Consider the following 57612-nt stretch of genomic DNA (forward strand, 5'->3'; position numbering starts at 1 on the left):
CGGCTGGCTCGTCTACTTCAAGCTGATCGGCTCGGGCGAGGCAACGAAGGTCGGCTCGTTCACGTTCCTGATCCCGGTCGTCTCCATTATTTGCAGCGTCCTGTTCCTGAACGAACGGCTGACGCTGAACCTGCTCGCGGGAATGGCGTTGATCGTCGCCAGCATCCTGCTCGTAAATATGCGGCAGAGGCGGCTGCCCGGTTAAGCTTAAGGCTAACTAACAGTCCACGCCCACGATATTGCCGCACCGAAAAAAGAAAGAAGGTACTATCTCTTCCAATTCGGAAGGAACAGTACCTTTTTTTAAAAACCACGGTCATCGCTCTATTCTCTCAGGAAAGCCCGCTCCGACACATACACAAACCGCTCTCCCCGCGCCATGACATGGACCTTTTGCTCGGGATAGCGCTCGTACAGGTAGTCCACAAAATATCCGGGTTTCTCCGAATTGGCCGCAAACACATCATAATGAAGCGGGATGACGGTCTCCGCGCCGATCCGTACCGCCAGCTCCGCCGCCTCCCTGTAGTTCATGTTCCCCACCAATCCGCTTTCCCTGCGGAAATAATCCCCGCCGTTAATCGGCAGCAAGGCTACGTCCGGACGGGCTTCGCTCAGCAGGTCGATCAATTCCGGAAAAATCACGGTATCTCCGGCATGATACAGCTTGACGCCATTCAGCTCTATGAGATAGCCCGTGTAGCGGTGTTTGCCCTCGGCATCGGTGTCCAACTGCTCATGAGCGGCCGGTACGGCCGTAACGGCCAACTTCCCGAAAAACTCCCTTCTCCGGTTCTCGGCTTCCCCGATCTTGTTCTCCGCAATCCCCATGCCGAGAAGAGGTTCTTTGCAGCAGGCCGGGGCCAGGATGAGCGCCTCCCTATTTTGGGCATGAAAAAGGGGTAACGTCCCTTCATCCATGTGATCCGCATGCTCATGGGTGATCAGGCACAGATCCGCCCCCGCGATATCCTCCGGCGTGATCGGTGCCGGATATGTGCGCACCGCCCCATGCTGCTTCTCCAAAAAGTCCGAGACATACGGGTCGACATAGACGGTAATCCCGTCCCCTTTAATAATGACGCTTTCCTGGCCGATAAACCAAATGGCCAGCGTTCCGTACGGGACCTCCGTTTGCGCGACTTCGCGGATCAAAGCGGCACCCTTTTTGCTTTGTCGTATCATATCGGTCACCTTCCTGAATTTATACTCTACTCGTATGTATTACCCGAAAAAACGAAATCTTTTGAAACTAATCGGTCTGTTCTCGCGTTAAAAAAGCAAGGCGTAAGTTCGGAATCCTGATCTGAAGTTGCGAGACCTATCAAAAAGGAGGTAAACAGATGGATACCGGATTTGGATCTTCCCCTTTCGGAGGCGGCGGCTTCGGGCCCTCGGGCGGCTTTGACTTCATGTTTACGCTCGTTCCCATCCTGATCGTCATCGGATTTGTCGTCGTGATCGCCCTCTTTGTCGCCAACGGCGCCCGCTACGTGAAAAACGCCCGCTCCCCGCGGGATTCCAGATACGTAAAAATCGTATCCAAACGGATGAAAGTCGGGCATACCCATCACTCCAACGATGACGATATGCATTCTTCCTCACACACTTACTACTATATCACGCTGGAGTTTGAAAACGGAGAGCGCAAGGAATTTCTCGATGTAAAAAACCTGTACGGCCTGGTCGCCGAAGGCGATGTCGGTTACGCGGCCATCCAGGGGGATTGGATCGTCGCGTTTGAGCGGCAAATCCCGCAGGGGCAAAATCGTCCGCAGTTCTAAAGTTCTAAATACGCAAATAAAGCCGGCTCTCCGCATGGAGAACGCCGGCTCTGTGATTTCAGTTGACAGGCAGCCCCTGGCTTCGCGCATAATTGCCCCAATGCGGCCGCCGGCCGTCGACGTCGGCAAAGCCGTATTCATCGGACAGGTCCCAACTGGTGAGAGCGCGCCCCGCCTTCTCGCCGACCTTGGGGTCGGCGGCCAGATGCGCCACCGCCTGCCCGACGAAATAAGGCGTTTCCGATTCGCTGTAATGCGGCTCTTTGGCCACGGCATCCCGCCAGTTCCGCTCCTCGACCCCGAAGTACTCCAACATCTGCTCGGAGCGAAGGAAGCCCGGCGTCACCGCCAGCGCGGTAATGCCGTGCGGGCGCAGCTCCTCCGCCATGCCTGCGGCCAGGTGGATCGGCGAGATTTTAGCCAGACTGTAGTAGAGGTTGCCCCGGTAATTATAGGTGGATCCGTCCGTAATTTCGATGACGAGACCCTCCCCCCGTTTTACCATCAGCGGAACGCCGTAATAGCTTGTGATCAAGTGGGCTTTGACCGCCCGCTCCTGCATAAGCAGCGCATCCCCCAAGGGCTGCTCCCAAAATGGCGTGCCCCAATGCGTCAGCTTCTCGCCGCCCCAGATATCGTTCACGAGGAGATCCAGCCTCCCCTGCTGCTCGTCCGCAATCCGCTCGAACAGAGCTTTTACCTCTGCTTCCCGGGTATGGTCCGTTTGGACGGGAATGCCTACCCCGCCGCGTTCGGTAACCATCTCCGCCGTCTCATCAATGGTTTCCGTCCGCTGGATATCCGAGGCGCTCCCCCGCACGCTTCGCCCGGTACAATAAACCGTGGCGCCCGCGGCTCCTAGCATCGTGGCAATTCCCCGCCCCGCTCCTCTTGTCGCTCCAGCGACTACGGCGACCTTTCCTTTCAGCGGTTTGTCCGTGAACAGACGATTGTTCATCATCCTTCTCCATCCTCTCATCACTTTGTAACTTACAACCCCAGTTTATCAGTCATATATGTCATCTCTTGTCTTATATAAATGGTACAATCAAATCACAAGAATGAATTTCAAAGGAGGGGTTCCCCATGAGGGCGGACCGATTATTATCGATTCTGCTGCTCCTGCAAAACGGCGGGAAGCTAAGCTCCCGCCAGCTTGCGGAGAAGCTGGAGGTCTCGGAACGGACGATCGCCAGGGATATGGACGCCTTGAGTGCGGCGGGGGTTCCCGTTTACGCCGAACGCGGGTCTTTGGGGGGATGGATCCTGGCGGAAAATTACCGGACCGGCCTGATCGGTATGGGACGGGAGGAAATGTTGGCTTTGCTGGTTACAAGCCATGGCGCCCTGCTCGGGGATCTGGGAATCGGCCGGCAGTCTCTGGAAACCGCCCACCTGAAGCTGATGGCGTCTTCCTCGGCGGCATTTCGCCGGGACGCCGAAATGATCCGGGAGCGGATCCATATCGACGGGGCCGGCTGGCATGCCTCGGATGAAAGCTTCGAATGGCTGGCCGTCATTCAAGAGGCCGTATGGGCGGAAAGAAAACTGAGCATCCGCTACCGGAAAACGGAGGAGGCTGGCAACGAGGCGGATGCGGAGGCGGCCGCCTCACGGATCGTCCATCCGCTGGGGCTTGTCGCCAAGCGGAACGTCTGGTACCTGGTGGCGGAGGATCGCGGGGAGCTGCGGACGTTCCGGATCTCGCGGATCACGGAAGCCGCGGTGCTGGAGGAACGCTTTGAGCGGCCGCCCGGCTTCTTCCTGGCGGCCTACTGGGAGCGGTCCACCGCGGAGTTCAAAAGCCGCCTGCCGAGATACCCGGCCGAGCTGCGGGTGGCGGAGCCGCGGCTTGCCCGCCTGAAGCGGGAACGCTACGCGAAAGTGCTCCGCACCGAGCCGGACGGACCGGGATGGGTCCGGGCGGAGGTGGAGTTTCACACGCTGGATTCAGCGTGTGAACTGGTCCTGGCCTGCGGCCGGGAAGCCGCGGTCCTCGGGCCGCCGGAGCTGCGCGAGCGGCTCCGGGCCGAGGCCGAGGCGGTCGCGGCCCTGTACCGGCGGTGCTGAGCCCCTGGTGTAGGGGCCGGGGGCTCAGCACCGCCGGGTTTATTCGGCAGGCTCGGGCTCGGCCGCGGCCGCCGTGAAGTAGCTCTGCAGCTTCCGGTTCAACCACAGGGAAGCTGCGATAAACGCCGCGACGCCGAGGAGCTTGGCGGGCTGCGCGGCAAAGTCGGACAGATGCGTGCCGATATAGGACACGCAGAAGACCATGACCGCTTTGCCCAGCGCCACCGCCGCCCCGAAGGAGACGGGCGGCATTCGCGTCAGCCCCGCGGCCATGTTGATGACGACGAACGGGCCTACGGGCAGCATGCTGAGCAGAAAAACAAAGCTGAACCCGTTTCTGCGGGCCCACACCATCGCTTTCTTCACCTTGGGCTTGGCGGCCCAGCGCCGCATGACTGGGGCTTCGGCCGCTTTGCGGATCAGCAGAAAGGTCAGCAAACTTCCGGTCACGAGCCCGATCCAGGAATATAAGAAGCCCAGCCACATCCCGTAAATTGCAGCGTTGGCTCCCACGATCACGATCGTCGGCAGCGGCGGGACAAAGGATTTCATAAACGTCAGCAGGATGCCGGGCAGCGGACCCAGAGAGCGGAAGCGCTCCAGGAAAAGCTCTATATTTTGTTCCGTAAAATAATCCACAATGCTAAGTTCTGCACCAAACAATCATGTTCACCTCTTCCAATCGGGTGACCTCATTATACTATAGCCGCGCCCAAATTCCCGGACTAAATAATCGACAATCTGATGGAAATCAAAGAAAAGCCGCCGGAGTTCAGGGCTCCGGCGGCCTTAAGCGGGAAGGATCCCCGCTACTCTAATAGGATGGCTTTACTGCACCGTATCCAGCGGTTTCAAATGGGCCTCGATTTGCGCCCGTTTCGACTCCAGAAACGGAGGCAGCGCCAGGGATTCGCCGAGATGCTCGATATCCTCGTCCGTGGCGAATCCCGGTCCGTCTGTCGCCAGCTCGAACAGAATGCCGTTCGGCTCGCGGAAGTACAGGGACCGGAAATAGAAACGGTCCACAAAGCCGGAATTCGGCAAACGAACGCTCCGAATGCGCTCGATCCAGGCGCGCAGCTCCTCCTCGTCCGCAACCCGGAAGGCGACGTGATGAACGCCGCCCCTTCCCAGCCGTTCGCGCGGCAGGTCGGTTCTCGGCTCGATGTGCACCTCGGCGCCGGTTCCCCCTTCCCCTGTCTCGAACACCAGGATATCAGGCTGCCCTGGGATGGACGATGGGTACTGCCCTTTCGGGCGGAACCCCATGAGGTCCGTCAGCACGGTGATCGTCAGCTCCGGCTCGCTCACGGTCAATTGAACGGGACCCAGGCCGACAATACCGTATTCGGCGGGAACCGGACTGCGGTCCCACGGTTTGCCGCCGGGAACGCCCGCGTTATTTTCATCCGAAACCAGGATAAGCCGCTGCCCCTCAAAATCCTTGAAAGCCAGGGTGGCCCGCCCCGCCCGCTGTTTCACTTCCTCATGCTCGACTCCAAACTCGGTCAAACGCCCGGACCAATAGTCCAGCGCCCGGTCGCTCGGGACGCGAAGCGAAAGCGCGGAAATGCTGTTGTTGCCGTCGACGTTGCGGCCGGCATTCGGAAGCTCGAAGAAGGTGAGCTCGGTCCCCGGGTTGCCGACTTCGTCCCCGTAAAACAAATGGTAAACCGAAACATCATCCTGGTTCACCGTTTTTTTGATCAGCCGAAGTCCGAGGATTTTCGTGTAAAACTTAAAATTTTCCGCAGCCGTTTTGGTGATGGCCGAAACGTGGTGGATGCCTTTAAATTCCAGATTCATGTGTGAAGCCCTCCGTTCATTATTGTGTTTTTTCGATCTTCCGCAAAAGGCCCAAAAGCTGCCGCTTCTCCTCGCGGCTAAGCCCTTTAAACTGTGAAGCCTGAAACCGCTCCTGCTCCGGTACGGCTTGATGGTAAAGCTCCCACCCCGCATCGGTTAGCGACAGCCACTTCTTCTTCCATTCCTGTTCTCTGCGAATCCAGCCCAGTTCCTCCATCTTGACCAGAAGCTGGGTGATGTTGCCCTTCGATACGAGCAGTTTATCGGCCAATTCCTGCTGTGTCAGCCGCTTGTGAGCTCCGATCTGAACCAGGGCGTCGAATTGGGCGACCGTCAGGTTCCAGGCCTTTAAATGCTGGTTGGATGCCCGCAGGCTCCGGTTATATATGCGCGAAAGGCGGTACCATACCAGTACCCCGAGCTTTTCCTCATGCTTTTCCTCCATGCGGCCGGGGCGGTTTGCTTCGATTTCGTTCATTTGTTTTCCCCCATTTCAAGGATTGCATTCAGTTTAGTTCTAAACTGATGGAATGTCAAGCGTTGCCTCATATCCTTTCCACTCTGCCCACAAAAAAAGCCGGTGAAACGAGTCACGACCGCCGCCAAGCATACGCCGAGCGCAATACGCAGCTCGTAGCTCGCAGCGCCAACGCAAATTAACGGGATTTCCTCCCGTTAATTCTGGTCTTTTCGCGCCATCCGTAAGCATTAGCTGGAATTATTCCAGTTAATTCATCCCCTACGGCGCAGATCGGCCCTTTGGCCGCAATATAGCTGGAGGTTTTCCAGCTAATCCTTCATGCGGCCCTTCCCCCGCCAGATTAACGGGAAGTTTTCCCGTTAAATCGGCGCTAGCAAAGCCCCTCCATCGGGCCCCACCTTCACTTTTTTCGCGCATGAAAAAAGGACCCTCCCCTTATTCTCTTGAAACTAGGCGAGAGTCCTTATCTTAAACTATGAGTTCACTACACTTTTATTAGACGCGATTAGCGACGTATTAGCGGCGCACTTTAAGCAATTGGTCCAGCTTGTCTTCAAGCAGTTCCTGGCGTTCCAGCAGGTCCGACAGCATTTCGTACAACACTTCGTTCGTTGCCTCAGCCGCTTTAAGTCCTTTCAGATTCTGCTCCTTCCGTTCGCTGTGGCGGGCCCGCAGTTCCTCCGATTTGACCCGAAGCGGGTCCGCCGGGATATGAAAATGCGCGGTTTTCGGGAGCGGTTTTTTACTTGCCATCCGTTACCACCACCTTTAACTCGGCGTTCCGGTCAAGTCCGAACGTGCGCAGCCGGAACTCCCCCGGTTCTTCACCGCTGATCGTCAGGGAGGCCTGACCCTTGGAGACGCTGATATTTTGCTGAAGTCCGTTCATTTCCAGCTGGACCTCTTCATTGAAATCCTCCTGAATGTTCCCCTGCCAATCGGTAATCGATAAATCGACCGTCAGCACATCGGAACCATTCGCTTCAATGCTGTCCTTATCCGCCTTCAAATGAGCCACCGTTCCCGTAAACGCTCCGTCAACATAACGCATCCGGAGGAGCATAGGATTATGGTATTGTTCTTCTTCAATGGGGATCAGTTTTTTGGACTCTACAGGTTTGAAAAGATCACTTAATCCGACAACTCTGCCTTCATCATTAATTTGCGCATAAAAATTAGACATACTCGATGACCTCCCAGACGATCATACTGCTTTTTGAAGCATCCGCGGCCGAAATTTCTATTTCGTTGTCGCTTACGAATCGGGCTCTCAGAGAACCGTCGTAAATGTATCCGTTATAGCCCGGGTCTTTGGGTGCGAGGTTGATGACCGCTTTGTTCGTTTGTACGGGTGAAAGTTGGATACGGGTCTTATTCGAATTGAGTTTATTCAAATCATCAAAGGAAACCTCCACTAAACCACGCTGTATCCTTACGCTGGTTTCCTTCCTGTCTTGCTCTACTATTTCTTTACTAAAAGCTTCTTCCTCTTTTGATCGCGTCAATGCTTGGGTTCCAAATTTTCTTTCAACGTTGGCGGTTACCAGTGGGTGGAAGTATAACTTAGACCCTGATCGGTACATTAAGACTAACCTGTCCGGGTACTCATAAGGGGTAAGGGGGCCCAAAAAATCTCCGCCTTTTCCTGCGGATGGATAGATTCCTCCATCTTCATTAGAAGTAAAATACTTAAAATCAATATACAGGTAGTCACCATTTCCTAACGGATATTTTCTATTGCCACCCCCGTATATACAAATAGAAGCATTTGTAACGGGGTTGACAATAAACCAATGCCCAGCTAACGCGACTGAGTCCCCGAAATCATAAAGGGGATAATCCGTAATTCCAATCAATCCTTGCAGTCGAGCCGCCAAGCCCCAGGTTCTACGGTCTTTTAAAGGATCATTTTCATTTCCTTCCGCATCCTGACTATAGACCGCCAATTTGCTTATTCTTATGACAAAATCATCCGAAGCGGGTTTATCAATGGTTATCCGGACAAGGCTACACTGGGTTTCTTCCGTTACTGGAATAAATGCGTCTTTAAGGGAAGTAAACTCTCCTTCGGCGACTTTTCTCCAGTCAGCCGCATGTGGTCCAATTTCAACTTTAAAATTGATGGGGCCGGGATCTTCAATAATATCAAATGAGATTGCATCGATTTTATAAAATCCACTCAAATTAATGGTCATAGAAGCGGGATAGTTATGCGCTTCTGAAAGGAACCAACAGTTCATATCATTCTTATTTATATAATAGGGTAATGTCGGTATTCCTATAACGACTCCACTTGTCACAGTTACCGGCTTGAACTTGGCCACATTTTCACTTATTCTTCCATTTTTAAAATGATGCCGTTCAAGGGCCCCACTCTCTATTCCATCGCTGCCGATCTGTGGAGCATCTCCCGGCAATCCCGTATGCCGATGGACTTTTCCATTATTAATAAATTTATCGAGCACTTCAATATTTGCATTCTGCGCCTCTCTCCTGACCGTATCAGAAGGCTCAAAAGCGTTCAGCCCACTGGGCAATTTCTTCATGTTGCATCTCTCCCTTCTTCACGCTTGGTTAACTTCGGCTTCCAAACCTCCAACCGCTCCCAAGTCATGTTCATCGCCTCAAGCTCATCCCATGTTAAATCCGCCGCATCCAGTTCATCCCAAGTCAGGTAAGTGTACCGGAACTCCAATTCGAGATGGGCCGGGATGATTTCGCGCAGAACCTGACGCATATCCGGTTCGTTCGGCGGTTTTCCCCGCGTGCCGATAAAGGTGATGACCACTTTGTACTCGGAAAAAATCTCCTCTACCCGGATCTCCCCATTCTCGAACGAGTCCGCTACGTCTTTGATGACCGCCAGGGTCACCGTTCCGGCGCCTCTCAGCTTCGACTTGATGACCGATCTTCTTTGGTCCCAAGGCTTGGTTTCATCCACCTGAATCCCGCAGATGTTCTCCCAATACGTCAGCCCCCAGGTGGCGCGCTCCACAAAAAATTGCTCCAAAACGTCAAGAATCCGGTGATTCAGTTCGAGGAGTTCTTTCGTTTCCTGAGCGATCAGATTGCCGACAATCCCAGGCTGGCCCTCGTTGTCGTGAAGGGTGTAGTATGTCGGCAAGTAGTCAGCCATATCTTTTATCAGATCACGTTTAAATTCGAACAAATCGTTAAACAATGAATTCCACCGCCCCGGCCACCGCTACCTGATCTTCATTGATCTTATAGTTGCCTTTTTCCCCGTTAATCTTCAATTCCTGGAAATCTTCCACTTGAGCAATATCCAGCAAAAGACCGAATATTTGATTATAGGAAACGATCGTTGTTTTAAAAGCAATACCGGCTAAAAACTGTTCCAGCATTTGGCTGAATTGCGTCTTGGTTGCTTCCAAATCCGCTCCGGGTACCAGTTTTATGTTTGCGGACACGTCGATCATGACTTCTTCCGCTCCGAAAACCTCAACATCCGCCCCCACCGGACGACGTTCATCCACGGCGTCCTGGACTTTTCCGATAATGTCATCGTTCGGCTGCCGCTTATCCTTGGACAAGATCGACAATTTCACGGTGCCTCCCCCCTTCCAGGTAGGAAAGACTTTTACGTCGCCCACGCCGGAAACCTCCAGCGCCCATTGACGGTAATGCCAAGCGTTTCCGCTCGTCGCCGGTCTTCGGACCCGATCATAGTATCGGACCAAAAGCGATTCATCGGACTCCGTTTCGGCCCCGTTTTTGAACTCCTCGGAATTCGTTACGGATACAACGCCGGTCAAATTGCCCAGCATCAGCTTGATTCGTCCGGCATCGACATTTCCCCGCACGCCGCCTACCGCCGCCTGGGCCTTCACGGTAGCGATTCCTTGGTGAATAACGCCTTCCTCCGTTGTTACAATTACGACGGGTTCCTCCTCATCGGTGGAAACGGATGTGCCCTTGGGAATGACGGTATTGTCGTCCCCTTTGAACACCACTTTCCCTGTCGCTTTCTCGCTGGGCAGCCGTGTGATTCCCATTTCGGCCGCTCTTAAATCCAGGTACCCGGACGGCTGATCAGGCCCCGCAAAACCGAATTTCAGCACATTTTCCAACGCGATATAGGCATGAGCCAATTCGATGGCCGCGGGCGACAGCAAATCGTAGGTAATGGAGCCCTGTCGCGTATCGATGCCTTCCGGAGAGGCATTCCGCATCCGATCCAAAATAGCTTCCTTCGTCTGATTTTCAAACATGGTTAAATGCTCACCTCCTGCTCAATAGCTCCTTCGGCTGTTATTACCGTAAAGGTAACGAACAGCTTATCGCTTGCCCGCTCGATCCGAAACTGTTCAACAGCCTGAATCCGATCATCCTCCTTAATCGCTTCGGTAATCACCCGGGTGATTTCGCTGTGCAGCAATTGCGGAGATATGTCCTGTCCCAGTAAAGTTTCAATTTCACAGCCGTATTGGCTGTTGTAGATTAAATAACGATAACGAGCGGTTAGAACCGCCTTCTGAATGGACTGCCGAATCGCCTCTTGGCCGTCTATGAGTCTCTCCTTGATTTGACCCGACTCTAAATCCAGCATATAGGTCCGTGAAGGAAGCGGGGCCGGCTTCACTTCCACAAATCGTTCTTCCCTGCTTCGCAGTGGAGACAATGCCATTAATACATCACCACCCGATCCAAAATGATATAGGTTTGCCCCTCGTTCATACCGACGACGATAACGCGGTCGTCCTTTTTGAGCTCGTCGGTGAATTCCAGCTCGGCTTCTTCCACCTTAAAATCAGCCGAGTTCAAGCCAAAGGATAAAAGTGACCACTCCCCTGAACCTTGGGGTAATGTTAACGTATATAGTGAATCTATGGAGGTTGAGGAGATACTAGCTTTTTTCTTCACATTCAAATTCACCTTCCTCATATGCTTCGTCAGCGACTGAGCCACGATGAGGTCATCCTTCTCCAACTCTACGTTCATATGATCCACCTTGATTTTCAGTTGAGGCGGCGCGGAAGTTACCGTGGCCAGTTCAAAAGTAATCTCGGAATTGTACCCGATGGCCCGGATCAGTTGAACCAGCTGACTTGCTCCCGAGCCTTCAATGCGTTCCATCACTTGGCCCCCTTCTGTTCGCTGTATTCCATCTCCGGGATGTCGTCCGTCGCCGACAAAGTCAACGACATCGTATGGCTGCCGTTCTCGAACCGGTGTTCATCGGCGGAAATGTAGTATCCCCCGAGAATCCCCGTCACCGCTTCTTTGACATATACGCACGAACCGGACACGACATCCGGAATGCCGAGACATTCGATGCGGGCCTGGTCCTCAATGGTAGCCAAATCCTCAAGCAATTGCTTAGCCCGCTGCTCCATCTGGGACTGGGTCATATCTTTCTCCGGCTTCTCCACATGCTGCATAATACCGAATCGCCTAATCAGCTCTCCGTCCTTGGCGCTCGCCATAATCGCCTTCTTCTCCACGTCCCCGCCGATCACTTTGATCTGGGTCCGGGTTTCTTCAATCGATTGCGAATAGGTGGCATCGAGCAGATTTACCCCGTTCTCCAGGACCCACTTTCCTTTCTGCTCTTTTCGTGCCAGTAACTGCAGTTTGCCTTCCCTGGAGGTAATCCAAAAATACTGCCCGTTCTGCTTCTGAGTTTCAGTCAGCGCCGTGACCATCATCTCGAACAGGGTTTTTTCACGAAAAACCAGCTTGGGAATCACATAACCCGTATCCTGGATCTCCCCCATCGGGATGGAAAATTCATGGCACAGCCGCTTGACGATCGCCGAGGCCGACTGATTGCGAAATATTTTCGTATCCTTGTTTTTGGTCAAATAGATATTCTCGTCGTAGGCTGTTAAAGTCATTTGACCCTTGGAGTTGATTTGATCCGCAAACAAAACGCCCCGAAACAGTTCCCGCTTCTCATCCAGAATCAAACGCAGCTCCGCGCCTTTTTCGAACATCATGTAAAGATCCCGAAGGTCCCCCGTATTGGAAACTTCCACTACGAGCTTGCGGGCCGCCTGTTTGATGTCGCCGGACCAGTTAATGGACTTCACGATTGGATCCAAGTATACATTTTGCTTGTCATCCCTATACGTGACGCTCCAGCTCATGATGGGATCACCAGCTTTTGGCCGGGAACAAGCCTATCCGGATTTTTACCGATCACCTTTTCGTTGGCCGCATAAATTTCTCTCCACCGGTCGCCATTCCCCAGTGTGCGCTGCGCGATTTTCCACAACGTATCTCTGGGCACGACGAAATAAAATGCGGGTGGTACTTTGGTATCCGGGCGATATTCGCCCGTAATCACCATCGCTTTGCCCGATCCGGACGTCTCTACCTGCCGAAATTCCACCTTTTTGTATTCCTTCAGTTCCAGTTCATAAAACACGTCGCCCGGATTTCCAGCGCGCTCGCTGTACTGAAAAGAACGAATCGTAACCATCAATTCTTCGATCTTGGTTCCCGTAACATTGAAACGGAGCGGCTTCCTGCTGTTCATCCACGTTTCAATCTTCTCTACCGTATCCCACGGTTTCAACAAGTCCTCGTATTCGCAATAGCCGGGATGGTAATCCCGCGGAAAAAACGCCCCGAAGGAAAACTCCCGCAATACCGCTTCTCCGATGACCGTATACTCGCCAAGCTGGGTAACCTGAACGTCTTCATAGCCGTATGAGCTTTTTACCGAGATTTGCTCGGGATTGACGGGCAGACGCAGCCGTTCTTTTTCGTCCACGGTCTTCAGCCAAAATTGCAGAGACGCCATTATGCCATCAATCCTCCCGCCGCTTTAATCTCACGGGCCAACGCTCGGGCAATCGCGTCGATATCCGATTCCTGGCGAACGTGAAACGTGTTTCCCGTAATCGAAATCGGCCCGCCCCCGCCTCCGCCGCTCGAATAGGCCCGGTTCTCGCTCGCCGTCATGACCCGCTCGCCTTTATGCAGCCGGGATATCATCCCGTCATATGGGACATAGTCGAGTCCGTGGTAGTTGCTGGGAGGAGGGCCTCCTGCGGATGTCACCTGGCTTGTGGTTTTCGCGTTCAGATTCACGGAAGCCCCATTCGTACTGGAGAAGAGGCCTTTAAATTTTTCAAATCCGTTTGTAATGAAGTTTATTGCATCATCCACCATCTTTTTCATATCATCCATGTGGTATTTCACCAAATAAGCGACGGCTCCAAAAGCGGCCCCTACGGCCAGACATGCAAGAATGAGCGGTGCAAAGGGCGCGGCAAGGGCGATAGCAGCAAGGGCGTTAGCGGCCAAAGCAGAGACCGTAGCGTAGAGGGCGGGAGCAAAGACGGTAATCAATACCGCGCTTACCCCCAAAAGAACAGCCCCCATAATATCCGCATACTCCATAAAAAACTCAAGCGCCCCAACCATCGCTGCCATAAACGGGAGCAGAAGATCACCAAGAGGAGCGAGCGCAATCGTGATCCGGTTCTTCAAAGCTCCAAATCGGTCGCTAAATGTTTCAAGCGTCTGCCCCTGACTCAACATTCCCTCCTTGCACTGATTCATGGAGGCGAGAATGCCGTTAAACTCGACCTTTCCGCCCTTCAATGCCGTTACAAGGTCCCCGCCGACTTTTTGCCCGAAGATCCCCGTAGCATACTCCATGGCTTCCGTAGCCGTCTTGGCCTCCCGAATTTTGGCTGCAATTTCCGCGAATCCACCGGCCGGAAGCCTCTTGGGATCCTTAAGCGCGTCTGCGATCGGATTCAGCCCGGATTTTTGCCATTTCGCCATAAGAGCCATCGACTGATTGAAACCGATGCCCATGTCTTTCATCGGCTCGCCAAACTGCCCCATCCGCTTCATCAACTCGACCATATCTACTTTTCCCGCCCGGCTCGCGGCGAAAAATTGCTCCAACATCACCTCGCCTTGCTTGGCCGCGTAGCCCCATGCAGACATGGCTGTTGTTGCTGATTCCGCAGCTTGGGCGCTATCGCCGCCGGTTAATCTCGAAGCGTTCAGGAGCATCTTGGTCAAATCCTCCAGATCTTTTCCGGTCATCGAAGTCTCCCGGCTCAAAATCCCCATCGCTTTGCCGACTTCGCTCAGGCTTTGCGGCACCTGCCCCCCGACGGTTCGAAAAGACTGGGCGAGTTTGACCAGTTCCTGCCTGGAGGCCCCTGAAGCGGCTCTAAGTACGCCATAAGCATCGCTGTAGGTTTTGGCCGCCTCCATAATTTTGTCTTTAGCCGAATTGAGCAGATTCATGGCACCGCCAATGTCAATGCCACCGTCATCGCCACCGCCGCCGTTCTGGGATGCATTTTGTGCCCCCGCGGCCGTCGGATCCGTTTTCTTCCGGAATGGAATCGGATCGGTGGCCCATTTGCCTAAAGGCGCTCTCAACTTGGTAATGTAGCCGGACAGCGAGCCTTTCCACTTTGTCAATTTGCCGCCAATCACCGTAAGCGCGCTGCCTGCGCTCTGTTTAGCCGAACTCCAAGCCTTCTTGAACCCGCCGCCGACCACGCTAAGCGCAGAATCCGCAGCCGCCTCCAGCTTGGATAATCCCGTCATCATGCGGCCCATGCCGCTTGTATTCCACATTTGTTCGCTCGCTCTGGCCATGCTGTTCAGGTCATGGACGGCTTTCATGCGGGTCTGGAGCTCGCCCATCGCTTTGTTGTATCTCTTCAGATTGTTTAAACTTTTGCTGGTTACATAGTCGTTCGTATTGTTCCTATTGTAATAATTGCTCAGCTTCCTCACCTCCTGACTAAAAGCGACTCTACGACTTCATCCTGCGGGCGGCCCGCTCCTGCTCTTTCCGCGCCTTCTCCTCCTCTTCCAACTGCAGCATCATCGAGGCGTACATAAACCGCTTTACGTTCTCGTCCTTGTTGTATACCTCATCCGGAGGAATATGATGCCGCTGAAAAATAAGATGCACCAGAAAGGCCTCGCCGCCCGCTTTGATTAGTTTTTTATTTCTTCTTCATCGCTGTCGAAACCGCTGATTTCAAGAATCTCCGCGGACAGCTTGGCGATTTCGCCGGCCAGCAGCAAGCCGAGAATCGCTTCCGTCGGCGTGCCGTATTTCTCGATCAGCTCTTTGGCGGACCAATCCGGAATGAGGCAGGCTTTTTGAATAACCAGGGCGCCGAACTGCTCTTCGTCCATCACTTTTTCCCGCTTGCTTCCTTTGCCCGCATAGTGGGTGCATTGCTCCTGAATTTTGTTGATCGTTTTGCCGTCCAACGCCTGAATTTGAAAATCGACGCCAAGGCGCTTCATCGGAATATCCTTGGTCGGTTTGCTGTCGGCGCTCAACAGCGCCTGAAGTACGCTAATTTGTCTGTTATCGGTTACTGCCATGTGATCCATCGCTCCTTAAAGGTTTTGGGTTGGGGTTGGTTTTCTTCATGAAACAGAAAAGACATGGAACCCGGACGAAAACGCCTGTGATTTACCGGGTTCATGCCATTTCCGGGAAGATTATTCGGCCACGAGTTTATCCATCAGTTCATAGCCGGTAAAGTTAAACGGAAGCTCTTCTTCCACGATCGCTCCGACTTCGAAATGCATCAGCGGAATCTTGTCAAAGGTCACGCCTTTCAAACGTACGCGGTAGGCTCCGTAGGATTCCGGATCCTCCAGCTTCAGGATCAGTTCCGTTGTAAAGACACCCTTCTTGTCGTCCGCGATCTGGCCGATCAGTTCGACGAACTCCGAAGTCACTTTATATCCCGTCATCGTGCCCGAACCGCTTAAGCCGGTCACTTTATGCGCCGTCCAGCGCGTGCCGGACCGTTTGATTTCCTCTTTGGTAATTTCCACATTCGCTTCGGCCGACTTGACGTTGGTCAGCCATTTGCCGTCGTAATACACATATCCGTAAGTCCCATTGATAACGCGGGTTGAATCCAGCACTAAAAACCCCTCCTAGTAATGTTAAAATCGTTTATGATCTTACACCCGGATCGTCAGGAAGATCCGCTCCATGCTGTCGACTTCCGTGAAGGCGATCAGCAGGTAAACCGCGTCTCCTTCGGACTTCAGGTCCGGATCCAGCGTCACGACGATATCGGTCAGCACATTGTTCAACTGCAGCCGCTCCAGGTAGGCTTTGATCGCGGAGATCAACGCCGCCTGCCCGTCGGCGTTATTGTCCAGCTTGCCGATGTAGGAATCGGCCGCGGCCTTGGTAATATCCGTGGAGATAGCTTGACGCGCACGCATGGCGCGGATTTTCTTGCCGCTGGTAACGAGCCCTTGTTCCACCTTCACCTTTTCGCCGTCATGGACGAGAACGAGGGAACCTTTTTCCAAAGCCGCATTGATTTCCGTCTTTCTCAGACGCTTCGTGACATCGTTGGCGTAAACCGGCGAATATGTGATCGATTTATTGATGCCGGTCCCCGCGATCAAACCGGCGACGTAAGGTGCGTAGCGGGCCGAGCTGTAGGTCTTTCCGTCGATTTCCACCCCCGTCACCAGGTTGACGACGTAATCGTCTTTGACCAGGCCGCTGCGGGTATTCCCGGCGTCCGGCTTCTGATCCTCTTCCGCGGTTCCGCCGATCACGGTGATGAAATGCTTTCCTTCATCCTCCCGGTTGCCGGCGCACCACTCTTTGAGGGCCTTCTGCTCCGCGGACGGGATTTCCGAAGGATATACGAACACATTAAATTGACGCGTGCTGAAGGCATCCCGGATCGCCGTGTAATCTACGGCGGCCTCTTTCCCCTCCGCGGGTGCCGGTGGAGCCGGAACCGTATAGACGAGCACTTCCTTCGCTCCGCCGAGCAGAATCAGCCGAATCGGATCGATATTCTCTTCTCCGAACCAATCGGCGGCTTCCTTTACTTTTTCCACCGTAAAAAACTTCTTGGCATCCGCCGCGTTCTTATACTTAAGCAACGGCAACGCTACCGTTCCGCGCGCACCGCCCTTGATCTGCGCCGCCGCGGCCTCTTCAAATCTGATGTACAGCCCCGGACGTACCGGCAGGCTGGTTGGTTCCCATGATCCACTCATTCGTTCATGCCACCTTTCAAATTTATGGTCGTGCGATACTCCACTTTTTGGATCTTCTCGTACTGCCGGATCGCCACCGCTTCCCGCGTGTTGATCACCACGGTACCCGTGCCTTTCAGCAGTCCGCCTTCGAGCTTCTCCGGAGAGGTAATCGTAAACGATTCCGCCCGGAGGGCCCTCGCTTCACCTGTTTTCAGAGCGCCCGCTTCCGTGCGCTCGTTCATCAGGTAGCGGCTCAACGCTTCCAGGCTAAGGATGGCTTCCTCCGCCTGCTCCGCGTAATAAACGATGGCGTATTGTCTTTCCGCCAACGTATGGCTGCGCGAATCGCTCCGCCGTGTCTCCTGTTTGAGTTCAATCACGAATTCCCCTGCCGCAGGAAGGGCAGGACCCTGGAAACGGTGAACCGTCACCTCCGGAAACTTCGCTTGAATCAGTTCCGCCAAACCGCTGACCTCTTCGGCCATCGACATGCTCCATCACTCCCTTCGGTCGACCGACAAACCGTCCATACCGAAACACAGGCCGCTAAAAGTATTAAATCCCCCGCTTCCGTTTTCATATTTCCAACCGGTTCGTTCCGGCCACATTTCGGATTATAGAGGAGGCCCAAAACAGCGAACAGGATGAACTTTCTTCACCCGGGGTGAAGCCAATTCATCCTACCTTTGGGCTTTAAACCTTGATATACTAGGGCTAAATGTAACCTTTTCCAGGTGTAGAGGAGCTATGGTGATGGAGCGAATTCGTGTCATGCTTGTGGAGGACGATCCCTTCTGGAGGGAGCATATCAGTGCGGATTTGGCGGATGAGGCCGACGTAGCGGTTGCCGGCGTAGCCTCCACGAAAGAGGAAGCCGTGGAGATCGCCGCGCGTGTCGATCTGGACGTGATTCTGATGGACATCAATCTGACGGGGAATAACCTGGACGGGCTGGACGCTGCCGAGGAAATTCTGCGCCAGGAAAAAAACAACTCCGTAAAAGTCATCATGCTGACCTCAATTACGGAGTCGGAAGTGATTATGAAATCCTTTCGCCTTGGGGCGATGAATTATATCAATAAATCGAGCTATCAGGATATCCTGCATGCGATCCGCGAAGCCCATAGCGGACGGGCGTCCATTCATCCCGACGCCGCCCGGGCCATGCGGAGCGAAGTGCAGCTCATGGAGCTCTCCCCGACCGAACGGGAGGTCTTCGAGCTCCGGAAGAGCGGGCTGAGCAAGCGGGAAATCTCCGAACGGCTTCACAAGTCGACGAATACGATCAAAACCCAACTGCGCAGCATCAAGAACAAGCTGACGAATTTTAAAATGGATTAGCCGGAGGGGTCAACCGTCCCTCCTTGGACCATTTGAACCGGCTCTTGGCCGGAGACGCCGGCTTGAATCGGGACCTCGGGAAATGCAGCACGATTGTCGTTCCTTTGCCGGGGACGCTCTCCGCCACCGACAGGCTGCCTCCATGCTTGCTCATCACACTGGTACAGTAAGACAGGCCAAGCCCATAGTTCAGCGCATTCTTCTTCGTCGTGAAAAAGGGTTCGAATATTTTGGTCAGGTACTCCTGGGGAATCCCGGCCCCGTTATCCTTCACTTCAATAAGGAATTCCTTCCGGGTCGCCGACGTGACCAGCTCAATCATCCCTCCTTCGGGCGGCAATGCGTCGATCGCGTTCCGAATTAAATTCGAAAGCGTCTCCCTTACGTGAACCTCATCGCAGATAAGCCTGCCTTCCACCCCGTAAAAAGCGGATAAAGCGATCCCCTTGGCTTCGGTAATCCCTCGCGAGGAGGAAATGACATCCTCCAATAGCTCGCGCAGATCATTCTCGCTCTCATCCAGCTGCACATCCTCGGCCTTCTCCTTGATCCGGTTCACCATGTGCAGGAGGTGGTCCGTCAACCCGTGCACCTGACTCATCGTTTGGATCGCTCTCTCCGTATTTCCGGCTTTCATCAGAGAACGGCTCTTCTCGGCCAGGTAATCGATCTTCTGAATTTCGTTCTTGATGGAGTGATTCAGAATGGACACGCCCATCGTCAGCGTGCGTATCGAATAATCGATCCGCTCCCGCTCGATCCGCAGCTTGATGCCGAGAAAGCCGTACCGGATCGTGAAAAACAAAACGGCGGCGACCGTCCCGAGGATCACGATAAAGTTGGCCTGCCACATCCCGTTGCTCCGAAGGTCGAAAGACCACCAGCCAAGCTCCAGATGATTAAAACCCACGTAATCGGACGTATAAGCCCATATCATGACAAGCGGAAAGAGCAAGGTTCTCCGCTGGCCGCGCCGGCTTAACTCGTTCTTCTCTCCGAAATAGGCCAGGATATAAAAGAAACACCCGACCGCGATATAGCCCCCGTCCCACCAGCGAAATTCAGCCATCTCGAAAATATGCAAAGCACCCTCCCGCGCGCGATTGACGATCAGCAGCATCGCAACCGGAAGAAGCAGTACCGACCACATCCATTTCCAGCGGGACGACATCCGCTCGTTCAACCACAACCCGCCCATACAGAATACGTAAGGCAGCACAAAATAATAAATATTCATGCTCACCACAGTCGACAAATAAAGCGCCCGGCTGAAAAATTCCGGCATCCAGGCCGCGTCTCCCAGCCACGGCATGATGGACAGATGCATGCTGAACGTATAGCTCGCCGAACCGCCCAGCAAGATCGTTAACCCGATCCAAATATTGGATCGGGTCCTATGAAATAAGACGAACAGTCCCAAAGACCAGAGCGACAGGAACATTAGGATATAAATAATCTGCACTTTTCCTACTCCCTCAATTTTACAAAATTACCCTTAACCCATTATTCCATCCCTTCTTAGTGAATTCCTGCCTTGACAGACAAAAAATTAACAGTTTTTGGTTCGTTTCGCTTAACTCGCGTCCGCAGGCAGAACTGTGCTCTCGGCCTTCCGGCTGCCCCGTCCCCAAAGCCTTTGGCGAAACAGAAGCCCGCTGAGGCCGATCAAGGTCATGGCCGAACCGATCCACAAAAAGGCCTGACCCGCCGAAGCCGCCTTAATCAATAGCCCCCCTGCCAAAGGAGCCGCCAGCATGACGAGGCTGATCAGCATGTTTTGAATGCCGAATACCCGGCCGACGAGGTTCGGAGCGGTTTCTTTTTGCAGGATATAATTCTGAGTGAGAATGTACATCCCGTTGCCGATGCCGAGCAGAAAGCCCAGTCCCCAAAGAAGAAAAGAACGGCTTCCGGGTGGACTTAAGCCGAGCAGCGCGATTCCCGTCCCGATCAGCGCGCCTCCGCCGCCGAGCCCCCAGCCGTAGCTGATCCGGTTCAAGCGGTTCAGCAGCACGAGCATTACCACCGCTCCCGCGCCGATCGCCGCCACGACCTGGCCGGTCAAGGCTTCGTCCGCGGGGGAGATGGTTCTCAATAGCGTTGGAAACTGATAGTCGATCATCAGGATCACCGTCATGCCGATAAATCCGAAGATGATGGTATTTAAGATCTTTTTGTGATGCCAAAGGTAAGCCCAGCCTTCCTTCCACTCGGTCCAGAATACGCCGGCACCGGAGGAAGGCGCCGGCGCTCCGGGAGATTCCGTGTCCTGCGGCGACGTCGCTTTAGGCAAATGGCGCAGACCGAACAGCAGCAGCGCCGAAAGCAGTCTGGCCGCCATGTTGATGACGATGCAGGCCTGCGGGGACAACGCCACCAGCGTAACGGCGCCGAGCAGCGGCCCGGCCACCTTCGATCCCTGGTTGACGAGTCCGTTATACGAAGTGGCCTGCAGCAGCAAATCGGCCGGAACCACCCGGCGGGTGAGCGCCTGCTGGGCGGGGACGTGAAAGACGCCGGCCAGAGCGCGCAGCGCCAAAAAAGGCAGGAGCCAATACATATTCGGGGCGAACAAAACGGCGACGGAGAGGATGACGGTTATTAAATCGCAAACCATCATAAGTCTGGCCTGCCGCACCCGATCCGCCAGCGTCCCCGCGAAGGAGCTGAACAGCACGGACGGAAGGGCCATGGAGACCGGAATCAAGGCGATCATCAACGGATCGGCCCCCCAGCGGTAGGCGACCAGCACCTGAACCGCCAAGGCGTCGAACCAGTCGCCGAACGAGGCGAGCGCATATGCGGAGAACATGCTCCTGTAGCCGCGGATCGACCACAGCCCGGAGCGGAGCGTGAATGACATGATATTTATTCCCTCCAACCATTAAGTCCTGTTTGTTCAGCAGTTTATCAGGACTTTGTCAGAGGAAGATCAGACGGAACGATCGCCGCCGTTCAGCAGCGATTCGATGCGGCGCTCCATTTCCGGCCGGACTTCGGACAACCGGTACTCTTTGTCCAACGAATCATACAGTGCGGCGTATTTATGCCGGAGCCGGCTGTCGGGTCGGTGCCTGTGCAGAAACAGCCGGATCTGATGTACGGCCGCAAAATACAGCGGCATATGCAGAGCCATTCCCAGTACCTCGAGCCCTTCGTCGAGCCGCTCTTCCGCGTCCCGCTCCGCCCCGTCGGCCAAAAGCCGCAGGCCCTTCATGATGTGGAATCTGCCGATCTCGCGGATATAAGGTTCGCTCTGCAATAACCTCTCCAAACGCGCCGCGCTCCGGTCGGCTTCCGCCAAGTTCGCCGCCGTCAGGTGAACATACATTTCCATGATGGCGACGGGCATGACGAATCCGGTTAAACTATCGCTCTCCATGACGCGGCGGGTATGGGGAAAACGCGCGATCGCTTTTTCCGGCTGTCCGGCATCCGCATATACCTCGAGGATATTTAAAATCTCCATTTCCCTGTGCTGCTCGGGAGTCATTACTTTTTGGCGAAGGGCGGCTTCACAGTACTCCAGCGCTCTTTCCGAATCCGCCGCAATGCCCCAGTAAAGCAGAAGCAGCCAATACAACCGCTCCCCCGCCGCAATCTCATCCGTATCCAAGAACCACCTGATGTCTCCTTCGATAAACCGGATATACCGGCGAAAAAAAGCATCGATCTCAAACCCGAGCACCTCGTGTTGAGCGGCCAAAGCCACGATGGATTTCCCCTGCCCGAGCAAATGATATTTCTCAAACAGTCCCCGCACCGCCGACTGCATCTCTTCGTCGTGTATCGATGGATTTTCGATTTTGCGCGGCTCCTCGATCGTCAAGCTGTAGCCGTATCCGCGAATCGTGTTGAGGCGGATATGACTCCAGCGGGCCAGCTTTTTTCGAAGCCGGTAAATATGATCGTCCACCGTCCGCTCTACCGGGTATTCCAGCGCCCACACCCGGTCCAGCAGTTGTTCGCGGGAGAACGCCTGATTCCGGTGCTCGTATAGAAACTGCAGCAACGCGAATTCCTTCGCCAAGAGTTCGACGGTCTCCGCCCCGACGGCGACCGTATACGCGGCCGGATCCAACACTAGATGCGCCATGCTCATTCCCATTCCTTTCGTTGCCTTACGATTGCATTTATCATAGGGTGTCATCGAAACGTTGTAAAGGAAAAACCCGGAGGGCTCATGACGACTGAAGTTGACAATCCAATCGGACGCTGAACATGATGATTAACGGGAATTTCTCCCGCTAATTTTGCTCATTTCGTCCTCATGGTTCAATTTAACTGGAATTGTTCCCGCTAATTTGACCAAAATGAAGCGCTTCGCGCCTTGATCCCGAGATTAGCTGGAGAAATTCCAGCTATTTTGTATTCGTCGGCCGTTTGGTCCATATTAACGGGAGGTTTTCCCGTTATTCTCGCCCCAATGAGCCTAGTAAGGTCAATTCCATCCCCCATTGACATAAAAAAAGCCGGAACGGAGCGCGTAAAACCCGCTCCATCCAGCTAAAAAAATTACAACAGCGTTGGCGTCTTCACCGCTTCGAGCGGCGCCACCCGTCCGTAAGAAACTTTGGCGCTTTCCGTCTTGGCCGCCCAGTAGACGCCGTTCGCAATCACCTGTAGCACCTCAGGGTGATGGTACACCGGGAAGGTTTCATGACCCGGGCGGAAATAGAAGACCTTGCCCAGCCCTCTCTTATAGCAGCAGCCGCTGCGGAAAACTTCGCCGCCCTCGAACCAGGAGATGAACACCAGCTCATCCGGGGCCGGGATTTCAAAGCGTTCGCCGTACATTTCTTCCTTTGGAATTTCAATATACTCGCCCAATCCCCGCGCGATCGGATGGCTCGGCTCAATGACCCAGATCCGCTCTTTTTCCCCGTCATCCCGCCATTTCAGCGATCCGGTGTTCGTTCCCATCAAGCTGCGGAAAATCTTGGAGGCATGCCCCGAGTGAAGCACAATCAGTCCCATGCCGTCCAGCACCTTCTGCCGGACCCTCTCGACGACCGCATCGCTGACTTCGTCATGCGCCACATGGCCCCACCAGAGCAGCACGTCCGTCTGCTCCAACACCTCGTCCGTCAGCCCATGCTCCGGCTCATCCAGCACCGCGGTTCTAACTTCCAAATCCCCGAAACCCTTCAAGTGATTGGCGATGGCCATATGAATCCCTTCCGGGTAGACCGCCTTGACTTGATCATTATGTCTTTCATGACGGTATTCGTTCCATACCGTAACTTTAATTTTGGACACTGCTTAAATCCCCCTATTCCTATTCACGACTCTGGACGTACGACGATCGAGCCGCACACCGACAACCGTTAAAACGTTTGCATTACCTCTACAGTATAGGACGTGTTACAATGAACGGGAATGGCGAAAACATACTCTTTTTGTACAAAAACGACTTTTTTAGGTTGTCCGGGGAGGGCTGAAATATGCTGGCGATGAATACGGAGCTTCTGCCTAAAATCAAACTGATGGGGTTCGTATCCTACACCCAGCCCTGGGTGCATTTTCGAAGAACGACTTCGGAACATATTCTTTATGTTGTCAAAAGCGGCGAGCTTCATCTCCGGGAAGGCGGGGTTTCCTACAACTTAACAAAAGGGGATTTTCTGTTCCTCGAGCCGAACGTCGAACACGTGGGCACGGAGAAGCACGTTTGCGACTATTATTATATCCACTTTGAGCATCCGGATTTGAAGTCCGTCCAGGTGGACGACCTCCCGGCGCTGTCCCGGAGCTTGATGGTTAAGGAGGGGACCGAACCGGCCATCCAGGACCCGCCCTTATGTTATTTTCCCAAAACCTATCGGCTGCCGAAAAAGAATCTCCCCCTCTCCTTTCACGCGTTGAACGAAATGCTTCAACTGTACCGCCGCCATTATTTCAACCGGAGTTTGAGCGCCCTGAAGCTGACGGAATGGCTGATCGAAGTCTCTCGCGAGTACTTCATCGACGCCCTGCAAAGCGAAGAAACGGGCAGATCGCGGTCCGTCATGAAGGTGCACGCTCTTCTCGGTTATATTCACGGGCACTACGCCGACAAAATAACGAGCCGCGACATCGAGCGGGAATTCGGCGGAAACTACGATTATATCAACCGGGTTTTCACGCGGATGACGGGGCAGAGCATTATGCGGTATGTGAACCAGGTACGGATCAACCATGCCAAGGAACTGATCGAAGCGACCCACCTCAGCTTTGGGGAAATCGGGTATTTATGCGGGTTGGAGGACCCTTTCTACTTCAGCAAAGTATTTAAGAAATACGCAGGCGTTTCCCCCAGCCAGTATGATAAGCGGGTACGAGGCCGAGAGGGCGTAAATCACAAATAGACAGAGCTGCGATTCGAATATTGTATTGTAATATATAATAAATGTTTAGTATAATAAACAAGAGGAGGTATGAATATACTTGGATGCCATTCACATCAGAGTAGGCCATAATTTGCAGCGCATTCGGAAACAGCGGCAGTTAAGCCTGGACAAGGTCGCCCAGCTAACGGGAGTCAGCAAAGGGACGCTGCATCAAATTGAACGGGGCGAAACGCAGCCCACCGTAACCACCCTTTGGAAAATCGCGGTAGGGCTGAACATCACGTTCTCCTTACTGCTTAAAGAGGAGGAATCCCGGGTCCACATCGTTTCCCGTAAGGAAGAACCCGACGCCATAGAGGACAACGGAAGGTGCAAACTTTACCTGTTGTTTCCGTACGACCCGCAAACCCGGATCGAAACCTACAAAATCATGCTCAGCCCGGGCTGTGACTATGTTTCCCTTCCGCACCAGGATGGAGTCCAGGAGTACATCACCGTAGTATCTGGGGTTTTCAACCTGCAAATTAAAGAAGACATCTACACCCTACACGAAGGACAAGGCATCCGGTTTTCCGGGCAACTCGAGCACCGTTACCTGAATCATACCGAGGAAATCGTAACGATTCAGGTGATTATGTATTACGCGGAGACTTAAGTTAAAGGAGAGAGTCACTCAAATGTCATTAAAAGAAAGCGCCCAGCTTATTCAAAACCGATTAAAGGAAATGGGATATCCCCATATCGTAAAGGAATTGCCGGAAAATGCGCGCACCGCCCAGGAAGCTGCCGATGCAATCGGCTGCGAGGTGGCCCGGATCGCCAAATCGATCCTATTTCGGCTTAAAGGGGCCGATCGGCCCCTGCTTGTGATCGCCAGCGGCGTCAACCGGATCAACGAAGGCAAAATCGCCGCCCTGCTTCAGGATGAATTGGGCAAAGCCGATGCGGATTATGTGCGTAAACATACGGGATTTGTGATTGGCGGGGTTCCCCCTCTCGGACACCCGGGGCCGATATCCACATGGATCGACGAAGATTTGCTCCAATATGAGGAGATTTGGGCCGCTGCCGGTCATCCTAAAGCTGTATTCAAGTTGACTCCACAAGAACTGCTGCAAATGACCAACGGAAAAGTCATCAACATGAAGTAATCCCCATCTGTTATCCAAGTTATCCACAAAGTTATCCAGATGTTATTCTAAGTTATGCAGTTATTCGACAACTGTCCACAGTCGTGATTGTGGATATTGTGAATAAGGTGTGAAAAATGGGCATAACCCCTCCGTTACGGATTCGGGTTATGCCCTGTTCAAGGTTTATTCACAGGCTTCGCGCTCCAGCAGTCCCATCTCAACGCAAGTGTGCAGGGAGAGCGTTTTGGTTCCCTCGGCAAAGGCGATATCGACCAAATCCCCGTGCCTCGCCCGCACCTCACCCCGGCCAAAAACCCGGTGCCGGACGGCATCCCCGGCCGCGACGGCCAGGGAATCTGCCGAATGCCCCGCGCCGGCGGCCCCCGCCTTGTCGTTCTCCGGCCGTACGATGGATCTGACATGCGAGACGAACCGGGATTCGGCGGTCTTCTCCCCGTCCCGCTCTTGATAAGTCAGCAGCTCCAGTTCCCGTTTCGCCCGGGTCATACCGACATAGAACAACCGGACCGCCTCTTCCATCGGCGCATCTTCCCCGACAGCGTGCTTTTTGATATCCTCCGAGGAAGGGATAACGCCATCGACCAGATCGATCATAAACACCTTCTCGAACTCAAGGCCTTTGGCGCTGTGGAATGTGGATAACGTGACGGCGTGTTCTCCCCGCCGCTTTTTGGACGACGTCAAAGCCGATTCCAACACCTTCAGACGTCGCGCGAAATCCTCCATCGTTTCCAGCGTTTCCGCAATTTCCTCCAGCGTGTTGAGGATCCCGATCAAAAACTCCTTGCGGAACCCCATCCATTCGCACATTTTATCAAGCGCCTTCTCGTAACCGAGCCGCTCCCGGATCACGCGGATCGCCTGCAGCGGCGGCATGCCCTTCATCTCGCGGAAGGTGTCCCTGCTGGCTTGCAGCGGCTTCAGCTGATAGTCCTGAAGCTTCACGTATTGAAGCAGATTGTCGAAGACGGATTCGTTGTTGCGGATTTCTTTGACCGCGGCCATCTGCTGCTTGCTGATGTAACCGTTGAACTTCAGATGGATTTTCTCCAAAATATCCGGCCGCTTATCGGTAAAGGTCATCCGCATAAAATTCAATATATCCTCCACCACCCAGTGGGAGAAAAAGCGGTTGTCGGTATCTTTCATATAAAAAGGAATACCCGCCCGGTCCAACGCGTTGATCAACGCGACCGAGGAAGAGTTATTGCGGTACAGCACCGCCACCTCCGACAATCGCTCCGTTTTTTGAATTTCCCCGATTACATATTTCGTCTGCGCCTTGTAATCCGGAAAGGAGCGAAGAATGACGCCCCCCTTCTCCTCCTCGGGCCGCTCGGTGAACATGTTCTTGTCGTAACGGTTCGGGTTTCGCCGAATAAACTGGTTGGCCGCGTCAACAATGGCCGGGACGGAACGGTAGTTCTGCTCCATGAACAGGATTTGGGCCTGGGGATAAACTTGGCGGAAATTTAGCAAATAAGCAGGCTCCGCCCCTCTCCAGCTGTAGATCGATTGATCATCGTCCGCGACCACGCACAAATTGCCGTGGCCCCGAACCAGCTTTTCGATGATCGCATGCTGTACGAGCGAGGTATCCTGGCTTTCGTCGGTCAGGACGTAATCGTATCTCCGCTGGTAGGTTTCCAGCAGAAAGACGTCGCGCTCCAGAATCTCGTTGCCCAGCGTCAGCATATCGTCGAAATCGAGGAGCAGCTTGTCCGGCCGGGAACGTTTGAACGCCTCATACTCGCGTAAGATCCGCTCGGCCTCCGTCACCCCGGCCTTTACGGTCCCCCACCGCTCGGGCGGCAGCAGCTTGTTCTTGATGTAACTGATATAAGTCGTCAGTTCATCCATCTGATCATCCGTCATGTTTTCCCCGGTGACCGATTTGAAGATCTGCCGCAAAATCGCCTTCTTGTGCAAGGGGGCCTGGTCCGGATCTTCGCCCCCATCCGGACCTGCGTCTCCGCTGCCTTCGATCATCTGGTAAGCCACTCCCGCCCTGCGGAAGTGCTCCCTTACCACCTCATACGCCAGACTATGAATCGTCGAGAAGTCCACCGGCGCGAGCTCCGGAAAAAAACGCCGATACCGTTCCTTCATGTCATGAGCCGAAGCCCGGCTGAAGGTGACCGCCTTAATCCGCGCCGGCCGTACGCCTTTTTCCTCAATCAGGTATCCGATTCGCATAATCATCGTCGTCGTCTTCCCCGACCCGGGAGAAGCAAGAAGCAGGACGGCTCCTTCGGTCTGAAGAACCGCCTGCTTCTGAGTATCGTTGAGGGCAATGCCCAGCTCCCGTTGTTTTCGCTCAAAAAATCGAGTTTTACTGTCTATGCTCATTGCTCACTCTTTGTCTCCATTCGGATTCCAGCAATCCCATCATGTAAGTATCGAAATATTCCCCGTTGATGAAAGCATGCTTTCTCAATTGACCTTCCACTACAAATCCGATCTTCTTGTACAGGGCGATCGCACGCTCGTTAACCCCTCGCGTGGTCAGATAAATTTTATTCAGGCGGAGCTGTTGGAAGCCCCATTCGATCATTTGTTCCATCGCCGGTTTTCCGTAGCCTTGTCCGCGCGCTTCCGGCGCAAGAAGGATGCCGATGCAGGCCCGTCCGTGCTCCGGTTCAATATCCCGCAGAAAAACCCAGCCGATCAGCCGGTTCTCCTTATTTTCGATCGCCATCAGGAAGTCGCCTTTCCGCCTCTTCTTCTCTACCTCTTGTTCTATCTGCTCAAGGGTCTTCGGAATTCTTCCGGCCATGGCGATGGATACCGGGTCATTCGTCCACCGCTGAAGCTCCTTGATATCTTCTTTCTCAAAAGGGCGTAAGGTTACTTGTTGTTCAGACATGGTCCTCTCTCCTCTCGTATTCTCATGCCCGGAATTTCCGCACATCCGAAATCCATGACCTTATGAGTGCCGCGGCCACCACAGCATGATCGAAACGCCGACTAAACATAAGGCAGCTCCGGCCCAGTCCCACAGGTCGGGCGCTTTTTTGTCCACAGCCCATCCCCAAAGGAGCGAGAGGACAATAAACACGCCGCCGTAAGCCGCGTAAACTTTGCCAAAAGACGGGAATTTCTGCAGGGTGGGGAGAATTCCATACAAGATGAGCACGATCGCTCCGACTATACCGTAGCCGTAAGACTTTCCTTCGCGGAGCCAGAGCCAAATCATGTATCCTCCCCCGACTTCGGCAAGGCCGGCCAATATAAAAAGAACGACAGATTGGATCATAGCTCCCCCACTTACCTTTTTTTCGACTAAAAAGCTGTCCCTTCGATTATACCTTTCCTTAACTCCGCCTTTCCACCCGAAAAAAAGCCGTCAGAATCCACTATCGATTCTAACGGCTTATGGCGTCATCATTTACGGGATACGTTCGCGAACCTTAAGCAGCGGCTGACCATGGCTAAGCGCTTATTTAACGCCGAGGCGAAGTCGGTAGCCGAACCAAATCTCCCGGGATTCTCCTTGGAAAAAGTCTTCCACGTGCTTGCGGAAAGTCTCCAGTTCGGAATCCAGGGCGGTGAGCCCCAACTTAAATACGGTCTGAATGCCGCCCTGGCTCAAGGCGAGGCCTATGAATCGCTCGGCATCGCAATGTTCCGCGTTGTGAAATACGATCTCCCGGGTAAAACGGAAGGCCCCGCTATCCCGCAGTGCGCCCAGATGTCCGTTCTTGTCCCGTTTGACCGCCTGATCCGCCTTATCCATCGTCCGCTTGACCAGATCATCCGCTTTTTCCGTTAGCTCAAGGTATTCTTTCTCCAGCTCCCAGTTCAGCACGGGCGGCCAGTCACAATCGTAAATGGCGAAGACACCGCCCCGCTTTAAGACGCGATGGGCTTCCTTCAGCGTGCTTACGGGTTCCATCCAGTGGAACGACTGTGAGCAGGTAATGATATCGACCGAATTATCGGGGGTGTCCAACCGGTTGGAATAACCGGGAACGAACGTAATCCGTTCTGCCGGCCCGGCCGCTCCCTTGAGCTTCCGGTTTGCCTCGCTCCTCATATCCGCGTTCGGTTCAACGCCGATCACGCGCTCCGCGCGGCCGCCCCAGATCAGGGTGGACAGGCCCGTACCGCAGCCCAGGTCCATGACCAGGTCCGGCTTGCGTCCCAGATAGTTTCCGAGCAGCTCTACGACAAGCTGCGGCGCCTCGGGACGGTAACGGTCATAAAGCTCCGCAAACCCGGAAAACCGTTCGATATTCTCTCTCGAGTTGCCTTCGGGAATCATCCGATTTTCGCCTCCTCTATCGAATAAGAGCCGTTATCGCTTCGCGAGCCGCCTTCGTCAAACTGCGGAACACCAAATCATAGGAATGGTCGATCATCTGCCGCAAATCCTCGCTGGACAGGCTGCCGTCCACGACGACCGTATTCCAATGCTTCTTGTTTAAATGGTAGCCGGGCTGAACGGAGGCGTGCTGTTCCCGCAGATTGACGGCGATGACCGGATCGCATTTCAGGGAGATATGCACCTGATTGTTCTTGCCGTCGACGGAGATCAGCGCGAACATTTTTCCGCCTACCTTGCATACGAGCGGTTCGGGCCCGAACGGATAGTCGGGGGAGGCTCCCTTTTTGCTTAAGCAGTAGTCGGTAAGCCATTCCTTCACGATAATCCGCTCCCGTACACCTTTAGATTATGGTAAATCGCTTGAAGCCGCGGGGCCTCCAGACCTTGCCGCTCCGCTAACTCAAGCAAGTAACCGTGCAGGTGCGCGCCTTCCACGGCATAGCCTTTCTCCATGTCCCGGAGCATGGACGATTTCATTTCAAACGACATCCGCTGCGTCGTTTCCATATGACGGTCGACAATGTCTCCGTCCAGCGGGGCCCCGTGCGCGAGCATAACCGCCTCGATTTCCCGAAAAACACTACGGATGAACTCCGTCCCGCCGGTTGTCTCGCGAATCGGGCCGACCGGAGAGCGCATCAGCGTCGTGATACCCGCGATCACGGCGATGAACAGATATTTATGCCAAATATCCCGTTCAATATGATCGCTAAGGAGGAATGAGGCCTTCGTCCCCCCGAGCGCCTGCTCGATTTGGCCGATCCGCTCCGTTTGGCTTTGGCTCTGTCCGAATTCCCCGAATCGGACGAAATGATCCTTGCTGGTCTGGATCACATGTCCTTCCTGATTCAAAGTGGTTTCAATGAAGCATAGGCCGCCGATGACCCGGTCCGCTCCAAATTCCCGCTGCAGCACCGGATAATGCGCCACCCCGTTCAGCAGCGGGAGAACGACCGTCCGCTCGCCGACAAAAGGCCTCAAATCCCGAACCGCCTCCTCCAGATGATAAGCTTTCGAAGAGAACAAAACCAAATCGTAAGGCGCATTCACAGGTTCCTCCGCCGTTATCGTCTTGGGACGGATCGTCACATCCCCGTGGACACTGCGAATGACCAGGCCGTCACTCTCCAACTGCCGTTTTCTCCGGCTGCGCACCAGAAACGTGACGTCCGCTCCCTTTTCCGCCAAACGGCCTCCAAAATAGCCGCCGACTCCGCCGGCGCCAAGCACCAATATTCGCACATCAGGTCCCTCGCTTTTGGCTTATTTTTTACTGCGAATTTCTTCGGTTAATGTCGTGATGATTTCCTGTATCGAAAAAGTCCCCGTGTCCTCCTCATTGCGTCTCCGGACGGCCGCCGTTCCGGAAGTTCTCTCTTTTTCGCCAAGTACGAGCGTGTACGGCACCTTCGCAAGCTGCGCTTCGCGGATCTTGTACCCCAGCTTCTCGTTTCTCGCGTCCACGGAGACGCGAATGCCGGCTTCGTCCAATTGCTTCTTGACTTCGTAGGCATAATCGACGTAATTTTCGGATACCGGCAGCAGCTTCGCCTGAATCGGCGCGAGCCATAGAGGGAACGCCCCCGCGTAATGCTCGGTGAGCATCCCGATAAAACGGTCGATCGAACCGTAAACCGCACGATGAATGACGACGGGTCTATGCTTTTGATTATCCTCGCCGATATAGGCCAGGTCAAATTTCTCGGGCATTTGATAGTCAAGCTGAATCGTGCCGCATTGCCAGCTCCGCTTCAGGGCGTCGAGGATATGAAAATCGATTTTCGGCCCGTAAAAAGCACCATCGCCTTGATTGAGACTGTATTCGAAGCCGCGTTTCTCCAATACACGCTGCAGCGCCGACTCCGCTTGATCCCAAACCTCCGGGTCTCCCATGGAATCTTCCGGCCGAGTGGACAGCTCGATGTTGTACGTGAAGCCGAAGATCCTGTACATCTCGTCGATGAGGTCGATGATCTTGCCGATTTCCTCTTCAATCTGCTCCGGCAAAACAAACAGATGGGCATCGTCCTGACAGAAGGTGCGCACGCGCATCATACCGTTTAACGCGCCCGAAAACTCGTGGCGGTGCACCTGGCCGAACTCCGATATCCGCAGGGGCAGATCGCGGTAAGAGCGCAGGCTGTTCTTAAACACGAGCATATGTCCCGGACAGTTCATCGGCTTGAGCGCAAACGTGGAATCATCGACATGGGTAAAATACATATTGTCCTTGTAATGATCCCAATGACCGGACTGTTCCCAGATCCGGCTATTCATCATCAGCGGGGTGCGCACCTCCTCGTAATCGCGTCTCCGCTGAAGTTCACGCGCAAAATTCTCCAGTTCCGTGCGGATCGTCATCCCATGGGGCAAGTAAAACGGCATGCCCGGAGCTTCCTCGGAAAACATAAACAGCTCCAGCTCTTTGCCGAGCTTGCGGTGATCGCGCTTCTTGGCCTCCTCGATCAGATGCAGGTGTTCCTCCAGCTGCGCCTTCTTCGGAAAAGCCGTGCCGTAAATCCGCTGCAGCATCTTGTTCTTGGCGTCCCCCCGCCAATAAGCGCCGGCCACGCTCAACAGCTTGAACGCCTTGATCCGTCCCGTGGACGGAAGGTGAGGACCCCGGCACAGATCGAAGAACTCGCCTTGTTCGTAGATGCTGATCTCGGCCGCCTCGGGAAGATCGCGGATCAGTTCCAGCTTCAGCGGCTCCTCCCGGTCGGCGAACAGCCGGGCAGCCTCTTCCCGGCTTACAACGCGCCGGACAATAGGGAGATCTTCCTTGGCGATCCGCTCCATCTCTTTCTCAATGGCCGCCAGATCACCGGCGGATAAAGGCTCTTCCAGATCGACGTCATAGTAAAAACCGTCCTCGATCACCGGACCGATGCCCAGCTTGACGGACTTCTCTCCGTAAATGCGCTTGAGCGCCTGTGCCATGAGATGGGCCGTACTGTGCCGGTAAATATCCAGGCCTTCCTTGCTGTCGAGGGTCAGCACTTCCACGGCGCAATTTTGCTCAATCGGAACATTGAGGTCCACCGGAACCCCGTCGATTTTGCCGGCGATCGCATTTTTCCCCAGACCGCTGCCGATCGACTCCGCCACTTGCCGTATTGTGGTCCCTTGCTGGAACCTCCTGATGCTGCCGTCCGGTAAAGTAATTAGAATTTCCATGTTACGGGCCTCCACTTCTCTATAGTGATCTGAACGCAAAAAAACGCATCTCTTCCCAGAAGGGACGAGTGCGTTCAGCTCGTGGTTCCACCCTAAATTCGACCTTCCCGTCCGGCACCTAAGGCCATAACAGCCATAACCGCGGATGGAAGATCCTCATTCGGATCCGGTAACGGGGATCATTCCGGTGACGCATACTGCCGCGGGATTGTTGCCTACGGGTTCAACGCCACGGCTGCAAAGGGGTAACTTCGCCTCCGTAACTGGAGAAGCTTTCAGCTTACGCCTCTCTCTCTGGACAGTTCGTGAAGGAAATCATGTCTTTGGTCATCGCCGGGTATTTCTTATTGCTATTTTATAACATAGCCCAAACCGAATGCGCAAGCCTAAATTATTTTTGCAGTTACAGGATGGTGTCCTTATACAGTAGACATTTCACCGAATTTGTCTTTCTAAATGTGGACAACACCACTAGGGCTCCTCCCCCCCACAATGACGTTCATGTCCTCTATATTTGGTAGGTGATTGTCATATTTCATCAATATCTAGATCTATGAACCCTCCCGGCTTCAACGAGCTTATATGTATGTTTGTCCACATTTGAAAAGACATTTTAGCCCAAAAAGTCCATGCAAAGAGGACAATTCAGCTCGGCTTAACTTATGAGCGGCCTCCAGACCGCAATGGTAACTCCATCTGGCGAGACTTGCTAACAAAGCCTAATCGTTCATAAAACCGGATTGCGGCCGCTTTGAACTCGGATACGCTCAGCTCAATGTCGTCCGCCTCCCAATGTTCAGTCAAAGAAACGATTTCCTTCATCAGCTTCGTTCCAAAACTTTGTCTCCGCTGAATTCCGGACCAGAACAAAGCGGTCGATGTTGTCGAATCCGTGCAGCGTTTGATTATGGTGCGCAATCATCTGCGTCTGCATCCCTCCAAAACTAGCAGTTTATTTTACCGGCAGAATTTATCATAATCGAATAGTGACTACAATTCCTGAAACGGTTATAGACAAAAAAATGCAAAAGAAGGAGGCCCTTTGATGACAATCCGTTATGTTTCCGGCGTATTGGAGGAATATGCCCCGGTCGCAGCCCTTTATCGCGCTTTGGGGTGGGATTTGCTCGGTCTCTCCACCTCCGATCTGGAGACCATGTGCCGGCAGAGCTGGTTCGTGCTCTTCGCCTTTGACGGCGATCGTCTTGCCGGTATGGGGCGCGTCATCTCCGATGGCGTAATTACCGGAGTCATATGCGGTTTGGGAGTCCATCCCGAATACCGGTCCTTGGGAATCGGCAGGGAACTGCTTCATCGGCTTACTGCCCAATGCGAGGAGCATGGCGTGATTCCTCAATTGATGTGCAGCGAGCAGTTGGTTCCTTACTATGAGGCGAGCGGCTTCAAAACCTTTACTGTCGGCATGAGCAAAAGGGACAAAAGATAGTTCCTGCCCCTCATGTTCCCAAGATGCACTCCCCGGTCACAGCGTCGATATACCACACTCTGCGCTCCACTCCCGACGCATTTATGGCGGTTACGGAAGGTTGATACACGAGCCGGAAAACCGGCTCTTTCCCTTCTTCCTTTTCCAAATGCCATTTGAGCTGAAGCTTCATCCGCCCGGCATATCGCTTAGCCGCTTCTTCCTGTGACAGTACCGGTCTAAGCGGGAGCGCCGCCATCGTTTGGATCATCTCGTAAGAGACCCCCGCATACAAGCAGACCGCCCCTGTAGAAACATACACCGCAATCATGACCCGCTCATGGCTTACCGGAATACCGCGAATGTACACGGGCAGGTAGAAAAATTCGCGGCGCCGCTCATCTTCCTCTTCATCGTCCTGTCGGTCCTCCAACTGTAGATACTCGGCATATTCGGGAAAAAACTTCCCCAGGAACCGCTCGGCAATCCCCCAGCATTCCTCTCGCGTAAGCGCGGCTTCCTCTGCCATACCTCCCTCGCAGCCCGAGTGGTGGTAGCTGACGAGCCTTCCCGTCGATTTTTCCCATTGAATCTTGATCGCCGAGTCCATCAGGAATCGAAGCTGGTCCCCCCATTTTCGCTCCATATATCCATCGACCGACAACGGATCAACCAAATCCCGGTCTTGCTCTTTTAGCGTGTGGGCCGTATAGAGCAGCGTTTCCAATTCCTCATCTTCCGCCGTTTTCTCCAGCCGATAGATCTTTGGATCGATACCGAGCCGCCGTGCCCAGCCCGCCGCACTAAGATCCTCTTCTTCGACCGGGCTAGAGGCCGCCGTGACCGGGGGCAATGGACGGCTTGGCGGCTTGGCGTAGTGCTCGGGCCCGAACAGATCCGTCCCGGTCGCCGCATCGATCCATCTGTTTTCCATCAGCGGTTCGTAAACCAGCCGAATTTCCGGTTCACCGCTTCCGATCTCATGCAGGGAGGAATGCAAAGTGACCAGGACCAACTCCATTCTCAACTGCTCCTGAAGCTGCCCTAACAGCACAGGTTCCTCCACTATTTTTTCCGGCCACTCCGGCAGTTTCGGAGGAAAATCCGGCCGTTCCCGCAGCCGATACCATGTCACCTGAAAACGGGAATCCAGGGTTATGACACATCCTGTATAATGAAGCGGCAGACCGTGTGCTTCCCGGTTATATTCGAAATGGTACAGGTTCCGGCGGGCTTCCGCCTTGACGACCGTCAGCGCGGAGGGGGCCGGGTGGTGCCGTTCTATAAGGGCCTCGGCCGCTTGCCTTGCCAGGTCAAGCTTGTTCCCGGAAACCGCCGCCTCTTCCGGCTCCAGAGTATCCTCCCCTCCCCCTCCCTCTTGCGCTTCAGCCCGGTCCATGTTTAACCGCATCAGTACACCGGTGGCCAAGTCCAGAGCGATTTCGATGCTGTTCTCCCCATGATCCGGGTCCTCCCAAATATAGCAGCGCTCCCGCTCCTCCTCTTTCGGAATACTGTCCTCCATCTCCAGACGGTAATGCCCGGGAATTCGCACAATCGCCTTCGCGGTTTCCCGCAGCTTTTGCAAATCGATTTTCATGGATAGGCTAGACCTCCTCACGGAACCGCATCCGTCACTTATTCCCAACTTTTTCTTTCCCTCATTTGAGCATAACAGAAAAGAGGACCAAGTTCATGCTTCCTCCTCGCCTTCACATCCGGCAGCCATAACATAATAAAAAGAGCGTAAACACAATGGTGTCTACACCCTTGTGCTTACGCCCCAGGTTTGCGCCTTACCGGCTATTCTTTAACTCCTCCAAGCGCTACGCCCGCGATAATATACCGGGATAACAGGAAGTAAACCACAAACAGAGGTAACGCCGTCAAGGCCAGCCCCATATAAATCGAGCCGAACTCCGTCTTGTAAATATCGCCGCGCAGCAAGCTGACCATGATCGGCATCGTATACTTCTCCTTCTGTGTCAGCAGAATCAACGGCATAAACAGGTTGTTCCAGTTGGCCACAAAAGCAAAAATGGCCTGCGTCGCCACAGCCGGCATCATCAGCGGAAGAATAATCCGGTTGAAGGTTTTGAATTCACCCGATCCGTCTACGCGCGCGGCTTCCACGATCTCCGGCGACAGCGTGGCGAGCAGGTATTGGCGCATGAAGAACACGACCGCCGGCGCTGCGATCGCAGGCAGAATCAGCGGAAGGAAGCTGTTTGTCCAATGCAGTTTATACATGAACTGATAGAAGCCGATGGCGCTTGCCTGGGAAGGAATCATCATTACGCACAGGATGAAGGTAAAGAACGGCTTGCGCAGCTTCCAGTTATAAGTGACCAGACCATAGGCCGCCAATGACGAAAAATAGACCGTTAAGAGGGTTGCCGAACTCGAGATAATCAATGAATTCAGAAACCCCTGTAGCGGGTCGAAGCTCTTATCGAGCAGGACCTGCAGGTTGCTCATAAAGTGGGTTGAAGGAAGCAGCGAGAGACCGCTTTGGATTTCCGCCGTAGAGCGGGTGGCGTTGACAAACATGATCCAAAACGGAAGGATGCTAAGCAGCGACAACAAAATACAGACGATATAAATGATCGTCCTGCTTATTTTTAGACCGGCGTTTCCGCCTCTCTGAACTTTTTCCATGGCTTATACCTCCATCTCGGTCGCAGCGTGAGCGGATTTTCTGTTCTTCTTTTCCGCTTTTTTCAATCTTGCCGCATCGCGGTCGCGCATCAGGTAGAACAGCAAGCCGGACAATATCGCCGCAATGACGAACAGAATCATACTCGCCGCCGCGGCGCGATTGTACATATAACTTCCCTTAAACGCTTGCCCGTAAATGAACATGGACGTGGTTAGCGTCGAGTTGTCCGGTCCGCCTTGAAGGAACAACTGCGGAATATCGAACATCGTCAACCCGCCGATCATTGACGTAATCAGCGTGTACAGCAGGATGGTGCGGAGGCTCGGCAGCGTAATGCGGAAGAAGGTTTGCCAGCCGTTGGCGCCGTCAATCGCCGCGGACTCGAACAGAGCCGGATTGATGCCCATAACGCCTGCAACCAGGATGATCATAGTGTTGCCGTACCACATCCAGAACTGGATGAACGCCACAATGCCCCGCGCCGTCGTCTTGTCCTGAAGAAAGAAAATCGGAGCGTCCGTCCACCCGAGTGATTGGAACAAACTGTTTATTGGCCCCATCGGATAGGCAAACAAGCTGCCGAAAAGCACCGCGATCGTACTCGCAGTAATGATGTTCGGCATATAAAGCAGAACCTTAAACGTCCCCTGTCCCCTGATGTTAAGGCGCTTGTTCGTGAACCATGCCGTGAGCAGGAGCGCCAGAACGATCTGGGGAATGAAGTTGACAACCCAGAGTAACCCCGTGTTGGTCAGGGACTTCCTGAACGAGGGGTTGTCAAAAAGGAGGTCTTTAAAGTTTTTAAAAGGGTCATCCAGCAAATGAATCGGTTTCGGTATTAACCCCTGCATATCCGTGAACCCGATGACCGCGGTATATAGAATCGGATACAGCGAGAAAATCAGAAACGCCAGGACGAACGGAAAGGTAAAGATATAGCCGTATTTCGAGTAATTCACACCTTTTCGGCGCATGCTCTCACCTCTTTAGTTGATATGAAGGGGCGGGATCATTTCCCGCCCCTTCGCTTCCTCTTATTCGCTCTCGATCCCGAGCTGGTCCTTGACTTGCTGCTTGAAGGTGGCGAGGGTTTCTTCGCGTGTTTTGTTGCCCGCGGTGTACTCGCGCACCTGATCACGCCAGAGCAGGTTAATCGACTCGTCATACTGGGTCAAGTTCTTACCCGAAGCATTGGCGTTGGCCGGAACGAACACTTCGAACATGTTCTGGCCGCCAAGCAGCGGAACTTCGCCATTGGATTTTTCCATCACAACGGAGGATGCGACGCTGTCCTTCGTGCCTTGCTCGCCTTCCTTCATCGTGCCGTTAGCCCAGTAATACTGAAGACCCGTTTCGGAGGTGTCGAGCGTTACCCATTTGATGAAATCCGCAACAGCCTGTTTCTTGGCGTCGTTCGTGGCAACATCTTTATTGGCGAGCAGCCATGTGCCGCCCCAGAAGAAGCCCGTCGGCGACTCCGTTACGGCCCAGTCGCCATTCGTGTCCTTCACTTGATCCTTCATCACATAGTTGATGAGCCAAGCGGGACCGAAGAAACCGAAGATGGGTTGCGCACCGGAGCCGGACATATCAGCGTACCATGATTCCTGCCAGTCTCTCGTATCGTTGTGATAGCCCTTGTCCTTCAGTTCCTTGGCCAGATCGAGGAACTCCTCACGCTTCGGATCGATGTGGAGCTTGCCGTCGACAATCCAGCCTTTATCGGAACTGTTCTCGATCGGGTGCCAGATATCGCCGTCGCCGGATATGATGCCGTACCCTTTGGCTTTCAGCTTTTCAGCAGCTTGGAAGAACTTCTCCCAGCCGGGCCCCACTTCGCTTTTGATCTTTGCAGGGTCGTCCGTTCCGAACACATCTTTGGCAATCGAGCGGCGATAGATAAAAGCACCACCGGTCGCTTGATACCCGAGAGCCTTCAATTGGCCTTCCTTGCTGCCGATATCCACGGAGTATTGGGCAATGCCCGCATCCTTCACCATCTGATCGTCCAGGCCAAGGTCCGCATAGTTGGCGGCATAGTCGGATGCGTCGCCTTGCGTGTACTTGAGGACGAACGCCGCTTCAGCGGCATAAATATCGGGAGCATCTTTGCCTCCGGCCGCGAGAGCCTGGTCGAGAGCGGGCTGGTAAGCGCCATCGGTGGTAGCGATCACCGTCGTTTTAAACTCCACATTCGCATCGGGATGGACTTCCAGGTACTTCTTGGTCATGTTCGGAATTTCATCCGTAAAGCTCCAGAGATTGATGGTGACTTTCTCGCCGTTGCCCTTTGTGGCCGTCTCTGCCGAGTTCGTGGATGGGGTTGAGCTGCCTGGATTTGAAGCATTCGGGTTTGTATTGTTTCCTCCGCACGCCGCGAGCACCGATATCATCAAAAGCGTGGCGGAGATTCCGGCTAAAACGCGTTTCATACCTTTCATACTTTTCATACTTGCTCCCCCTTTTTTTCGTTTCCCGATTTTTTGTAACCGCATACATATTATAAGTCCGACTGTCCCAGGTCATAAGGGAACGGCCATTGGGGAAAATTCCACTTTTTTTGGATTCGCTTTCTTTTCCACGAAATAGAACTTCCGGCTTCCGGAATGCCATCCGCCATTTACTATGCGCCCCGAAAATGAAGAAGGCCCCGCCCTTTATTTCAAAGGGGAGGCCTCAAGGCTACCGTTTCCGCATGTTACTTTCATTTCATCATCTACTTTCAGGAATGATTTCGTTCAAGCATTGGAGTGCATTCAGGGTTCTCGGAAAGCCCATATAAGGAAGGCAGTGAGTGATGGCGGCGATGAGCGTCTCCTTGTCATTACCGACATTCAGGTTGCCCTGGACATGCGCCTTGACTTGGTTTTCGGCACCGCCGAGTGCGCTTAGGATACATAGGGTAAGCAGCTCGCGCGTTTTCAAATCAAGACCGCCACGGGTATAAAAGTCGCCGAAACAAAAGGAGGAAAGATAGTCCTGGATATGCTTTTGATGGGATGGGGCATTCTCCCGTTTTTTTTCAATGACATCGCCAAAAATCTCTACCTGAACGGCAAGTCCCTTGTCAAACCGGTTATCTTCTTCAACCTGCTTTTGGCTTTCGAGCGGCAACCCGATATTTCTGTCTTTGAAAACCGCATTGATTTCTGTAATGGCATTCAGGGTTTTGGGAAATCCAAGGTATGGCGCGCATTGATAAATGGCTTCTTTAATTGCCACTGGCGTAAGTCCAACATTTAATGCGGCGTGGGTATGTGCCCCAAGCTGAGGCAGCGTTTGGTTCGTTGCAAGCACGACCAGCGTGATAAGCTCACGCTGTTTGTCGTCCAGATGACCTTGGTAAAAAACATCGCCAAAAATAAAGCGGGTCAGGATATCCTGAAGATCAGGATCTGTAGCGTATCCCGCCGGCACTCCGTCGCCGAACAGTTCTTTATACTTTTCTCGGCTCTTTTCGATTCGATTCATGACTCAGCCTCCTGATGTGAATTTAAACATGGCCGACGATCCGATGAGGTACATACGGCTCTTCCAAAAAGGCAATTTCCTCAGCCGTTAACTTCATGGAAAGAGCAGCTTTCGCGTCTTCGAGGTGGGATATTTTTGTAGCCCCCACAATGGGAGCGGTCACCGGTTCTTTGTGCAGAAGCCATGCAAGCGCGATATGAACCCGACGGACGCCATGTTTCTCCGCCAGATCCGCAACCCGGTCTACCACCAATTGATCCGCATCCGCTGTCGCATCATATTTTTGTTTTGCAATTTCATCCGTTTCGGCGCGGTGTGTCGTGGCCTCCCTCGCCAATCTTCCTCCTGCTAGCGGGCTATAAGGAATGACTCCGATTTTCTCTTCCTTACAAAGCGGCAGCATCTCCCGCTCTTCTTCGCGGTAAATGAGGTTTAAATGGTTCTGCATGGACACAAATCGGGTCCACCCGTTTTTTTCAGCTACATGCAGCGCTTTTTGAAACTGCCAAGCCCACATGGCGGAAGCGCCGATGTATCGTGCCTTCCCCGCCTTGACCACGTCGTGAAGGGCCTCCATCGTCTCTTCGATGGGCGTGTTATAGTCCCAACGATGAATTTGATACAAATCGACGTAGTCGGTTTTCAACCTTTTCAAGCTCTTGTCGATTTCGCTCATGATCGCTTTACGGGAAAGTCCGGCGCCGTTGGGTCCTTGATGCATACGTCCATGAACTTTCGTCGCAATAACAATTTCATCACGGTTCGCGTAGTCCTTTAATGCTGCCCCGACAATTTCCTCGCTTGTCCCTTCGGCATATACATTGGCTGTATCAAAAAAATTGATTCCAAGCTCCAAAGCTTTTTTGATGACCGGACGTGCCCGTTCTTCATCAAGGACCCATCGATGGTGCCCTTTCCGGGCGTCCCCGAAGCCCATGCAACCGAGACAAATCCGGGATACATCCAGGCCTGTATTTCCAAGTTTCATATAATCCATTCCCTTGTTCCTCCCTTTCTCGATTTTCCTGGTCAATGAGCCTCTTCATTAATGAACATTGATTGTTTATTCAACTCGTGTTTATAATTTTAAACAGAAACAATAAGGCTGCAATAAACAATTTTTCGTAATGTGTGGATTACTCAACACATTATTCATAATTGCCGATTATCGCAAAAGGAGGACTCCAAAAATGGCTAAAATGGATCGAAGAGTACTTAAATCTCAAGAAGCCATCAAGAAAGCAATTCTTGAACTGATGGCCGAAAAAAACTTCGATGACATTACCATCCGGGATATTTCCGATAGAGCCAATGTTAATCGAGGTACCGTTTATCTCCACTATATGGATAAATATGACTTGCTGGACAAGATTATCGAAGAACATATCAGCAATCTCCGCGAGCTTTGCCATTCCGCATCCGAGATGACTTTTAAAGAGGGCAATTATGTCTGGTTCGAATACTTTGCGGACAATCGATTGTTTTTCTCAACAATGCTAAACACGAAAAGCGCCGCTTATTTTCGCAGTCGCTTCCTTGATTTAGTCGTTCAGGAGTATAAGGTTGAAGTCGATGTAACCGAAGGGAAAAATCAAGGATTATATGAAGAGATCATTCTTCAATTTTTTGGGGCGGCGGTCGTCGGCGCAGTGGAATGGTGGTTCCGAAACGGGATGCCTCTCCCCCCTCGTGTTATGGCAGAACAAACCGGGATATTGTTAGATCGGAATCTTTAATCCCCATTCCAAATATTTTGAACAAATCCTCACCACGACTTCGTGATGAGGATTTTGTTTGTTTTAATCGGAAAGCTGTTCCGAAGGATCATGCCTATAGTACCTTAGCAAAATCGTTGCCAACCCTAGTATCAAGGATAAAATTCCCACCAGCACGACGTATTTTGCACCCATACCTGAAATAAATAACCCGCCTGCGGCCGCGCCAACCGTCGTTCCTATATTACAGGAGGTCAAAAATAAGCCGTTCGCAAAATCGGGAGCCTCGGGAGCCGAGGACGCCATCCAGAATTGATTGATATTCCCCCCTATTCCAGCCACGATACCCCATATGAAAGTCATGATTGCCATGGGTAAGGTAATCTCTCCAGCGAAGAATAGAATGAGGTATACGCCTCCCAATACAAAAGGAAACGCTATAACGGATTTCATCGCGCTATGGGCGAGCAGTTTCCCGGCGACCATGTTTCCGATGATATTTGCTCCGCCGTAGACGAATAACATGAAACTAATCATATTGGGAGACATATTCGTTACTGTTTCCAGATATTCGGCAAGGTAACTATAGACTCCAAAAACGGCGGCATTCAAGAAAATGACGGCTGCGATGGACAGCCAGGTCTTTGACTTTTTTAAGACGCGGAGTTGTGCTCCGTAAGATAGCTTTTCTTTAACAGGCATCGTCGGGACAAACAGGAATGTAACCAAAAATACAACGGCATTGATCACGGCAAAGAACGCCATCGCCATTTCAATGGAAGCTGCATTCGCGATAAAGCTGACAATCGGCACGCCGACGACCATCCCCGCCGACACCCCGATGAACACTTTGGAAACCGCTTTTGCGGCATCTTCCTTTCGAACCGAGGACGCGGCGACCGAAAAAGCCAACGAACAATAAATGGGATGAAAAAAGGCCGGGACGACACGGGCGATCAATGCAATCGTAAAGTTCGTCGTAAATATGGACATGATGTTCCCGATAAGGAAAACCCCGAGTACGAGCAACATCACCTTCTTGCGGTCCATTCCCGAGAACAATAACGGCAAAATCGGACCGGATATGGCAACGCCGAGCGCGAAAAGGCTCACCAGCAGCCCTGCTTGGGATACACTGACGTGATAGTGGTCCGCAAGGGAAGGCAATATCCCGATAACCCCCATCTCGGTATTTAAAATACCGAAAACCCCTATGGTCAAAATGAAAATCATTAAGTTATTCCGTCTAGCCAAAAAAACATCTCCTTCAATAGCATGTAGGAATGAGTATAAAGGATAGAGTTAACTCTAAGACAAGACAAAACCACCTGTCATTCTTCTGGAAGTTCGGAATGACCGGTGGTTTCATGGTTTCTAATGGGTAAAGGCGCTCCCTATATTATTGTTTTTATGAATATCCTCCGTTCCGGCCTCCAAGGCCGTTTTATAATAAAAGCATTTATGCTCGATGATTTCCATTGTTTTCTTCAGTTCTTCCATCTGCGCTTCCACAGTAGCTTTCCGTTCCATAAACATGTCGAATCTTTGCTGTAAGGTGGCATCCCCTTCCGAGCACCAATCGATAAAATTTTTGATTTCCTTGATTGGCATCCCGGTGGATTTCAGGCATTCAATCACTTTTAAAGCTTCGATATCGAATTCTTTAAACAATCGCGTTCCGCTGGAGGTCCGTTCCACAAACGGCATCAGTCCCTCCTTGTCGTAGTAACGCAAGGTATATGGCGTAAGATTCAATGCTTTGGCAACTTCGCTGATCGAATAGGTCTTCATCGCGGGCGGGTCTCCTGTTCTATATAGTTTAGACTTCGAGTTAACTCTATGAGACTCGGGAATCTTATCACGTTTTTTTGCAGGATGTCAAAATCGCAAGAACGCTTGACTTAGAGTTAACTATAAGGTTTACCATAGTTTTTGCTAATCGAATTATCTCGATAATTATAAACTACAGGAGGTTTTTTATATGATAACGGCTAAAGCACGAGCTGTCGACGGTCCGGACCAACCGTTTCGCGCCGCAGAAATTCAACGGCGGGATCTGGATGCGCATGACGTCCTGATTGAAATTAAATATGCAGGCATATGCCACTCCGATATCCACACGGCTCACGGCGAATGGGGACCGGTAAACTATCCCCTGGTCCCTGGACATGAGATTGCAGGTATCGTTACGGCTGTAGGACCTGACGTCACCAAATACAAGATCGGTGATCGGGTGGGAGTAGGATGTATGGTCGACTCCTGCGGCGAATGCGAGAATTGCCGAAAAGGGGAAGAACAATACTGTCTGAAAGGTAATGTTCCCACCTATGCCGGCGTCGATAAATACGGCGAACCCACGCAAGGCGGATACTCTACGCATATTGTCGTGACCGAGAATTTTGTGGTCAGCATTCCCGATAGCATTGCGCTTGACGCGGCCGCTCCGCTACTTTGCGCAGGGATCACGACGTATTCACCGCTAAATCACTGGGGAGCCGGTCCAGGCAAAAAAGTAGCGGTTGTGGGAATGGGCGGTCTAGGCCATATGGCTGTCCAAATCGCTCATGCCATGGGCGCCGAGGTTACGGTTCTATCCCAAACCTTGAGTAAAAAGGACGACGGGTTACAGTTAGGGGCAGACCACTACTATGCCACAAACGATCCGGAAACCTTCGGAAAGCTTGCCGGAACTTTCGACTTAATTATTAACACAGTAAGCGCCAGTATCGATATGGATGCTTATTTCTCCTTGCTCACGCTTGACGGAACTTTAGTGAACGTCGGAGCCCCTGGGGAGCCGTTGTCCCTCAATGTGATGTCCCTCATCGGACATCGCCGTTCATTTGCCGGTTCCATGATCGGCGGCATCCGGGAGACGCAAGAAATGCTCGATTTCTGCGCGGAACACCGTATTGTTCCCCGGATCGAAGTGATCTCCGCCGACCAGATTGATGAAGCCTACAAACGAGTGTTGGCTTCCGATGTGAAATATCGATTCGTGATCGATACGAGCACCATGTAAGTGATATAACCGCATCCTCCTATAAGGAGTTCAAAATTTTACAATTCCTCAAAGAGGTAGATTTAAAATTAACCAAAACAAGAAGTGGTCTTTAGAAGGACCACTTTTTTTATATTAGTGGGATATCGTTATGTCGACCCCCTATACTCTCTAAAAAGTTATATAACGCTATACAAAAGCACGGTTTAAAAGCTGTTCTGAAGCTACCTTAACACATCCCTTTAGACTTATAAATGTCATTAAAACGACAAAGGAGCTCAGGTTATTCACCTGAGCTCCTTTGATTGCATAACTAAGTTTATTGCATTAATCCTCTTTTTACGACTTCTAACGCTTACTCCACCGTCACACTCTTCGCCAGGTTACGCGGCTTGTCGACATCGTTGCCGCGGGCCAGGGAAGCGTAGTATGCCAGAAGCTGCAGCGGCACCACGGAAAGGGCCGGTGTCAACAGCGGCAGCGTCTTCGGAATGGCGAAGGCTTGATCGACGGACTTCAGCAAGCCGGCGACATGCTCTTCGTGCGTGATCGCCATGACATCGGCACCGCGCGCTTTTACTTCCTTGATGTTGCTGACGGTTTTTTCGAGGACAGATTCTTGAGTCGCCAGAGCGATGACCGGAATTCCCTCTTCAATCAGCGCCAGCGTACCATGCTTCAGCTCACCGGCCGCATAGGCTTCGGAGTGAATGTAGGAAATCTCTTTCAGCTTGAGCGAACCTTCTTGAGCGACGGCATAATCCAGACCGCGTCCGATAAAGAACAGGTGCTCATGCGTGGAAATTTGTTCGGCGTAGGCTTTGATCGCATCCGAGTTCTCCAGCATGCTCTCCACTTGCTCAGGCAGCGCCTGCATAGCGGCGACAATATGCGCCACTTCCTCTTCCGTTTGCGTACCGCGAGCTTGTGCCATGTAAAGGGCGAACAGGTAGAACGCGATTAACTGGGAAGTATACGCTTTGGTCGAAGCCACGGCGATTTCCGGACCGGCCAGCGTCGCGATCACATCGTCCGCGTCGCGGGCGATCGAACTGCCGACCACGTTGGTGATCGCCAGGACATGAGCGCCGTTGGCGTGCGCTTCACGCAAGGCTGCCAGCGTATCCGCCGTTTCACCGGACTGGCTCACGACAATGACCAGCGTTTCCGGCGTGATCAATGGCGAACGATAGCGATATTCGGAAGCTACGTCAAACGAAACCGGAATACGAACCAGACGCTCAATCGCGGCGCCGCCGACGAGACCGGCATGATAAGCCGTTCCGCACGCAATCACATGAATGCTATTGATGGAGCGGATTTTTTCATCGGACAGATTCAGACCAGGGAATACAACCTTGCGTCCGCTTTCGTCGATCCGGCCCAGCATCGTGTTCCGGTAAGCATTCGGCTGCTCATGGATTTCCTTCAGCATGAAATGGTCATATCCGCCTTTTTCTGCGGTGACGGCATCCCAATCGACAGAAATCATTTCCCGAGAAATAAAATTCCCCTCAATGGTCATCAATTCGACAGCGTCTTCGGTCAATACGGCCATTTCCCCGTCATTCAAAATATACACATTCCGCGTATAGTTCAGAATTGCCGGGATATCGGAACCGATAAAGTTCTCCCCTTCGCCCAGACCGATGATCAACGGGCTCGCTTGACGTACGGCTACCAGCTTATTCGGCTCGTACTCCGTTAATACACCCAGAGCAAAAGCGCCGCGCATATAGCTGATCGCTTTCTGAACCGCTTTGACGATATCTCCCTCGTATTCGCGAGCCACGAGATGGGAAATGACTTCCGTGTCCGTTTCCGAAACGAACTCATAACCTTGGGAAATCAGTTCTTCTTTCAGTTCCAGGTAGTTTTCGACAATGCCGTTATGCACGACCGAGAACTTCTGGCTATGGTCGGTATGCGGATGCGAATTGACATCCGACGGTTTGCCGTGAGTTGCCCAACGGGTATGGCCGATACCGGCGGTCCCTACCAAAGGAGCCCCTTCCAGCTTGGACTCGAGGTTAGCCAGGCGGCCGATCGATTTGGCGATTTGCAATCCGTTCTGCGTAAACACCGCAATCCCCGCCGAATCATACCCGCGGTACTCCAGCTTCTTCAGTCCTTCCAGCAAAACCGTCTGCGTGTCTCTCTTCCCGATATATCCAACGATACCACACATAATATATATATCCTCCGTTTCATCTCACCCGAATTTTTTAGGGCAGGAGAAAACAAGCGGAGAGATAAGCGCGGCTCCACAGAGAAAGAACTATTCAATTTTTTGAAAAATCAGAAAAGTTACACGTAACAATGCCTATTTTCATGAATGTCCATGCTTCTCCGTTCACCGCGATATTTCCGCGTCTCCTGCAAACACTCATGAATAAACGACTCCACTGATCCACATCGGGATCTTAACATCGGCCCGTAAGGTTTGTCAGAACGGTCGCCCATTCCTTTTGCCCTTGCGGTCACGGTGCGATGTATCACCGGGAGGCCCCCGCCGAACAACTCGAACACCTCCACCTCGTCAGCTTCCCTTTGCCGATTCGTCCTGAATTCCGGAATCCATCCACTTATGAACAACTTGCTTGTTCACTGCTTCCGAAAGGACTTTCTCGCGCGAAATGAAGCTCTGGCGCTTTCACTTCCGATAACCTCACTACCCTCGCTTTCTTTTCTTGAATATGCTTATTATATGCATCCTTGAGACATTTGGCAATGATCATGTTGTCCTGATTACCCTGACCCGCCCTTTTCCGGCTTTACCCAGATAAAAAGCCGTTGAAACTGGAATTTTCCAGTGCCAACGGCTTATTTTTGAAATTATGCAAAAAGTCACAAAACAACCGATTCATCCTTGTTGGACAGTTCCTTCTCCACGACGGAAGCGATTTGGGCCACGAGCTGCTCGAGTTCCGCCTTCTCAGGGCCTTCCGCCATCACGCGGATCAGCGACTCCGTACCCGATGGACGTACCAGGACCCGGCCGTTGTCGCCCAACTGCCGCTCGACGCTGGCAATCGCCTCTTCAATCGCCGTATTGCCGGCAAAACGGCTCTTATCCTGCACGCGCACATTCACGAGCACTTGCGGATACTGCTTCATTACTTTTTTCAACTCGCTGAGCGGTTTACCGGCCGCCTTCATCGTGTCGACCAATTGAATCGCCGTCAGAATGCCGTCGCCCGTCGTATTGTAATCCAGGAAAATGACGTGGCCGGACTGTTCTCCCCCCAGGTTATAGCCGCCACGGATCATCTCAGCCATGACGTAACGGTCGCCGACAGCCGTCTGCTGCGTATTCAACGCCAGTTTGGCCGTGGCTTTGTAGAAACCGAAATTGCTCATCACCGTGGAGACGATGGTGCTGTCCTTCAGCTTGCCCGCCCGGTTCATCGCATCGCCGCAAATGCAGAGGATGTAGTCGCCGTCGACTTCCTCACCCTTTTCGTCGATGGCGATCAAACGGTCCGCATCTCCGTCAAAAGCGAGCCCCAAATCGGCCCCCAACCGGACTACTTCCTCTTTGAGCTTCTCCGGGTGCGTGGATCCGCAATGGTCGTTAATATTCAAGCCGTTGGGCTCCGCCCCGATCGTGTGGATTTCGGCGCCGAGTTCACGGAACAATTTGGGTGCCAGCTCATAAGCGGCCCCGTTGGCGCAATCCAGTACGATTTTCAGCCCTTCGAACGAGGTGCCGATCGTCGTTTTCAAGTGTGCCAAATAGTCAAACTTGGATTCATTATCTACCGTGACTGTTCCCAAACCTCCGCCAATCGGACGCGGAAGCTCGTCTACTTCTTTATCCATCAATTCTTCGATCCGCAATTCGGTCTCATCGGAAAGCTTGAAGCCGTCGCTGCCGAAGAACTTAATCCCGTTATCCTCTACCGGATTGTGCGAAGCCGAAATCATGACGCCGGCGTCCGCCTTCAGCAATCTTGTCAAATAAGCCACCGCAGGCGTAGTAACGACACCCAGGCGAATAACATCCGCGCCAATGGAAAGCATGCCGGCCACAAGTGCGGATTCAAGCATGACCCCGGAGATCCGGGTGTCCATCCCGATCACGACTTTTGGCTTCGGCACTTGACCTGCCAGCACATAACCCCCGCAGCGCCCGATTTGATAGGCCATCTCCGCGGTTAATTCCTTGTTTGCGATTCCTCTTACTCCATCCGTGCCAAAATATTTGCCCATGATTTCACTCCTTCGACTTGTTCTGAAGCTTCGCATCATTTCTCTTGATATAGCGGCAGCTTCATGGTTTTTCTCATCCCGTGAGTTCTTTATTTCTGCCTGATGTTTTTAGTTTCAAAATGGCCTTGCGCATGTTAAGAGTCCGCTTCCGTTTTATCCCCGTTTTGACTGATTCCTGCGTTTCCTGAGCTCCCTGCGTTCCCGGAGTTCCCCGGAGTTCCGGTATTCCCCGTTTCGCCGCTGCTTCCGTTAGTTCCGCCCGGATTTCCCGCGCCGCCGCCCGAACTGTTCTGTCCCGGCTGCTCCTCCGCAGGAGGCGGAGTCTCGGGGGTCTCCGAATCCGGAGACTTCTCCTCTTCGGGCGTTGTCGTTGCGGGCTTTCCTTTCGGCAACAGCTCGATTTTGGCCGTTAGCGATTTGCCCGGTTCCGACAACTGCACAAACTGCGGCAGCTTGACGATGACGGGTACCGTATGGATCCCCTGGCCCAGCCCGGAAAGATCGGCCGTCGCCGTGAGATCCTCGGCGGTTAGCTTATTCAGCAGTTCCTTCGCTCCGTAAACCGTCAGCGAGACTTTCGCGTTGGCCGGCTGAAGGAACTTCTCCGTGAGCGTATCGTTTACGTTCAACAGGGTGATCGGTACGTTCTCAAGCAGTCGCTGCCCGGCAGGTTCAATTTTGACGGTGACCTCAACAGAGCTCGGCTCGATTTTCTCAAAACCGTCTGGAGGAGTCAAGTCCACCTTGTACCTGGTCTCCGTTGTGCCTTGAAATTGGCTCAAATCTACTGTAACCGGATAGGAAGAAATGCCCTCAAGCATTTCTTTCGACCCATAAATCGCAACCCCTTCCACATTGGCATTCACACTGGCCAGGACATAACCGGCAGGCAGCTCCCCGATTTCCTTTATTTCCAGAGGTACATTCTTGTAAAGCTTGTTAATCGGCACGCTCACGTCCACGGAGTCCGGAGTTAATTCCGCGTTCTTCATCACATTCCCCTGTTTATCATATGCATTGAGCTTGACGCTTTTGCCTTTTAAAGGAGCCGTGAGCCCGCCCACATCCACCGTGCCTTGCACCTTCTGGAGCTCGCCGATTTCGCTCTCCGGCAACGTCACCCGGACTGTACCGGCCCCTTCGACAACCGGAATGCCGGCCTGCATGCCTTCGCCCGGGCTTCCTTTGGTTACGATGGTCACCGGGACTTCCTTGGTTTGCTTGGCTTCGATCGTTACTTTAATAATAGAAGGCTCCATGGACACCAGCTCCACGCCGGGAGGAAGCTCATGGGTCAATGGGAGGGTAATGGTCCCCGGTCCTATATCCTTCAAATTCAACTTCACTTTATAATCGGAAAAATTGGTGGTTAAGTCCGTCCGTTTCCCCCTGACCTCCAGCCTGACTTTGTCGGGCTCCAGATCGTACAGCACATATTTCTCACTGTCGAAGCCGGTCACCTGAATCTTCACATTGTCGATCACCTTGGAATTGATTACGGTGGTCGGAGCCACCGGTGTTCCGCTGTCGATGTGAACCATAGCCCATAGAATTACGCTGATAATGAGGGCGAGCACCTTGGCGAAATTGTTATGGTTTATCCACTTATCCATTACTTTACGGCCTCCTTCTTCTTCCAGAAGGGCTTGCGCTTCTCTTTCTGTCCCGAATTCGGACCGAGCTCCTCATAAAGTTTGGAAATAAGCGATTCCTCATTGATATCCCGGACCACTTGTCCCTCGATGGCCAAAGAGATCTGTCCGGTTTCTTCGGACACGACGATCGAAATACCGTCGCCTACTTCGCTGATCCCGATGGCCGCACGGTGTCTGGTTCCCAGCTCCTTGCTGATAAACGGGTTTTCCGACAAGGGCAGGTAACAGGCCGCGGCCGCGATGCGGTGTCCTTGAATAATGACGGCACCGTCATGAAGCGGCGTATTCGGAATAAAGATATTGATCAAGAGCTCGGAGGAGATCACCGATTGGATTTTAATGCCCGACTCGGTGTACTCGTTCAATCCCGTGTTTCGCTCAAATACAATTAATGCCCCGATTTTTCTACGGGATAAAAAATTTATGGCCTTAATGATCTCGCCGATTTGCTTTCCGAACTCTTCCTCATCCGCGGTGCTGCGTCCAAATAGTTTGCCGCGACCCAACTGCTCCAAAGCCCGTCTAAGCTCCGGCTGGAAGATGATGAAGATGGCCAGAACCCCGAACGTAAACATTTGATTCATGAGCCACTTCAACGTATACAAATCAAACCAGGTGCTCACTGCCCATATAACGACAAGGACTAAAATCCCTTTGAGCAGCTGAATCGCCCTGGTTCCCCGTACCAATAAAATCAAGTGATATATTATATAGGTAACGATCAGTATATCGATAATATCCTTGATATAATCCTGCCACGTTAAGTTTGCAAAATAATCCATGGTGCAACCCCCAAAAAGTCTCCGTTTGACGAACTCGCCAAATAAGAAACGTTTATGTACATCCCTTTGTTACCTTGTCTATATATGTTCCCCTTAACTTCTAGGTTATAACGTTCCTTTAGCAGATGCAAGCGCCCGATAAAATTAGAATGTTTCGTCACTACAAGAAATTTTTTCCTAAAGTTAAAAAAACAAACGGCCCTTCCCTTAAGGGAGGCGCCGCTTGCGTCCTTACCGCTATTTATAAGCGACTTCCGTAAACAGATTGGTAATTCTGTACCATATCCAATCCAGAGCCTGGTCTATGCTCTTGACCTCTCCGGCAATGTGCGCCGTGGAGGCTTGGTAATAAGAACCGTCAATTACCGTTAAATTGCCCTGCACATCCCCGTATATCTCCGCTTTACCGTTCTCTACCGTCAAATTCCCCGCAACGGTCGAACCGCTAGGTACGGTAACCGTATCTCCGTGAATAATGACTTGGTCCAGATCCGCGGTCTTCACCACCAGCTGATCATCGCTCTCCCACAACGAGATCGCGCTGAAAAGCATCACTACCAGGAATATGGCCGCAGACGTCAAAGCCGGGTGCCGGCGGATCCAGCCGATCCAGGCCGCTTGTTTTCGCTGCTTCGGAATCTTGCCCATGATCCGGTCGACGAGTTCATCCGATGCGGAAAGAGCGTTGTGTCTGAGGGTTGCAAACAACATCATATCGGTTTGCTCCAGTTCGTGAAACCGTGCGCTGCACGCGGAACACCCTGCGAGATGCCCTTTCAGCTTCAAGGCCTGTTCCTGCGGTAAATCGTCGTCCAGATATTCATGTATCATGGAAGAGGCTTGTTTGCAATCCATATCCGCCAATCCTTTCAGTTCAATCTATGGATAACCAATACTCTCTATTGGCATAGTCGTCCTATCTTAAATTACGTTCCACCGAACAAAGCGTTTCATAAAAAATTGCGCGGCAAAATGGAAAATACTTGTCCGATTAATTCATTTTGTGCTCGAGTTTTTTCCGCAGAAATTCACGTCCCCGGTGAACACGGGTTTTTACCGTTGTCACCGGCATGTCCAACACGTCCCCGATTTCCTGCAGCGACAGATCCTGCAAATAGCGCAGCACAATAACCGACTTATATTTCGCGGGCAGGCCTTCGATCGCCTGGTGAATCATCTGCTGCGTCTCGGACAGCAAATACTCCGATTCCGGCGTTCTTTCGTCTCCGGGAATCAAGGTATAGCCGTCCATCCCCTCCTGATCGTTTACCTCAGCGTCCAGATAATAGCTGGGCTTTCTTTTGCGTAATCGATCGATACAGAGGTTCGTTGCAATCCGGTAAATCCATGTGGAGAATTTCTGTTTGTCGTCGTATCGGTGAAAATTTTTATAAACGCGAAGAAAAGCCTCCTGAACGATGTCCTCGGCTTCGTGCCGATTGGACAACATCCGGTATGCCAGATGAAAAATCTTATCCTTATATAAATCAACGAGCTCGGCAAAAGCACCCTGATCCCCTTTACGGGCCAGCTTCACCAGTCTCGCTTCAAAATGGTCCACCACCATATGTTCCCCCAAATCCTTGGATGGGCGTAATCGGGACACCTGTTAATCCGGCCTTCCGTTTCCCGAGCCCTCTAACGTAACTCCGGCCGTCGGCACTTCATTCAAATGTTAATTCAACTCTATGTAAATTGCAATACCATTCCCGCATCTCGCGATTATCAAAATTCCCGGATATAAAACAAGCCGGTACCTTCTCCTTAAGGAGAGGACCGACTTGTTTGTGGCTTATATGGTCACGTGAACATGCAGCGAATCAACCCGTATTCCGAAGCCCGGCAGCGATGCCGTTAATGGTAAGGAGTACTTCACGCAGCAAAACCGGGTCGTCCTGCCCCGCTTCGCGGATGGCCCGCAATTCAAGAAGCAGCTGTACTTGCAGATAGCTTAGCGGGTCCACATACGGATTCCGCTGTTTGATGGATTCCTGAAGCCCCGGGTTGGTGTCCAAAATTTCCGTTACCCCGGTAATCTTCAGAATCATCTCCTTGGTAAGCAAGAATTCCTGTTCTATCTGCCCGAGAATCCGTTCCTTCGCTTCCGCGTCGTTGCACATCTTGGCATATTCCTTGGCGATCACGAGATCCGCCTTGATTAGGGCAAATTGCAGCGTGTCGATCAAGGATTTAAAGAACGTGGAATTCTGGTACATTTCTTGAAGCACTTTCAGGTTCTCTTCTTTGCCTTGGTAATACGTGTATAAGCCCGTTCCCGCAGCGTACCAGGCCGGGAACAAGTACCGGCTCTGCGTCCAAGCGAAGACCCACGGGATCGCCCGTAAATCTTCAAAGCGGTCGCTATTTTTACGTTTGGATGGTCTGGAGCCGATATTCAGTTCGCCGACTTCCCCAAGCGGTGTCGATTCTTTGAAGAATTTAAGGAAGTCCGGCTCACGGAATACCAAATCCTGATACTTTTTAAGCGATATTTCCGAGATTCCGGCGATAATCTCGTCCCACTTGTCCTCTTCCGGATTGTGGTTTGTCCGCAGCTTAGCCTGAATCGCCGAAGTAATCAGCGCCGATGTGGCGGTTTCCAGACTGCGGTAGGCGATGCCTTTTAACGAGTAACGGGAGGAGATCACTTCGCCCTGCTCGGTGATTTTGATGCCTCCGCCGATCGTTTCGGGAGGTTGTACCAGAATGCTGCGGTTCAATGGCATACCGCCGCGTCCGAGCGCGCCGCCCCGGCCATGGAAGAATTTCAGCTTCACGCCGAATTCTTTGGCCGCTGCCGTAATCTGTTTCAAAGCGACCCGAAGCTCCCAGTTCGCGGTGACTACGCCGCCGTCTTTGTTGCTGTCGGAGTAGCCCAGCATAATTTCCTGCAAGTCGTTCATAGCCGATACGGATTGGCGATAGATCGGCATATTGAACAGGCGGCGCATGATGCCCGGTGCTGCATGCAGATCATCAATCGTTTCAAAGAGCGGGACGGATTGCAGTGTGCATACGACCGTTCCGTCGGCTTCTTTACGGAAAAGGCCGACTTCCTTCGCGAAGACCATAACCTCCAGAATGTCGCTCGCCGCTTCGGTCATACTAATCAGGTAGCTCGTGATACAATGCTTCCCGAACTCTTTTTGCGCCTGAAAAACGGTCCGGTATACATTCAAGCACTCTGTCGTGCTTTCGCTGTATTCCTGGTAAGGCGAGGTAAGCGGGCGTGGATCGTTTAATAGACGTTCCAGCAGTGCTACCTTCTCATCTTCATTCAGCTCCGCATAGTTGCTGACAATATTCATGTTCGCCAAAACTTCCGTCATGGCGTTCTCGTGTTCCTTGCTATGCTGACGTATATCCAAGGTAGCGGTATGGAACCCGAAGAGTTCCACCATACGGATCAGTTTCTTGATGTGCGTATCCGCAACATAGTCCGCGTAATGGTGGCGCAAGCTGCGGTCAATAATTTTCAGATCTTCGATCAAGCCGTTCACATCGGCGTAACGCTCGGAAGTGTCTTTCTTCGAATCGTCCAGTACGTTATGAAGCTTCTCTGTCATGTAGGTAAGCTTGATGCGATACGGTTCCTTCTCATTGTTCCACTGCGGCGTTTTCTTCAGGGTGACTTGCAGGCGGTCTCTTTGAATCGATGCAAGCAGTTCATCCGTTACGTCGACAATCGTTGTGCTGAAGCTGAGGTACTTGAACAGCTCGGACAATTGACCTTGATACTCGCGAATCGCGAGCTTGCGCTGCATTCTCAGCGTCTCCCAAGTTACGTTGGCCGTTACGGACGGATTGCCGTCGCGGTCGCCACCGATCCATGAACCGAAGCGCAGGTACGTGGGAACGTGCCACAAGTGCTCCGGATAATACTTCGAGAGGCAGCGCTCCAGTTCTTGATAAACCTCGGGCAGGACATGAAATAATGTTTCGTGAAAATAGTACATCCCATTCCGCACTTCATCCAGCACGGTCGGTTTACGGTCACGCAGCTCGTCGGTTTGCCAAAGGGTAATAACCTCGTTTAGAAGCTTCTCCCTTAGCTGCTCGCGCTCACGGAAAGTCAAGGTCGGGTTATCGAGCTGCATCACATCGTCGGCAATTCGCTTATGAATATCCAAGATTGCACGGCGCATCGCTTCTGTCGGATGAGCTGTCATGACCAGCTCCAGGGACATGCCCTCCAAAATTTCCTGCGCCTCACTAAAGGAAAAGCCCTGCTCTTTCAAATCTTTGACTGCGGCTTCGATGGAGCCGGTTTGTACCGCTTCACCCGCGGAACGTTCATAATCCCGTTTCCGACGAATCCGATGGTTCTGTTCAGCAATGTTTACCAATTGAAAATAAATGGCGAATGCTCGGATTACTTGGTGTCGGATTTCCGGCTCGAGGGAATTGATCATTCCCTTGAACTCTTCATGGAGTTCCGGCAAAAACACGGCACGCAATGATTTACTGGCTTCACGAATCTTCTCGACAATATCCAAGAGTTCATTGCCGCCCTGATGAACCAGGACCTCTCCTAGAATATTGCCCAAAAAACGTATATCGCGCCGAAGAAGGTTATTGGTGTTCGATTTGCCGGCTGCTACCGTTAATTCCGTCATATTTCTCCCCCATTTCATCCCTATTCCGTCTCTAAAAGCTTTCCTACCATAATACAATAAACTTCCCTGAAAATCTTCACTTTATTTGTAAGGAATTTAAAGGAAAGCGGAAGAGCCTTGCCGAGTACATGCCGCAGCTCCCGATTGAAGTGAACCAAAGAAGATGACGCCTGGCATCCTATTTGGCGAAATGGATAGGTAACATTGAGCTTACCCCGAGTGATAACCCTCTAATTACCCTAACACGGTGAAGCAGTAAAATTCAAGATTAAAAAAAACTCCGCTTATAACAAAAAACATCATCGAACGGATGATGTTACTGTCATAAAGTGGAGCGGGTGATGGGAATCGAACCCACGCTACCAGCTTGGAAGGCTGGAGTTCTACCATTGAACTACACCCGCACCTTATAATGGTCGGGACGACACGATTCGAACATGCGACCCCCTGGTCCCAAACCAGGTGCTCTACCAAGCTGAGCTACGTCCCGTAATAAGATGGTTACCCATTATGAAATTGAAAAGTGGCGCGCCCTAAGAGATTCGAACTCCTGACCTTTTGATTCGTAGTCAAACGCTCTATCCAGCTGAGCTAAGGGCGCGTATTATGGAGCGGAC

58 protein-coding genes and 3 tRNA genes (1 of these 61 cut by a window edge) are annotated in these 57612 nt (G+C 52.6%); 10 read left to right on the forward strand and 51 right to left on the reverse strand.

What is annotated here, in order from left to right; genetic code table 11:
- Nucleotides 1-205, forward strand: partial view of a DMT family transporter gene (locus FRY98_RS27600; protein WP_148457911.1) — the 3' end only. It extends 686 nt beyond the left edge of the window; 205 of the gene's 891 nt are visible here — the last part of the coding sequence; its start codon lies beyond the left edge, outside the window; its stop codon occupies nt 203-205.
- Nucleotides 206-324: 119 nt separating this feature from the next.
- Here the strand turns inward: FRY98_RS27600 and FRY98_RS27605 are convergent, their stop codons facing one another.
- Nucleotides 325-1185, reverse strand: coding sequence for an MBL fold metallo-hydrolase (locus tag FRY98_RS27605; RefSeq protein WP_148457912.1), 861 nt, complete (start codon nt 1183-1185; stop codon nt 325-327).
- A gap of 158 nt (nt 1186-1343) precedes the next feature.
- On the opposite strand from FRY98_RS27605, the gene FRY98_RS27610 reads away from it, so the two are divergent.
- Complete coding sequence (locus FRY98_RS27610; protein ID WP_249043544.1) at nt 1344-1784, forward strand: DUF2500 domain-containing protein; 441 nt, start codon at nt 1344-1346, stop codon at nt 1782-1784.
- A 58-nt stretch (nt 1785-1842) separates the two neighbouring features.
- On the opposite strand, the gene FRY98_RS27615 is transcribed toward FRY98_RS27610, so the two are convergent.
- The gene (locus FRY98_RS27615; protein WP_148457913.1) at nt 1843-2745 is read right to left on the reverse strand and encodes an SDR family oxidoreductase; all 903 of its coding nucleotides are present in this window, start codon (nt 2743-2745) and stop codon (nt 1843-1845) included.
- Between the two features lie 125 nt (nt 2746-2870).
- On the opposite strand from FRY98_RS27615, the gene FRY98_RS27620 reads away from it, so the two are divergent.
- A complete protein-coding gene (locus FRY98_RS27620; RefSeq protein WP_148457914.1) occupies nt 2871-3854 on the forward strand; it encodes a helix-turn-helix transcriptional regulator in 984 nt (327 codons plus the stop codon).
- 39 nt (nt 3855-3893) lie between these two features.
- On the opposite strand, the gene FRY98_RS27625 is transcribed toward FRY98_RS27620, so the two are convergent.
- The 18 genes from FRY98_RS27625 to FRY98_RS27710 form a co-directional block, all read right to left on the reverse strand.
- Nucleotides 3894-4517, reverse strand: a complete 624-nt coding sequence (locus FRY98_RS27625; protein ID WP_148457915.1) for a TVP38/TMEM64 family protein — start codon at nt 4515-4517, stop codon at nt 3894-3896.
- A 165-nt stretch (nt 4518-4682) separates the two neighbouring features.
- On the reverse strand, nt 4683-5654 hold the full coding sequence (locus FRY98_RS27630) for a ring-cleaving dioxygenase (RefSeq protein ID WP_148457993.1): 972 nt from the start codon (nt 5652-5654) through the stop codon (nt 4683-4685).
- Nucleotides 5655-5679: 25 nt separating this feature from the next.
- Nucleotides 5680-6105 (reverse strand): MarR family winged helix-turn-helix transcriptional regulator, encoded by a 426-nt coding sequence (locus tag FRY98_RS27635; RefSeq protein ID WP_148457994.1) that lies wholly within the window; start codon nt 6103-6105, stop codon nt 5680-5682.
- A gap of 552 nt (nt 6106-6657) precedes the next feature.
- Nucleotides 6658-6894: a hypothetical protein gene (locus tag FRY98_RS27640; protein WP_148457916.1), complete on the reverse strand. Its 237-nt coding sequence runs from the start codon at nt 6892-6894 to the stop codon at nt 6658-6660.
- Nucleotides 6884-7324: an Ig-like domain-containing protein gene (locus FRY98_RS27645; RefSeq protein WP_148457917.1), complete on the reverse strand. Its 441-nt coding sequence runs from the start codon at nt 7322-7324 to the stop codon at nt 6884-6886. The genes FRY98_RS27640 and FRY98_RS27645 overlap by 11 nt, the downstream gene beginning before the upstream one ends.
- Entirely contained in the window at nt 7317-8687 is a 1371-nt protein-coding gene (locus FRY98_RS27650) for a hypothetical protein (RefSeq protein WP_148457918.1), read from the reverse strand. The genes FRY98_RS27645 and FRY98_RS27650 overlap by 8 nt, the downstream gene beginning before the upstream one ends.
- Nucleotides 8684-9322 (reverse strand): putative phage tail protein, encoded by a 639-nt coding sequence (locus FRY98_RS27655; protein ID WP_225039545.1) that lies wholly within the window; start codon nt 9320-9322, stop codon nt 8684-8686. The genes FRY98_RS27650 and FRY98_RS27655 overlap by 4 nt, the downstream gene beginning before the upstream one ends.
- Entirely contained in the window at nt 9315-10373 is a 1059-nt protein-coding gene (locus FRY98_RS27660; protein WP_148457919.1) for a baseplate J/gp47 family protein, read from the reverse strand. The genes FRY98_RS27655 and FRY98_RS27660 overlap by 8 nt, the downstream gene beginning before the upstream one ends.
- A 2-nt stretch (nt 10374-10375) precedes the next feature.
- Nucleotides 10376-10789, reverse strand: coding sequence for a DUF2634 domain-containing protein (locus tag FRY98_RS27665; protein WP_148457920.1), 414 nt, complete (start codon nt 10787-10789; stop codon nt 10376-10378).
- Entirely contained in the window at nt 10789-11238 is a 450-nt protein-coding gene (locus FRY98_RS27670; protein WP_148457921.1) for a DUF2577 family protein, read from the reverse strand. Before FRY98_RS27670 ends, FRY98_RS27665 begins: the two co-directional genes overlap by 1 nt.
- Complete coding sequence (locus FRY98_RS27675) at nt 11238-12251, reverse strand: XkdQ/YqbQ family protein (protein WP_148457922.1); 1014 nt, start codon at nt 12249-12251, stop codon at nt 11238-11240. The genes FRY98_RS27670 and FRY98_RS27675 overlap by 1 nt, the downstream gene beginning before the upstream one ends.
- The gene (locus FRY98_RS27680; RefSeq protein WP_148457923.1) at nt 12248-12910 is read right to left on the reverse strand and encodes a LysM peptidoglycan-binding domain-containing protein; all 663 of its coding nucleotides are present in this window, start codon (nt 12908-12910) and stop codon (nt 12248-12250) included. Before FRY98_RS27680 ends, FRY98_RS27675 begins: the two co-directional genes overlap by 4 nt.
- Nucleotides 12910-14880 (reverse strand): phage tail tape measure protein, encoded by a 1971-nt coding sequence (locus FRY98_RS27685; RefSeq protein WP_148457924.1) that lies wholly within the window; start codon nt 14878-14880, stop codon nt 12910-12912. The genes FRY98_RS27680 and FRY98_RS27685 overlap by 1 nt, the downstream gene beginning before the upstream one ends.
- 19 nt (nt 14881-14899) lie before the next feature.
- The gene (locus FRY98_RS27690) at nt 14900-15061 is read right to left on the reverse strand and encodes a hypothetical protein (RefSeq protein ID WP_211373378.1); all 162 of its coding nucleotides are present in this window, start codon (nt 15059-15061) and stop codon (nt 14900-14902) included.
- 26 nt (nt 15062-15087) lie between these two features.
- On the reverse strand, nt 15088-15486 hold the full coding sequence (locus FRY98_RS27695; protein WP_170287206.1) for a phage tail assembly chaperone: 399 nt from the start codon (nt 15484-15486) through the stop codon (nt 15088-15090).
- 120 nt (nt 15487-15606) lie between these two features.
- Complete coding sequence (locus FRY98_RS27700; RefSeq protein WP_148457927.1) at nt 15607-16041, reverse strand: phage tail tube protein; 435 nt, start codon at nt 16039-16041, stop codon at nt 15607-15609.
- A gap of 39 nt (nt 16042-16080) precedes the next feature.
- Nucleotides 16081-17148 carry a phage tail sheath subtilisin-like domain-containing protein gene (locus FRY98_RS27705; protein WP_148457928.1) on the reverse strand — a complete coding sequence of 356 codons (1068 nt, stop codon included), beginning with the start codon at nt 17146-17148 and terminating at the stop codon, nt 16081-16083.
- Nucleotides 17145-17621, reverse strand: coding sequence for a hypothetical protein (locus FRY98_RS27710; protein WP_148457929.1), 477 nt, complete (start codon nt 17619-17621; stop codon nt 17145-17147). Before FRY98_RS27710 ends, FRY98_RS27705 begins: the two co-directional genes overlap by 4 nt.
- Before the next feature lie 262 nt (nt 17622-17883).
- On the opposite strand from FRY98_RS27710, the gene FRY98_RS27715 reads away from it, so the two are divergent.
- Nucleotides 17884-18471, forward strand: a complete 588-nt coding sequence (locus tag FRY98_RS27715; protein ID WP_170287207.1) for a response regulator transcription factor — start codon at nt 17884-17886, stop codon at nt 18469-18471.
- Here the strand turns inward: FRY98_RS27715 and FRY98_RS27720 are convergent.
- The 4 genes from FRY98_RS27720 to FRY98_RS27735 form a co-directional block, all read right to left on the reverse strand.
- Complete coding sequence (locus FRY98_RS27720) at nt 18458-19933, reverse strand: sensor histidine kinase (protein ID WP_148457931.1); 1476 nt, start codon at nt 19931-19933, stop codon at nt 18458-18460. The genes FRY98_RS27715 and FRY98_RS27720 overlap by 14 nt on opposite strands.
- A gap of 111 nt (nt 19934-20044) precedes the next feature.
- Nucleotides 20045-21334, reverse strand: a complete 1290-nt coding sequence (locus FRY98_RS27725) for an MFS transporter (protein ID WP_148457932.1) — start codon at nt 21332-21334, stop codon at nt 20045-20047.
- Nucleotides 21335-21403: 69 nt separating this feature from the next.
- On the reverse strand, nt 21404-22567 hold the full coding sequence (locus tag FRY98_RS29250; protein WP_148457933.1) for a winged helix-turn-helix domain-containing protein: 1164 nt from the start codon (nt 22565-22567) through the stop codon (nt 21404-21406).
- 419 nt (nt 22568-22986) lie between these two features.
- Nucleotides 22987-23730 (reverse strand): ThuA domain-containing protein, encoded by a 744-nt coding sequence (locus FRY98_RS27735; protein ID WP_148457934.1) that lies wholly within the window; start codon nt 23728-23730, stop codon nt 22987-22989.
- Nucleotides 23731-23915: 185 nt separating this feature from the next.
- Here FRY98_RS27735 and FRY98_RS27740 point away from each other — a divergent pair, with 185 nt between their 5' ends.
- The 3 genes from FRY98_RS27740 to FRY98_RS27750 all read left to right on the forward strand — a co-directional run bounded on the left by FRY98_RS27740 (nt 23916) and on the right by FRY98_RS27750 (nt 25951).
- The gene (locus FRY98_RS27740; protein WP_148457935.1) at nt 23916-24818 is read left to right on the forward strand and encodes a helix-turn-helix domain-containing protein; all 903 of its coding nucleotides are present in this window, start codon (nt 23916-23918) and stop codon (nt 24816-24818) included.
- A gap of 79 nt (nt 24819-24897) precedes the next feature.
- Nucleotides 24898-25455, forward strand: a complete 558-nt coding sequence (locus tag FRY98_RS27745) for a helix-turn-helix domain-containing protein (protein WP_148457936.1) — start codon at nt 24898-24900, stop codon at nt 25453-25455.
- Nucleotides 25456-25477: 22 nt separating this feature from the next.
- A complete protein-coding gene (locus FRY98_RS27750; protein ID WP_148457937.1) occupies nt 25478-25951 on the forward strand; it encodes a YbaK/EbsC family protein in 474 nt (157 codons plus the stop codon).
- Nucleotides 25952-26116: 165 nt separating this feature from the next.
- Here the strand turns inward: FRY98_RS27750 and FRY98_RS27755 are convergent, their stop codons facing one another.
- The 9 genes from FRY98_RS27755 to FRY98_RS29255 form a co-directional block, all read right to left on the reverse strand.
- A complete protein-coding gene (locus tag FRY98_RS27755) occupies nt 26117-28297 on the reverse strand; it encodes an ATP-dependent helicase (RefSeq protein ID WP_420819715.1) in 2181 nt (726 codons plus the stop codon).
- The gene (locus tag FRY98_RS27760; protein WP_148457939.1) at nt 28287-28820 is read right to left on the reverse strand and encodes a GNAT family N-acetyltransferase; all 534 of its coding nucleotides are present in this window, start codon (nt 28818-28820) and stop codon (nt 28287-28289) included. The genes FRY98_RS27755 and FRY98_RS27760 overlap by 11 nt, the downstream gene beginning before the upstream one ends.
- A 60-nt stretch (nt 28821-28880) precedes the next feature.
- Nucleotides 28881-29210: a YnfA family protein gene (locus FRY98_RS27765; RefSeq protein ID WP_148457940.1), complete on the reverse strand. Its 330-nt coding sequence runs from the start codon at nt 29208-29210 to the stop codon at nt 28881-28883.
- Between the two features lie 183 nt (nt 29211-29393).
- On the reverse strand, nt 29394-30218 hold the full coding sequence (locus FRY98_RS27770; RefSeq protein WP_148457941.1) for a class I SAM-dependent methyltransferase: 825 nt from the start codon (nt 30216-30218) through the stop codon (nt 29394-29396).
- A 16-nt stretch (nt 30219-30234) separates the two neighbouring features.
- Complete coding sequence (locus FRY98_RS27775) at nt 30235-30600, reverse strand: MmcQ/YjbR family DNA-binding protein (protein ID WP_148457942.1); 366 nt, start codon at nt 30598-30600, stop codon at nt 30235-30237.
- The gene (locus FRY98_RS27780) at nt 30597-31523 is read right to left on the reverse strand and encodes a ketopantoate reductase family protein (protein ID WP_148457943.1); all 927 of its coding nucleotides are present in this window, start codon (nt 31521-31523) and stop codon (nt 30597-30599) included. Before FRY98_RS27780 ends, FRY98_RS27775 begins: the two co-directional genes overlap by 4 nt.
- A 21-nt stretch (nt 31524-31544) precedes the next feature.
- The gene (gene thrS / locus FRY98_RS27785; RefSeq protein WP_148457944.1) at nt 31545-33458 is read right to left on the reverse strand and encodes a threonine--tRNA ligase; all 1914 of its coding nucleotides are present in this window, start codon (nt 33456-33458) and stop codon (nt 31545-31547) included.
- Nucleotides 33459-34118: 660 nt separating this feature from the next.
- Entirely contained in the window at nt 34119-34280 is a 162-nt protein-coding gene (locus FRY98_RS29145) for an N-acetyltransferase (RefSeq protein ID WP_249043545.1), read from the reverse strand.
- A complete protein-coding gene (locus FRY98_RS29255) occupies nt 34255-34380 on the reverse strand; it encodes a hypothetical protein (protein ID WP_263639203.1) in 126 nt (41 codons plus the stop codon). Before FRY98_RS29255 ends, FRY98_RS29145 begins: the two co-directional genes overlap by 26 nt.
- 123 nt (nt 34381-34503) lie before the next feature.
- Here FRY98_RS29255 and FRY98_RS27795 point away from each other — a divergent pair, with 123 nt between their 5' ends.
- Nucleotides 34504-34905, forward strand: coding sequence for a GNAT family N-acetyltransferase (locus tag FRY98_RS27795; RefSeq protein ID WP_148457946.1), 402 nt, complete (start codon nt 34504-34506; stop codon nt 34903-34905).
- Nucleotides 34906-34915: 10 nt separating this feature from the next.
- On the opposite strand, the gene FRY98_RS27800 is transcribed toward FRY98_RS27795, so the two are convergent.
- The 6 genes from FRY98_RS27800 to FRY98_RS27825 form a co-directional block, all read right to left on the reverse strand.
- A complete protein-coding gene (locus FRY98_RS27800; protein ID WP_148457947.1) occupies nt 34916-36484 on the reverse strand; it encodes a YcdB/YcdC domain-containing protein in 1569 nt (522 codons plus the stop codon).
- Between the two features lie 203 nt (nt 36485-36687).
- Complete coding sequence (locus FRY98_RS27805; protein WP_148457948.1) at nt 36688-37542, reverse strand: carbohydrate ABC transporter permease; 855 nt, start codon at nt 37540-37542, stop codon at nt 36688-36690.
- Between the two features lie 3 nt (nt 37543-37545).
- Complete coding sequence (locus FRY98_RS27810; RefSeq protein WP_148457949.1) at nt 37546-38517, reverse strand: carbohydrate ABC transporter permease; 972 nt, start codon at nt 38515-38517, stop codon at nt 37546-37548.
- 60 nt (nt 38518-38577) lie between these two features.
- A complete protein-coding gene (locus FRY98_RS27815; protein ID WP_225039561.1) occupies nt 38578-39993 on the reverse strand; it encodes an ABC transporter substrate-binding protein in 1416 nt (471 codons plus the stop codon).
- A gap of 262 nt (nt 39994-40255) precedes the next feature.
- Nucleotides 40256-41014, reverse strand: coding sequence for a carboxymuconolactone decarboxylase family protein (locus FRY98_RS27820; protein WP_148457950.1), 759 nt, complete (start codon nt 41012-41014; stop codon nt 40256-40258).
- A 22-nt stretch (nt 41015-41036) separates the two neighbouring features.
- Complete coding sequence (locus FRY98_RS27825) at nt 41037-42011, reverse strand: aldo/keto reductase (RefSeq protein WP_148457951.1); 975 nt, start codon at nt 42009-42011, stop codon at nt 41037-41039.
- 193 nt (nt 42012-42204) lie between these two features.
- Between FRY98_RS27825 and FRY98_RS27830 the strand changes: the two genes are divergently transcribed.
- Entirely contained in the window at nt 42205-42750 is a 546-nt protein-coding gene (locus FRY98_RS27830; RefSeq protein ID WP_148457952.1) for a TetR/AcrR family transcriptional regulator, read from the forward strand.
- Nucleotides 42751-42813: 63 nt separating this feature from the next.
- Here FRY98_RS27830 and FRY98_RS27835 read toward each other — a convergent pair whose 3' ends face one another.
- The gene (locus FRY98_RS27835) at nt 42814-43983 is read right to left on the reverse strand and encodes an MFS transporter (protein ID WP_148457953.1); all 1170 of its coding nucleotides are present in this window, start codon (nt 43981-43983) and stop codon (nt 42814-42816) included.
- A gap of 120 nt (nt 43984-44103) precedes the next feature.
- Nucleotides 44104-44520 (reverse strand): MerR family transcriptional regulator, encoded by a 417-nt coding sequence (locus FRY98_RS27840; RefSeq protein ID WP_148457954.1) that lies wholly within the window; start codon nt 44518-44520, stop codon nt 44104-44106.
- Nucleotides 44521-44710: 190 nt separating this feature from the next.
- Here FRY98_RS27840 and FRY98_RS27845 point away from each other — a divergent pair, with 190 nt between their 5' ends.
- Nucleotides 44711-45751, forward strand: coding sequence for an NAD(P)-dependent alcohol dehydrogenase (locus FRY98_RS27845; protein WP_148457955.1), 1041 nt, complete (start codon nt 44711-44713; stop codon nt 45749-45751).
- Nucleotides 45752-46085: 334 nt separating this feature from the next.
- Here the strand turns inward: FRY98_RS27845 and glmS are convergent, their stop codons facing one another.
- From glmS to FRY98_RS27895, 10 genes are all read right to left on the reverse strand, one after another.
- Complete coding sequence (gene glmS / locus FRY98_RS27850; protein WP_148457956.1) at nt 46086-47918, reverse strand: glutamine--fructose-6-phosphate transaminase (isomerizing); 1833 nt, start codon at nt 47916-47918, stop codon at nt 46086-46088.
- 659 nt (nt 47919-48577) lie between these two features.
- Nucleotides 48578-49942, reverse strand: coding sequence for a phosphoglucosamine mutase (gene glmM / locus FRY98_RS27855; RefSeq protein ID WP_148457957.1), 1365 nt, complete (start codon nt 49940-49942; stop codon nt 48578-48580).
- Nucleotides 49943-50076: 134 nt separating this feature from the next.
- On the reverse strand, nt 50077-51555 hold the full coding sequence (locus FRY98_RS27860; protein ID WP_148457958.1) for a CdaR family protein: 1479 nt from the start codon (nt 51553-51555) through the stop codon (nt 50077-50079).
- Nucleotides 51555-52379, reverse strand: coding sequence for a diadenylate cyclase CdaA (gene cdaA / locus FRY98_RS27865; RefSeq protein WP_148457959.1), 825 nt, complete (start codon nt 52377-52379; stop codon nt 51555-51557). Before cdaA ends, FRY98_RS27860 begins: the two co-directional genes overlap by 1 nt.
- Nucleotides 52380-52616: 237 nt before the next feature.
- Complete coding sequence (locus FRY98_RS27870; protein WP_148457960.1) at nt 52617-53234, reverse strand: zf-HC2 domain-containing protein; 618 nt, start codon at nt 53232-53234, stop codon at nt 52617-52619.
- A gap of 136 nt (nt 53235-53370) precedes the next feature.
- Nucleotides 53371-53946: an RNA polymerase sigma factor SigW gene (sigW, locus tag FRY98_RS27875; protein WP_211373383.1), complete on the reverse strand. Its 576-nt coding sequence runs from the start codon at nt 53944-53946 to the stop codon at nt 53371-53373.
- Nucleotides 53947-54199: 253 nt separating this feature from the next.
- Nucleotides 54200-56995 (reverse strand): phosphoenolpyruvate carboxylase, encoded by a 2796-nt coding sequence (gene ppc, locus FRY98_RS27880; protein WP_148457961.1) that lies wholly within the window; start codon nt 56993-56995, stop codon nt 54200-54202.
- A gap of 330 nt (nt 56996-57325) precedes the next feature.
- Nucleotides 57326-57399 (reverse strand) — tRNA-Gly (locus FRY98_RS27885).
- 9 nt (nt 57400-57408) lie between these two features.
- Nucleotides 57409-57485 (reverse strand) — tRNA-Pro (locus tag FRY98_RS27890).
- 34 nt (nt 57486-57519) lie between these two features.
- Nucleotides 57520-57596: transfer RNA gene (locus FRY98_RS27895), tRNA-Arg, on the reverse strand.
- Nucleotides 57597-57612: the final 16 nt, after the last annotated feature.

The sequence above is a fragment of the Paenibacillus faecis genome, assembly GCF_008084145.1.
Taxonomy (GTDB): domain Bacteria; phylum Bacillota; class Bacilli; order Paenibacillales; family Paenibacillaceae; genus Fontibacillus; species Fontibacillus faecis.

What these genes read in the sequence shown, in the direction of transcription:
- FRY98_RS27605 (WP_148457912.1), bottom strand. Translation starts at nt 1,185, where the DNA reads ATGATACGACAAAGCAAAAAGGGTGCCGCTTTGATCCGCGAAGTCGCG.
- FRY98_RS27610 (WP_249043544.1), top strand. Translation starts at nt 1,344, where the DNA reads ATGGATACCGGATTTGGATCTTCCCCTTTCGGAGGCGGCGGCTTCGGG.
- FRY98_RS27615 (WP_148457913.1), bottom strand. Translation starts at nt 2,745, where the DNA reads ATGATGAACAATCGTCTGTTCACGGACAAACCGCTGAAAGGAAAGGTC.
- FRY98_RS27620 (WP_148457914.1), top strand. Translation starts at nt 2,871, where the DNA reads ATGAGGGCGGACCGATTATTATCGATTCTGCTGCTCCTGCAAAACGGC.
- FRY98_RS27635 (WP_148457994.1), bottom strand. Translation starts at nt 6,105, where the DNA reads ATGGAGGAAAAGCATGAGGAAAAGCTCGGGGTACTGGTATGGTACCGC.
- FRY98_RS27640 (WP_148457916.1), bottom strand. Translation starts at nt 6,894, where the DNA reads ATGGCAAGTAAAAAACCGCTCCCGAAAACCGCGCATTTTCATATCCCG.
- FRY98_RS27645 (WP_148457917.1), bottom strand. Translation starts at nt 7,324, where the DNA reads ATGTCTAATTTTTATGCGCAAATTAATGATGAAGGCAGAGTTGTCGGA.
- FRY98_RS27650 (WP_148457918.1), bottom strand. Translation starts at nt 8,687, where the DNA reads ATGAAGAAATTGCCCAGTGGGCTGAACGCTTTTGAGCCTTCTGATACG.
- FRY98_RS27660 (WP_148457919.1), bottom strand. Translation starts at nt 10,373, where the DNA reads ATGTTTGAAAATCAGACGAAGGAAGCTATTTTGGATCGGATGCGGAAT.
- FRY98_RS27665 (WP_148457920.1), bottom strand. Translation starts at nt 10,789, where the DNA reads ATGGCATTGTCTCCACTGCGAAGCAGGGAAGAACGATTTGTGGAAGTG.
- FRY98_RS27670 (WP_148457921.1), bottom strand. Translation starts at nt 11,238, where the DNA reads ATGGAACGCATTGAAGGCTCGGGAGCAAGTCAGCTGGTTCAACTGATC.
- FRY98_RS27675 (WP_148457922.1), bottom strand. Translation starts at nt 12,251, where the DNA reads ATGAGCTGGAGCGTCACGTATAGGGATGACAAGCAAAATGTATACTTG.
- FRY98_RS27680 (WP_148457923.1), bottom strand. Translation starts at nt 12,910, where the DNA reads ATGGCGTCTCTGCAATTTTGGCTGAAGACCGTGGACGAAAAAGAACGG.
- FRY98_RS27695 (WP_170287206.1), bottom strand. Translation starts at nt 15,486, where the DNA reads ATGGCAGTAACCGATAACAGACAAATTAGCGTACTTCAGGCGCTGTTG.
- FRY98_RS27705 (WP_148457928.1), bottom strand. Translation starts at nt 17,148, where the DNA reads ATGAGTGGATCATGGGAACCAACCAGCCTGCCGGTACGTCCGGGGCTG.
- FRY98_RS27710 (WP_148457929.1), bottom strand. Translation starts at nt 17,621, where the DNA reads ATGTCGATGGCCGAAGAGGTCAGCGGTTTGGCGGAACTGATTCAAGCG.
- FRY98_RS27715 (WP_170287207.1), top strand. Translation starts at nt 17,884, where the DNA reads ATGGAGCGAATTCGTGTCATGCTTGTGGAGGACGATCCCTTCTGGAGG.
- FRY98_RS27725 (WP_148457932.1), bottom strand. Translation starts at nt 21,334, where the DNA reads ATGTCATTCACGCTCCGCTCCGGGCTGTGGTCGATCCGCGGCTACAGG.
- FRY98_RS29250 (WP_148457933.1), bottom strand. Translation starts at nt 22,567, where the DNA reads ATGGCGCATCTAGTGTTGGATCCGGCCGCGTATACGGTCGCCGTCGGG.
- FRY98_RS27740 (WP_148457935.1), top strand. Translation starts at nt 23,916, where the DNA reads ATGCTGGCGATGAATACGGAGCTTCTGCCTAAAATCAAACTGATGGGG.
- FRY98_RS27750 (WP_148457937.1), top strand. Translation starts at nt 25,478, where the DNA reads ATGTCATTAAAAGAAAGCGCCCAGCTTATTCAAAACCGATTAAAGGAA.
- FRY98_RS27760 (WP_148457939.1), bottom strand. Translation starts at nt 28,820, where the DNA reads ATGTCTGAACAACAAGTAACCTTACGCCCTTTTGAGAAAGAAGATATC.
- FRY98_RS27765 (WP_148457940.1), bottom strand. Translation starts at nt 29,210, where the DNA reads ATGATCCAATCTGTCGTTCTTTTTATATTGGCCGGCCTTGCCGAAGTC.
- FRY98_RS27770 (WP_148457941.1), bottom strand. Translation starts at nt 30,218, where the DNA reads ATGATTCCCGAAGGCAACTCGAGAGAGAATATCGAACGGTTTTCCGGG.
- thrS (WP_148457944.1), bottom strand. Translation starts at nt 33,458, where the DNA reads ATGGAAATTCTAATTACTTTACCGGACGGCAGCATCAGGAGGTTCCAG.
- FRY98_RS29145 (WP_249043545.1), bottom strand. Translation starts at nt 34,280, where the DNA reads ATGAAGGAAATCGTTTCTTTGACTGAACATTGGGAGGCGGACGACATT.
- FRY98_RS29255 (WP_263639203.1), bottom strand. Translation starts at nt 34,380, where the DNA reads ATGATTGCGCACCATAATCAAACGCTGCACGGATTCGACAACATCGAC.
- FRY98_RS27795 (WP_148457946.1), top strand. Translation starts at nt 34,504, where the DNA reads ATGACAATCCGTTATGTTTCCGGCGTATTGGAGGAATATGCCCCGGTC.
- FRY98_RS27800 (WP_148457947.1), bottom strand. Translation starts at nt 36,484, where the DNA reads ATGAAAATCGATTTGCAAAAGCTGCGGGAAACCGCGAAGGCGATTGTG.
- FRY98_RS27805 (WP_148457948.1), bottom strand. Translation starts at nt 37,542, where the DNA reads ATGGAAAAAGTTCAGAGAGGCGGAAACGCCGGTCTAAAAATAAGCAGG.
- FRY98_RS27810 (WP_148457949.1), bottom strand. Translation starts at nt 38,517, where the DNA reads ATGCGCCGAAAAGGTGTGAATTACTCGAAATACGGCTATATCTTTACC.
- FRY98_RS27815 (WP_225039561.1), bottom strand. Translation starts at nt 39,993, where the DNA reads ATGAAAAGTATGAAAGGTATGAAACGCGTTTTAGCCGGAATCTCCGCC.
- FRY98_RS27820 (WP_148457950.1), bottom strand. Translation starts at nt 41,014, where the DNA reads ATGAATCGAATCGAAAAGAGCCGAGAAAAGTATAAAGAACTGTTCGGC.
- FRY98_RS27825 (WP_148457951.1), bottom strand. Translation starts at nt 42,011, where the DNA reads ATGGATTATATGAAACTTGGAAATACAGGCCTGGATGTATCCCGGATT.
- FRY98_RS27830 (WP_148457952.1), top strand. Translation starts at nt 42,205, where the DNA reads ATGGCTAAAATGGATCGAAGAGTACTTAAATCTCAAGAAGCCATCAAG.
- FRY98_RS27840 (WP_148457954.1), bottom strand. Translation starts at nt 44,520, where the DNA reads ATGAAGACCTATTCGATCAGCGAAGTTGCCAAAGCATTGAATCTTACG.
- FRY98_RS27845 (WP_148457955.1), top strand. Translation starts at nt 44,711, where the DNA reads ATGATAACGGCTAAAGCACGAGCTGTCGACGGTCCGGACCAACCGTTT.
- glmS (WP_148457956.1), bottom strand. Translation starts at nt 47,918, where the DNA reads ATGTGTGGTATCGTTGGATATATCGGGAAGAGAGACACGCAGACGGTT.
- glmM (WP_148457957.1), bottom strand. Translation starts at nt 49,942, where the DNA reads ATGGGCAAATATTTTGGCACGGATGGAGTAAGAGGAATCGCAAACAAG.
- FRY98_RS27860 (WP_148457958.1), bottom strand. Translation starts at nt 51,555, where the DNA reads ATGGATAAGTGGATAAACCATAACAATTTCGCCAAGGTGCTCGCCCTC.
- cdaA (WP_148457959.1), bottom strand. Translation starts at nt 52,379, where the DNA reads ATGGATTATTTTGCAAACTTAACGTGGCAGGATTATATCAAGGATATT.
- FRY98_RS27870 (WP_148457960.1), bottom strand. Translation starts at nt 53,234, where the DNA reads ATGGATTGCAAACAAGCCTCTTCCATGATACATGAATATCTGGACGAC.
- sigW (WP_211373383.1), bottom strand. Translation starts at nt 53,946, where the DNA reads ATGGTGGTGGACCATTTTGAAGCGAGACTGGTGAAGCTGGCCCGTAAA.
- ppc (WP_148457961.1), bottom strand. Translation starts at nt 56,995, where the DNA reads ATGACGGAATTAACGGTAGCAGCCGGCAAATCGAACACCAATAACCTT.